General features: G+C 46.4%; 55 protein-coding genes and 3 tRNA genes (1 of these 58 running past the window's edge). 35 read left to right on the top strand and 23 right to left on the bottom strand.

Annotated features, from left to right (window positions below; translation table 11 throughout):
* The 3 genes in view from LW808_000290 to LW808_000280 are tightly spaced (at most 50 nt apart) and all read right to left on the bottom strand, a layout consistent with a single transcriptional unit that may run on beyond the window.
* Positions 1 to 1,035, bottom strand: partial view of a DNA topoisomerase 3 gene (locus LW808_000290; protein UPA28506.1) — the start only. 1,425 nt of this gene lie to the left of the window's left edge; only the first 1,035 of its 2,460 coding nucleotides appear in the window; it begins with the start codon at positions 1,033 to 1,035; its stop codon lies beyond the left edge, outside the window.
* A 41-nt stretch (positions 1,036 to 1,076) separates the two neighbouring features.
* Positions 1,077 to 2,663 (bottom strand): 2Fe-2S iron-sulfur cluster-binding protein, encoded by a 1,587-nt coding sequence (locus tag LW808_000285; GenBank protein ID UPA28505.1) that lies wholly within the window; start codon positions 2,661 to 2,663, stop codon positions 1,077 to 1,079.
* A gap of 50 nt (positions 2,664 to 2,713) precedes the next feature.
* Positions 2,714 to 3,472 carry a hypothetical protein gene (locus LW808_000280; protein UPA28504.1) on the bottom strand — a complete coding sequence of 253 codons (759 nt, stop codon included), beginning with the start codon at positions 3,470 to 3,472 and terminating at the stop codon, positions 2,714 to 2,716.
* Positions 3,473 to 3,613: 141 nt separating this feature from the next.
* On the opposite strand from LW808_000280, the gene LW808_000275 reads away from it, so the two are divergent.
* The 5 genes from LW808_000275 to truA all read left to right on the top strand — a co-directional run bounded on the left by LW808_000275 (position 3,614) and on the right by truA (position 7,460).
* Positions 3,614 to 3,695 (top strand) — tRNA-Leu (locus tag LW808_000275).
* Positions 3,696 to 3,706: 11 nt separating this feature from the next.
* A complete protein-coding gene (locus LW808_000270; protein ID UPA28503.1) occupies positions 3,707 to 4,342 on the top strand; it encodes a hypothetical protein in 636 nt (211 codons plus the stop codon).
* A gap of 3 nt (positions 4,343 to 4,345) precedes the next feature.
* Positions 4,346 to 5,434, top strand: coding sequence for an aminopeptidase P family protein (locus LW808_000265; protein ID UPA28502.1), 1,089 nt, complete (start codon positions 4,346 to 4,348; stop codon positions 5,432 to 5,434).
* Complete coding sequence (gene lepB, locus LW808_000260) at positions 5,434 to 6,693, top strand: signal peptidase I (protein UPA28501.1); 1,260 nt, start codon at positions 5,434 to 5,436, stop codon at positions 6,691 to 6,693. The genes LW808_000265 and lepB overlap by 1 nt, the downstream gene beginning before the upstream one ends.
* A gap of 5 nt (positions 6,694 to 6,698) precedes the next feature.
* Entirely contained in the window at positions 6,699 to 7,460 is a 762-nt protein-coding gene (gene truA / locus LW808_000255) for a tRNA pseudouridine(38-40) synthase TruA (protein UPA28500.1), read from the top strand.
* Here the strand turns inward: truA and LW808_000250 are convergent.
* On the bottom strand, positions 7,430 to 8,080 hold the full coding sequence (locus tag LW808_000250) for a ribonuclease HII (protein UPA28499.1): 651 nt from the start codon (positions 8,078 to 8,080) through the stop codon (positions 7,430 to 7,432). The genes truA and LW808_000250 overlap by 31 nt on opposite strands.
* A 99-nt stretch (positions 8,081 to 8,179) precedes the next feature.
* Between LW808_000250 and LW808_000245 the strand changes: the two genes are divergently transcribed.
* Positions 8,180 to 11,614, top strand: coding sequence for a hypothetical protein (locus tag LW808_000245; protein UPA28498.1), 3,435 nt, complete (start codon positions 8,180 to 8,182; stop codon positions 11,612 to 11,614).
* Positions 11,615 to 11,656: 42 nt separating this feature from the next.
* The gene (locus tag LW808_000240; GenBank protein ID UPA28497.1) at positions 11,657 to 13,027 is read left to right on the top strand and encodes a 4-alpha-glucanotransferase; all 1,371 of its coding nucleotides are present in this window, start codon (positions 11,657 to 11,659) and stop codon (positions 13,025 to 13,027) included.
* Here LW808_000240 and LW808_000235 read toward each other — a convergent pair.
* On the bottom strand, positions 13,010 to 13,975 hold the full coding sequence (locus tag LW808_000235; GenBank protein ID UPA28496.1) for a carbohydrate kinase family protein: 966 nt from the start codon (positions 13,973 to 13,975) through the stop codon (positions 13,010 to 13,012). The two genes, LW808_000240 and LW808_000235, sit on opposite strands and share 18 nt — an antisense overlap.
* Before the next feature lie 20 nt (positions 13,976 to 13,995).
* Complete coding sequence (locus LW808_000230) at positions 13,996 to 14,730, bottom strand: ComF family protein (protein UPA28495.1); 735 nt, start codon at positions 14,728 to 14,730, stop codon at positions 13,996 to 13,998.
* Positions 14,731 to 14,867: 137 nt separating this feature from the next.
* On the opposite strand from LW808_000230, the gene greA reads away from it, so the two are divergent.
* Positions 14,868 to 16,736, top strand: coding sequence for a transcription elongation factor GreA (gene greA / locus LW808_000225; protein ID UPA28494.1), 1,869 nt, complete (start codon positions 14,868 to 14,870; stop codon positions 16,734 to 16,736).
* 55 nt (positions 16,737 to 16,791) lie between these two features.
* Here greA and gatA read toward each other — a convergent pair whose 3' ends face one another.
* Together gatA and gatC are read right to left on the bottom strand one after the other, a co-directional pair.
* Entirely contained in the window at positions 16,792 to 18,252 is a 1,461-nt protein-coding gene (gene gatA / locus LW808_000220) for an Asp-tRNA(Asn)/Glu-tRNA(Gln) amidotransferase subunit GatA (GenBank protein UPA28493.1), read from the bottom strand.
* An 8-nt stretch (positions 18,253 to 18,260) separates the two neighbouring features.
* On the bottom strand, positions 18,261 to 18,548 hold the full coding sequence (gene gatC / locus LW808_000215; GenBank protein UPA28492.1) for an Asp-tRNA(Asn)/Glu-tRNA(Gln) amidotransferase subunit GatC: 288 nt from the start codon (positions 18,546 to 18,548) through the stop codon (positions 18,261 to 18,263).
* 94 nt (positions 18,549 to 18,642) lie between these two features.
* Here gatC and LW808_000210 point away from each other — a divergent pair, with 94 nt between their 5' ends.
* The 5 genes from LW808_000210 to mnmA are packed head-to-tail and all read left to right on the top strand — an operon-like array spanning position 18,643 to position 23,906.
* The gene (locus tag LW808_000210) at positions 18,643 to 19,434 is read left to right on the top strand and encodes an ATP-binding cassette domain-containing protein (GenBank protein ID UPA28491.1); all 792 of its coding nucleotides are present in this window, start codon (positions 18,643 to 18,645) and stop codon (positions 19,432 to 19,434) included.
* Between the two features lie 60 nt (positions 19,435 to 19,494).
* Positions 19,495 to 20,256 (top strand): helix-turn-helix domain-containing protein, encoded by a 762-nt coding sequence (locus LW808_000205; protein UPA28490.1) that lies wholly within the window; start codon positions 19,495 to 19,497, stop codon positions 20,254 to 20,256.
* 26 nt (positions 20,257 to 20,282) lie between these two features.
* Entirely contained in the window at positions 20,283 to 21,662 is a 1,380-nt protein-coding gene (locus tag LW808_000200) for a GldG family protein (protein UPA28489.1), read from the top strand.
* On the top strand, positions 21,659 to 22,846 hold the full coding sequence (locus tag LW808_000195; GenBank protein ID UPA28488.1) for a hypothetical protein: 1,188 nt from the start codon (positions 21,659 to 21,661) through the stop codon (positions 22,844 to 22,846). The genes LW808_000200 and LW808_000195 overlap by 4 nt, the downstream gene beginning before the upstream one ends.
* Complete coding sequence (gene mnmA, locus LW808_000190) at positions 22,839 to 23,906, top strand: tRNA 2-thiouridine(34) synthase MnmA (protein UPA28487.1); 1,068 nt, start codon at positions 22,839 to 22,841, stop codon at positions 23,904 to 23,906. The genes LW808_000195 and mnmA overlap by 8 nt, the downstream gene beginning before the upstream one ends.
* On the opposite strand, the gene LW808_000185 is transcribed toward mnmA, so the two are convergent.
* Together LW808_000185 and LW808_000180 are read right to left on the bottom strand one after the other, a co-directional pair.
* On the bottom strand, positions 23,901 to 25,298 hold the full coding sequence (locus LW808_000185) for an FAD-dependent oxidoreductase (protein UPA28486.1): 1,398 nt from the start codon (positions 25,296 to 25,298) through the stop codon (positions 23,901 to 23,903). The genes mnmA and LW808_000185 overlap by 6 nt on opposite strands.
* A 70-nt stretch (positions 25,299 to 25,368) precedes the next feature.
* Positions 25,369 to 26,127, bottom strand: a complete 759-nt coding sequence (locus LW808_000180) for a response regulator transcription factor (GenBank protein ID UPA28485.1) — start codon at positions 26,125 to 26,127, stop codon at positions 25,369 to 25,371.
* A 191-nt stretch (positions 26,128 to 26,318) separates the two neighbouring features.
* Between LW808_000180 and dxr the strand changes: the two genes are divergently transcribed.
* The 8 genes from dxr (at position 26,319) to LW808_000140 (ending at position 33,627) form a co-directional block, all read left to right on the top strand.
* Entirely contained in the window at positions 26,319 to 27,464 is a 1,146-nt protein-coding gene (dxr, locus tag LW808_000175) for a 1-deoxy-D-xylulose-5-phosphate reductoisomerase (protein ID UPA28484.1), read from the top strand.
* Between the two features lie 39 nt (positions 27,465 to 27,503).
* Complete coding sequence (gene trxB, locus LW808_000170) at positions 27,504 to 28,415, top strand: thioredoxin-disulfide reductase (protein ID UPA28483.1); 912 nt, start codon at positions 27,504 to 27,506, stop codon at positions 28,413 to 28,415.
* A 3-nt stretch (positions 28,416 to 28,418) separates the two neighbouring features.
* Positions 28,419 to 29,429, top strand: a complete 1,011-nt coding sequence (ruvB, locus tag LW808_000165) for a Holliday junction branch migration DNA helicase RuvB (GenBank protein UPA28482.1) — start codon at positions 28,419 to 28,421, stop codon at positions 29,427 to 29,429.
* A gap of 81 nt (positions 29,430 to 29,510) precedes the next feature.
* Positions 29,511 to 30,500, top strand: coding sequence for a MoxR family ATPase (locus LW808_000160; protein ID UPA28481.1), 990 nt, complete (start codon positions 29,511 to 29,513; stop codon positions 30,498 to 30,500).
* A 4-nt stretch (positions 30,501 to 30,504) separates the two neighbouring features.
* On the top strand, positions 30,505 to 31,419 hold the full coding sequence (locus LW808_000155) for a DUF58 domain-containing protein (protein UPA28480.1): 915 nt from the start codon (positions 30,505 to 30,507) through the stop codon (positions 31,417 to 31,419).
* Between the two features lie 47 nt (positions 31,420 to 31,466).
* A complete protein-coding gene (locus LW808_000150; GenBank protein ID UPA28479.1) occupies positions 31,467 to 32,306 on the top strand; it encodes a prepilin-type N-terminal cleavage/methylation domain-containing protein in 840 nt (279 codons plus the stop codon).
* Positions 32,307 to 32,332: 26 nt separating this feature from the next.
* Positions 32,333 to 32,992, top strand: a complete 660-nt coding sequence (locus LW808_000145) for a prepilin-type N-terminal cleavage/methylation domain-containing protein (protein ID UPA28478.1) — start codon at positions 32,333 to 32,335, stop codon at positions 32,990 to 32,992.
* Positions 32,989 to 33,627, top strand: a complete 639-nt coding sequence (locus tag LW808_000140; protein ID UPA28477.1) for a type II secretion system GspH family protein — start codon at positions 32,989 to 32,991, stop codon at positions 33,625 to 33,627. The genes LW808_000145 and LW808_000140 overlap by 4 nt, the downstream gene beginning before the upstream one ends.
* Here the strand turns inward: LW808_000140 and LW808_000135 are convergent.
* Entirely contained in the window at positions 33,624 to 33,854 is a 231-nt protein-coding gene (locus LW808_000135) for a ferredoxin (protein UPA28476.1), read from the bottom strand. The genes LW808_000140 and LW808_000135 overlap by 4 nt on opposite strands.
* On the opposite strand from LW808_000135, the gene LW808_000130 reads away from it, so the two are divergent.
* On the top strand, positions 33,853 to 34,812 hold the full coding sequence (locus LW808_000130; protein UPA28475.1) for a tyrosine recombinase XerC: 960 nt from the start codon (positions 33,853 to 33,855) through the stop codon (positions 34,810 to 34,812). The genes LW808_000135 and LW808_000130 overlap by 2 nt on opposite strands.
* On the opposite strand, the gene LW808_000125 is transcribed toward LW808_000130, so the two are convergent.
* The gene (locus tag LW808_000125) at positions 34,809 to 35,882 is read right to left on the bottom strand and encodes an LptF/LptG family permease (GenBank protein UPA28474.1); all 1,074 of its coding nucleotides are present in this window, start codon (positions 35,880 to 35,882) and stop codon (positions 34,809 to 34,811) included. The genes LW808_000130 and LW808_000125 overlap by 4 nt on opposite strands.
* Before the next feature lie 12 nt (positions 35,883 to 35,894).
* The gene (locus tag LW808_000120; GenBank protein ID UPA28473.1) at positions 35,895 to 36,236 is read right to left on the bottom strand and encodes a metal-sulfur cluster assembly factor; all 342 of its coding nucleotides are present in this window, start codon (positions 36,234 to 36,236) and stop codon (positions 35,895 to 35,897) included.
* A 115-nt stretch (positions 36,237 to 36,351) separates the two neighbouring features.
* Here LW808_000120 and LW808_000115 point away from each other — a divergent pair.
* The 5 genes from LW808_000115 (at position 36,352) to prfA (ending at position 40,969) form a co-directional block, all read left to right on the top strand.
* Positions 36,352 to 36,428 (top strand) — tRNA-Met (locus LW808_000115).
* A gap of 52 nt (positions 36,429 to 36,480) precedes the next feature.
* Positions 36,481 to 37,602, top strand: coding sequence for a hypothetical protein (locus LW808_000110; GenBank protein UPA28472.1), 1,122 nt, complete (start codon positions 36,481 to 36,483; stop codon positions 37,600 to 37,602).
* Positions 37,603 to 37,678: 76 nt separating this feature from the next.
* Positions 37,679 to 38,938, top strand: coding sequence for a sugar phosphate nucleotidyltransferase (locus LW808_000105; GenBank protein ID UPA28471.1), 1,260 nt, complete (start codon positions 37,679 to 37,681; stop codon positions 38,936 to 38,938).
* A gap of 45 nt (positions 38,939 to 38,983) precedes the next feature.
* Positions 38,984 to 39,883, top strand: coding sequence for a nucleoside monophosphate kinase (locus LW808_000100; protein UPA28470.1), 900 nt, complete (start codon positions 38,984 to 38,986; stop codon positions 39,881 to 39,883).
* 3 nt (positions 39,884 to 39,886) lie between these two features.
* Positions 39,887 to 40,969 (top strand): peptide chain release factor 1, encoded by a 1,083-nt coding sequence (prfA, locus tag LW808_000095; protein ID UPA28469.1) that lies wholly within the window; start codon positions 39,887 to 39,889, stop codon positions 40,967 to 40,969.
* Here the strand turns inward: prfA and LW808_000090 are convergent.
* From LW808_000090 to LW808_000080, 3 genes are all read right to left on the bottom strand, one after another.
* Positions 40,952 to 41,560, bottom strand: coding sequence for a hypothetical protein (locus LW808_000090; protein ID UPA28468.1), 609 nt, complete (start codon positions 41,558 to 41,560; stop codon positions 40,952 to 40,954). The two genes, prfA and LW808_000090, sit on opposite strands and share 18 nt — an antisense overlap.
* A 139-nt stretch (positions 41,561 to 41,699) precedes the next feature.
* Positions 41,700 to 42,884 (bottom strand): tRNA guanosine(34) transglycosylase Tgt, encoded by a 1,185-nt coding sequence (gene tgt / locus LW808_000085; GenBank protein UPA28467.1) that lies wholly within the window; start codon positions 42,882 to 42,884, stop codon positions 41,700 to 41,702.
* Between the two features lie 5 nt (positions 42,885 to 42,889).
* A complete protein-coding gene (locus LW808_000080; GenBank protein ID UPA28466.1) occupies positions 42,890 to 43,141 on the bottom strand; it encodes an acyl carrier protein in 252 nt (83 codons plus the stop codon).
* A gap of 89 nt (positions 43,142 to 43,230) precedes the next feature.
* Here LW808_000080 and LW808_000075 point away from each other — a divergent pair, with 89 nt between their 5' ends.
* The 7 genes from LW808_000075 to thrS all read left to right on the top strand — a co-directional run bounded on the left by LW808_000075 (position 43,231) and on the right by thrS (position 50,958).
* Positions 43,231 to 43,707 (top strand): HIT domain-containing protein, encoded by a 477-nt coding sequence (locus LW808_000075; protein UPA28465.1) that lies wholly within the window; start codon positions 43,231 to 43,233, stop codon positions 43,705 to 43,707.
* Positions 43,704 to 44,429, top strand: a complete 726-nt coding sequence (gene tpiA / locus LW808_000070) for a triose-phosphate isomerase (protein ID UPA28846.1) — start codon at positions 43,704 to 43,706, stop codon at positions 44,427 to 44,429. Before LW808_000075 ends, tpiA begins: the two co-directional genes overlap by 4 nt.
* A gap of 49 nt (positions 44,430 to 44,478) precedes the next feature.
* Positions 44,479 to 46,251, top strand: a complete 1,773-nt coding sequence (gene dxs / locus LW808_000065) for a 1-deoxy-D-xylulose-5-phosphate synthase (protein ID UPA28464.1) — start codon at positions 44,479 to 44,481, stop codon at positions 46,249 to 46,251.
* A 33-nt stretch (positions 46,252 to 46,284) separates the two neighbouring features.
* Positions 46,285 to 47,265 (top strand): NAD(P)H-dependent glycerol-3-phosphate dehydrogenase, encoded by a 981-nt coding sequence (locus LW808_000060; protein UPA28463.1) that lies wholly within the window; start codon positions 46,285 to 46,287, stop codon positions 47,263 to 47,265.
* A complete protein-coding gene (gene nrdR / locus LW808_000055) occupies positions 47,262 to 47,714 on the top strand; it encodes a transcriptional regulator NrdR (GenBank protein ID UPA28462.1) in 453 nt (150 codons plus the stop codon). Before LW808_000060 ends, nrdR begins: the two co-directional genes overlap by 4 nt.
* Positions 47,715 to 47,750: 36 nt before the next feature.
* Positions 47,751 to 49,070 (top strand): ribosome biogenesis GTPase Der, encoded by a 1,320-nt coding sequence (der, locus tag LW808_000050; protein ID UPA28461.1) that lies wholly within the window; start codon positions 47,751 to 47,753, stop codon positions 49,068 to 49,070.
* Between the two features lie 79 nt (positions 49,071 to 49,149).
* On the top strand, positions 49,150 to 50,958 hold the full coding sequence (thrS, locus tag LW808_000045) for a threonine--tRNA ligase (GenBank protein ID UPA28460.1): 1,809 nt from the start codon (positions 49,150 to 49,152) through the stop codon (positions 50,956 to 50,958).
* Positions 50,959 to 50,977: 19 nt separating this feature from the next.
* On the opposite strand, the gene LW808_000040 is transcribed toward thrS, so the two are convergent.
* Both LW808_000040 and LW808_000035 read right to left on the bottom strand, forming a co-directional pair.
* Entirely contained in the window at positions 50,978 to 51,406 is a 429-nt protein-coding gene (locus LW808_000040; protein ID UPA28459.1) for a beta-hydroxyacyl-ACP dehydratase, read from the bottom strand.
* The gene (locus tag LW808_000035) at positions 51,403 to 52,068 is read right to left on the bottom strand and encodes a hypothetical protein (GenBank protein ID UPA28458.1); all 666 of its coding nucleotides are present in this window, start codon (positions 52,066 to 52,068) and stop codon (positions 51,403 to 51,405) included. Before LW808_000035 ends, LW808_000040 begins: the two co-directional genes overlap by 4 nt.
* 87 nt (positions 52,069 to 52,155) lie before the next feature.
* Between LW808_000035 and hisS the strand changes: the two genes are divergently transcribed.
* Positions 52,156 to 53,448 (top strand): histidine--tRNA ligase, encoded by a 1,293-nt coding sequence (gene hisS, locus LW808_000030; protein ID UPA28457.1) that lies wholly within the window; start codon positions 52,156 to 52,158, stop codon positions 53,446 to 53,448.
* A gap of 34 nt (positions 53,449 to 53,482) precedes the next feature.
* On the opposite strand, the gene LW808_000025 is transcribed toward hisS, so the two are convergent.
* From LW808_000025 to dnaA, 5 genes are all read right to left on the bottom strand, one after another.
* A tRNA-Leu gene (locus tag LW808_000025) sits at positions 53,483 to 53,566 on the bottom strand.
* Positions 53,567 to 53,616: 50 nt separating this feature from the next.
* Positions 53,617 to 54,039: a nucleoside-diphosphate kinase gene (ndk, locus tag LW808_000020; GenBank protein UPA28456.1), complete on the bottom strand. Its 423-nt coding sequence runs from the start codon at positions 54,037 to 54,039 to the stop codon at positions 53,617 to 53,619.
* A gap of 11 nt (positions 54,040 to 54,050) precedes the next feature.
* On the bottom strand, positions 54,051 to 54,824 hold the full coding sequence (gene lpxA / locus LW808_000015; protein UPA28455.1) for an acyl-ACP--UDP-N-acetylglucosamine O-acyltransferase: 774 nt from the start codon (positions 54,822 to 54,824) through the stop codon (positions 54,051 to 54,053).
* Positions 54,821 to 56,143, bottom strand: coding sequence for a bifunctional UDP-3-O-[3-hydroxymyristoyl] N-acetylglucosamine deacetylase/3-hydroxyacyl-ACP dehydratase (locus LW808_000010; protein ID UPA28454.1), 1,323 nt, complete (start codon positions 56,141 to 56,143; stop codon positions 54,821 to 54,823). Before LW808_000010 ends, lpxA begins: the two co-directional genes overlap by 4 nt.
* A 3-nt stretch (positions 56,144 to 56,146) precedes the next feature.
* On the bottom strand, positions 56,147 to 57,571 hold the full coding sequence (dnaA, locus tag LW808_000005; protein ID UPA28453.1) for a chromosomal replication initiator protein DnaA: 1,425 nt from the start codon (positions 57,569 to 57,571) through the stop codon (positions 56,147 to 56,149).
* Between the last annotated feature and the right edge of the window lie 100 nt (positions 57,572 to 57,671).

Below are 57,671 nucleotides of genomic sequence, written 5' to 3'. Positions count from 1 at the left end.
AAGCACATGGCGACAAGTGGGCGGATAATCCTCAGGAAGGGCATTGGAATCGGTCCGTGGATAGGTAAGACATTTATGTTTTTCATACAGCGATTGGGCGAGTTTGAGCGTCATACCAGCCGGCATCCCATAGCGCGTGTGCGCTTCGCGCTGTAGTGTCGTGAGGTCGTAGAGCTTGGGCGGATTCGATTTCCGTTTGCTCTTTTTCTCTGTAATAACGGCCGTACCGCTAGCGTTGATTTTTTCAATCAAGGCATCGGCCTGTGTGAGATCGAAAAGTCGATCGATGCGTTCATCCGGGTCTTTATTGTTTTTATCAAAGTCTGGGCGCTGGTAAACGCCTTGATATTGGCCATTATGAATAGTAAAGTCAGCCACGATCCGATGGTAGGGCTTGGGTTGGAAGTGACGAATCTCATTCTCGCGCTGTAAGATCATGGAGAGTGTCGGCGTTTGTACACGTCCGATCGTTACCACACCACTGCCACGAGCAGTACGAGCCGTAATCGCACGTGTCCCATTAATCCCGATGAGCCAGTCAGCTTCGGAACGGCAACGGGCAGCGGCTTGAAGATTTTGCATTTCAGAACTGGGACGTAGGTGCAAAAATCCTTCGCGAATCGCTTCTTGTGTCATCGAGGAAAGCCAGAGGCGTTCAACGGTTTTTTGACAGCCCGCAAGTTCATAAATATACGTAAAAATGAGTTCCCCTTCGCGACCGGCATCGCAGGCATTGATGACCGTTCCGACGTCGCGTCGGTGCATGAGTTTTTTGAGTTCGTTGAATTTGGTCTTATTTTTCGCAATGGGTTTTGTTTTAAATTCTTGAGGAATGATGGGGAGAATGTCGAGTGACCAGCGTTTCCAATCGGGATTAAAATCTTCCGGCATGTAGAGTTCGACAATGTGGCCGACCGCAGAGCTAATAATAAAATCGTCATTTTCAAAAACACCGTCTTTTTTCTGGAAATCCCCTAAAACATCTGCGATATCCTGAGCGACACTCGGCTTTTCCGCGATCACCAACTTCTTCATCACCTGCGCAGCTAACCCAGGAACGCCTATTTGGCAATCTCTTATTCTCGGTCGCAAAAGGGGAAGTTGGTAAAACGTTGGCCGTCGATCGTTATGCCCTCATCCGGTATTTTAGCAAAATCAATGGTGAGGAACTCTGGTATGGATTTTGAGAGTACATTCCAAACGGCTTCGATCGATTGGAATTCTCGTTGAGTTCCCGTGTTGCCTAAATAGCTATTTTTAGCCATCGCGAGCCATTGCCACAGGGGTTGTGCTTCCGTTGGGCGTGTGAGTGCACGGTGATAGCGCTGTAATAAAAAATTTTGGTTGATGAGATGGCCATCTTCCTCGACGACGGTGGTAAGTGGAAAAATAAGGTGTCCATGGGGTGTCGTAACGTTTTTATGGCTCGCAAAGATAACGCTTTCCACTTTTTCAAACGCTTCTTTGGTAAATCCTTCAGCGAGAAGATCGGTCTCTAAAACAATGAGTGTCTGGATTTGACGGTTGTCGATCAGTGTTTCGATTTCTTGGAAATCTTCGATCTGTTCTTTTTTAATGGCACGTGTAAGGAGAGCTCCGCGGACGTTGGTATCGGTGTCTTTTGAAATCAGCCAGCCGTCGCCTGGTTGGGGATGTTTTTTAAAGAAAACGGGTGCTCCTAAAATATCTGCGAGTTGACGGATGAGGAAGAGACTCTCTAACGAAAGGCTAGCCTGGGCGACCATCGCACAACGGTGTCCAAAGCCAACCATTTTGAGAAACTTCGTGAGCGCTTCACGTAAATTGATGGGCTGTCCGTGGAATAATACTTTATCGATGCGGTTTTTGTCGTTATCGCGATAGAGGTTGCGAATGCTATCGGGAATGTAGCGGTTAACTTGGGGATTGAAACGTGGTTGGACGTAGGCAATTTCCCCATCATGCGCACAGAGATAAATATTGTTGCCAGCACTACTTTCGGTAGAAATTCCGGGAACGGTGTGTAGCTTCCAGGAGGGCAGGGCGCTGAGGGCCTGTTGGTCAAAAAGCGCATGGCACGGGCAGACTTCGATGGCATTGAGAAGATAGCCGTTCTCCGTGTTCGTATGAGGATAGCGTTCGAGGCGAAGATGATCGTTCTTTTCCCGAATAAAGTGAACAAAATCTTCACCAAGTTCTTCGCGGAAGAAAGAGACACAGAGACCACAGGATGTGCACTTTTCACGGTCCAGGAGGAGTCGATCGGAGAGTGGAGAAAGATAAGGCTTTTGCTTCTTTCCGTCTTCAATAGCGCGTGTAAATCCGAAACCGGTTTTGTTGTAGATCCGACGGAGTTCGCAATCCCCAAAGTGTTCACAGTAGTCACAGTCACAGGGATGAGAACGTAAGAGGAGTTGGGCTGCGAGTGTACGGATCATGGTAATGCGTTCGGATTGTGTCCGGACTACCATGCCTTCTTGGGGACGAATTGCACAGGCGAGAATCGGTACCCAGTCTTGAGCACTTTGGAGTTCGACCGTACAGAGACCGCAACGACCATTGGGTGTTAATCCGGCGAGGAAGCACATTTGTGGGATTTTGAATTCCGTTTTATTGAAAACTTCGAGCAGTGTTTCTTCTTCGTTAAAGGTCACTTCCCGTCCATCCGCTATGAGCGTTCCCATTGCACCTAAAGCTATCAAGAAGCGATGCGGCGTCAAGTACGGTACACGTTTTAGTTTCCGGCGAATTTACCGCGAACGATCTTGCCGTAATGTTCTATTAACTGTTCGATCATGCGGGGAACGGTAATTTTTTGGAAACATTCGCGATAGAGATGAGCGGAACCATAGATGCCCATAATACCGAGTCCGCCAAGTGTATCAAATTCGCGTATGAAATTTTGGACCATCATGAATTCGCGTGTATCCCAGTCGAATCCGTTGTCTCGGTAAATGTATTTTCCTTGTTGGATATTGTCTTGAGTGCGCTGATAGGCTTCGGAATCTTTTTGTCCCTGTGCCTCTAAATATTCAAGATATCGCTGGTCCGTCGATTTAAAGAGATGCGCGACGTCTGTGCCATGGAAGATCGTTAAGGGACAGGAATCTTTGATGGCTTTGAAAAATTTTATCACGTTAGGTCCGAAACTATCAAGGTGAGCGCGTTCCCAATCTTGTTCTAACTGATCCAAAATCTCATCGTTGTCGGATTGCATCCAGAGATTTAAAAATTGTGCGGTTGCGTAAGATTCTTCAACGAATAGATGTCGGAAGCCATAGGTATCATAGCAGTGCTTCCAGTATTCGATTTCCTTTTTGAGACAGCATTCATCGTTGTGGCCTTCGCCTAATAAAAATATTTTTCCTGATACGCTGTCTTTAGGAAAAAACTCGGCCATAGTAGAGGCATCGGATACCTTACGATATCCATAGTAGCCCGCGAAAATCACGCCGGAAAAAATTCCCAATCCCAGCAAAACTTTGATCCGCATAGCGTACGACAGTCTAAATTCGGTATCGGCTTTATCAAGTTCAATCCAGATTATGATTCCCAACAAGCGCTTAGAAAATCGTCGGACGCATAACGCACTAGCTTGACAAAAATCCCAGAATAACGATCTTCCAACGAAAGCGTTTAGGTGGTGGAATTGGTAGACACGCTGTCTTCAGGCGGCAGTGCCGAGAGGCATAGGGGTTCGAGTCCCCTCCTAAACACCCGCAGTTGTATGAGTGAGGAGCCGTTAGGGGAAGCGCCGGAGGGCGAGATTCAGGCGTCCGTATCGTTTGGCGATCGGGCGTGGGTATTTTTTGCGCAGCATTTGTCGGCGTTGAAACAGATGGGTATCGTGTTCGCGATTATTGTGCTTTTGGCAATCATTGTTACGGTTGGAAAAACAGTTGTAACACACGTCCGCGAGCGGGATTACAATAGTGCGGTTCTTAGCGGTGATATTGAGCCGTTTGCGAAAAAGTATGCCAGTACTAAGCTCGCAGGAACGTTTTTTGAAACCCTAGGGGCGCGCGCTTATGCTCAGGCGGACTTTAAAACAGCGGCGGATTACTACCGTCGTGCGGTCGCAGCCTTTGGCTATAGTCCATTCGGCGGAAAGGCGGAGATTGAAGAAGCCGTTTCACTGATACGTTCTGGTGCTCTCGAAGAGGGTGAAAAACTTCTCAACAATATTGCGGGAAGCACAAAGTATCCAGGATCAATCCAGGGGAAGGCGATGTGGCTATTGGGAATGAGCCTGTGGGGACGACAGGAAGTTGCGCGTGCAAAGGATGTTTTTAATAAGCTTACACACCGCGATCATTCGTCTTATTGGCAAGAGCAAGCGACTGCCGTTCTCAAGCAGCTGTAAGCTATGGCTATTCGATTGATTTATGCGACGCCTGCGACCAATGCAAATTTGCTCTACTGGGGGCATTTTTTTACGACCGATGCGTTTCTGGCGTTTGAGGTTGAGGGTCAACGTTATGCTGTAGCAAATGAACTCGAGTTTGCCGCGATGCGTGAGCAATCGGCATTTGATGGGGTTTTATTACCCAAAGATTTGGTCCCAGAAGGAGAGCCAAAACTCATTAATTTAATTGCAGCCATTAGCGAGCGTTATCCCGATGAGACGCTTTTATTGCCAAAAAATTTCCCAGCGGCACTATTACTGAAAATTCAAAAAGAAGAACTGCCGTACGCGATTGCTGAAGATGAGTTTCTGCCAGAGCGCACTACTAAAACCGCTGAAGAATGTGATCAAATCCGCGAAGCTTGTCGCGTAACCGCATTGGCGTTTGAGAGGGCGAAAATGATGCTTTCCCTAGCCGAAGTGACAAACGACGATCTATGGCTCGACGGGGAATACCTCACATCGGAGCGTGTACGTCACGAAATTGAAAATGTTTGTTTCCAAAACGGAGCTCTGGCGCAAGAAACGATTGTTGCCTGCGGACGTTCTGCAGCATGTCCTCACTTCCGTGGTTCTGGGCGGATTCGGGCGAATGAATTTGTCGTAATCGACATTTTTCCGCGCCTTCGAGAGTCTGGTTATTACGGCGATATGACGCGAACATTTTTAAAAGGACAGCCCACGGAAACTCAGAAAGCGGTCTATGACGCGGTCCAGATGGTACATGATCGTACGATTGAGGCCCTTAAGGTTGGCGTTAAGGCGGCCTCGATTCATGAAAAAAATATCGCATTGTTTGAAAACCTCGGTTACGAGACGACTGATAATATGGGATTTTTTCACGCGACCGGACATGGGGTTGGTCTCGAACTTCATGAAGCACCAGGTATTGGTAAGCAAAATGTCGAGCTCAAAGAAGGAATGGTTGTGACTGTTGAGCCAGGGCTTTATTACCCGGATATTGGCGGTGTACGCATCGAGGATGTTGTCGTAATTCGCGAGTCTTCGGCAGAACTTTTGTCGAATTTTCCTTACGATTGGATTTTGTAATGTTTTTCTTCAAAAAGAAATACCCGGCGAAGCGCCTTGCAAAGGACTTTTTGCTGCTCGCCAAAAAGATAGAAGATTATCGCGGCGATGTTTTAACCGCAGACCAATGGAGTGCGCTGCTGCGTGCCAAAAGGCTAATTGGAGAGGCCGCCGATTTACCTATGCCTTCAGCGACAGAGAAGTTTACGGAGGTCGAAAAGATTTTTGCCGATATCGGTGGCGATATCTATCCTATGACCGGCCTTGTAGAGAATGTAGAGGTCTTTTTGTTTGCGGCAATCCTAGCGCTGGCAATCCGTACGTTTTTCTTTCAACCTTTTGAGATCCCGACGAATTCGATGTACCCGACCTACGCTGGTATGCAGTACGAATTCACCAAAAGTACTCAAAATTGGGGCGAGCGTCTGAAGCGTTGGGCACTTTATGGTGCATCGCATTACCAGGTAAATGCGCCGGCAGCGGGGGATATTTTTGTACCAGTCGCCCTGCATAGGGACCAAATGGGGCCTTATGGCGGCAATCTTTGTTATCGGGTAGTAGATGCGCCAATTTTAGGCATCGTTCCTTCGAAAAAGCGTGAGTACACGTTTCGTGTGGGTGATCAGCCAGTGACGTTTCAAGTACCGTTGGAATTTAACATCGACGATGTCGTCCTGGAGGCATTCTTTCCTGGAAAACACTCTTGGATAGAGGTTTTAGAACAGCGGTCTCATCATCGGCTACACCGTTATAACGAACACGGTAAGCGCGTATTTTATCTCAATACGGGCATCGAAAAGAAGGAGGGTGAGCCGGTCTTGAACTTCGATATTTTATCGGGAGATATGCTATTCGTAAACAAATTTTGCTATCACTTTACGCGACCGAAAGTGGGCGATCCATTTGTTTTCCGGACTCGTAATATCGAGGGGTTGCATGGCGAGGATAAGTATTTCATTAAGCGTCTGGCCGGAATCCCCAGTGATCAGCTCGAAGTGAGGCCGCCGGAGTTATGGCGCAATGGGAAGCCGATTGAGGGCGCGGAGGCATTCGCTTTCGACAACCAACAACGCAATGGTTATCCGGGCTATACGAATGTCGGGCTCCTGAGTGAGGATCAGAGCGTATACGTCGACAATCACTGTTTTTTCGCGATGGGTGACAATTCGCCCGAGAGTTCCGATAGCCGCTATTGGGGCTTTGTTCCAGAGAAAGAGGTTGTCGGGAAGGCGGTCTTTATTCTCTATCCATTCACGAAGCGCTGGGGGATTTCCCATTAAAATTCATGCGTTGGCGCTGTACTTGTGCGTATGATGGAACCGATTTTGAAGGTTGGCAGAGTCAGGTCGGTGGTAATACCGTTCAGGATACAATTGAAGCACGATTAAGCGCGATTTTCAAAAGGTTGATTCGGGTTCATGGTGCCGGGCGGACCGATGCCGGTGTCCATGCACGCGGCCAAGTTTTTCATTTCGATGCGGAGTGGAAACATGGGCCTGAGAAACTATTAAGAGCACTTTCTTCAGGTCTTCGAAAGGATATTCAAATTACCTCTATCACAGAGGCCGATGCGTCCTTTCATGCTCGATTTTCGGCGATTCGAAAGCGTTATATTTACCGATTTTACCTTGGTCAAGCGTTGCCCTTTGAGACGCGTTACTATTGGTCTGTCGGCGATCGTCCAGTGGACCTGGTGGCCATCGAGCAATTAGCGCAACAATTTTTAGGAACACACGATTTTACAGCTCTGGCCGCTATCCATCGCGATGGAAAAGCTGTAAATCCTGAAAAAACGCTTTATCGCCTTGAATTTCAGCAAGAAGGCAAAAAGTTACAGCTCATAGTCGAAGGAAGCGGTTTTTTGTATAAAATGGTTCGGACGATTGCAGGAACCTTACTTCAAGTGGGGCGTGGCGCATTGACGGCCGATTATGTATGGGATTGCCTAGAGAAAAAAGAACGACGCGAGAAAATTGTTACTGCGCCCGCGCATGGGTTGTGCCTTGATCGTGTATTTTATGCTAAAAATTTTCTGCAAAACGTTTGACGATGGATTGGTGACAGGCCGTATGTTCGAATAGCCTGTATGTGGGCCGCCGTTCCATAACCTTTGTGTTGGGCAAAATTGTATACGGAATATTTCCGATCAAAAGCGGTCATAATATGATCTCGTGTGACCTTAGCGATGATGGAAGCTATAGCGATACAGGCGCTCTTTCCGTCACCGCCAACAATACCTCGATGAGGAAAGGGAAAGTTTTTAATGGGATTGCCATCAATAAGGATTTCTTCGGCTTTGTTCTTTGTAAATAAACGCTCGACGACGCGAATCATCCCTTGAGTGGTTGCCGCTAAAATATTGATGCGATCGATGGTTGCAGCATCGATTCCACAGGTAATAAAGTCTAAAATATGTTGGTTTCGCAGTTCTAGGAGTTTCTCAAACAGCCCTTCGCGTTTCCGAGGTGATAGCTTTTTGGAGTCATCGATATCTTCGATCCAGTCCAAACGCGCAATATTATTAAAATGGTCTTTGTGAATAGAGACGCCGCATACAACAACGGGTCCTGCTAAAGGACCACGCCCCGCTTCGTCAATACCGATGAGTACGGGAAATTGATTGAAAAATTGGCGATCGAATTCAATGCGCTCATTCACACAACCCATCTTTTTTAAAAAGAAAACTTTTGACGAATTTATTTTTCAATCCGTGGCGTATAGGTGCAAAAGAATTGATTTTAATGTAAAATTTTTACAATATTTCGTATGATTACGGACATCGAGCGTGCGTTGGGCTATGGGGCATCGCGAAAAACACCAATCCTGAATGATCCGACGCTCCATGAGTATGTGAACTTAGGTTTGATGGCATTAGGCTGGAAAGGTAGCCATCGTCAAGACCTTCAAATTGCGCGAATTGCAGAGCCGCTACTGGCCTCGACGAATAATTTTCGACGCCTATTGGCAGATTATAACTGTCCCTCCGACCAACGGATTATCGATTTTTGCGAACGCTATTTTGCCGAAATTCCAGACAAAGAAAAGCACGACTGGATCCCACGCCATACTTTTGTGACCGACCGTCATGGTGTCGCACGCGTGCTTTCATTACCGCCCGATGCGGATGAATTTCATTCCGAGCACATCGATAGTTATCGTGTCTACCAGGGCATTTTGCATAATCCCAAAATCGATAAACGCACGACAAAAGGCGTATTTCATATTGTTGAAGGGGGGGATTTTTCAGTCCCCGACGATAAAATTGAAGTCCCGAAATTGACCTTTGTGCGACTTTTAGCGTATGCCTGTCATCCTCCGAAGAATCTGTTGGAGCTTCCGTTTACCGCAACCCAGCGGCAGAAGGCCTACACCTTTGTTTCTGGATATTTAAAGCCCATAGTTTGTCCTGCGGTACCGAACTATTGTTGCGAAAAGCGCATGGAAATAAGGTTTTTTGTACCCGGTTCGCTCGTCAATTTTTTAGATATGGCGGAAAGTATTTTTGGCAATGCGGGTTCACCGATGTCGCCTGAAAATGATCCCGCGCTCGATCCCGAACGTTGGACGGGGCATACAGGTTGTATTATTGTTGCGCCACACCTAACTAAGTTGACGAAAAAGGAACTGGGATTACCGCATATTTCCGAGGCGACGGAACGCCAACGCCGCGACGGTATGTGCTGGGAACACGAAGATGAAATTTATCACAATGGGAAGCCCTTTAAAGTCATGGCGCGTGATAAGAGCGGTGTGATTTTTTCCATCATTGCGGACAGCTACAACGGTTACGGCAAAAAGGAAATTAAGACGCAGATGAGTTATTCGGCGAACCTTTATGGACTTTGTGAAGAGGAACACTCCGGGGGAACTTTAGCCAATCCACGTTATAACCTCGGCGATGATTTCCAGATGGATTACATTGCGCCATCGAACCAGTCCTTTTCGGCCCTATGTTCTCAGTATGCGGATAAAATTGATTTTAAAAAGGAAGGCTATGGGGTAGATCGCCAATATTCCGACATTCTTTATGTCCCCGAAGACGCTCATTTTTCCGCCAAAGAACAGCAAATCACGTGGAAAAACATGATGTTACGGATTGTTCCGAATTGGACTTATGTGTTGCCCAATGGCTATCAGGTGGAGCTCCAAAAGAATCCCCATTCAGGACAATGGCAACTCATTGGAACCGTAGGTGAGGGTATTTTTTGTCACAAACCATCAACAGTTTCAGGAGGAGGAAAATCAGAAATCTCGAAGTCTATTGACGATAACATTTCCGTTGGGAGCGCGGTGATTGTTGATTTTGAAAAAGACTGCGACGAGGTTGATAAAATCCTCAACATGGACTTTTCAAACCGCTATAAAGATCGTTCGAAAAAGACGTTGAAAATTCTCGATCGCCGACGTTCTTTGGGATCGATTATTAAGATGTTCCAGCAGAGCGATGAGCAAACGGACGAATATAATCGCTGGCTGACAACGGTTTCGCCCAATATCCGTGAACTTATTTATTTAATAAAACTCCATTATCGCGAGAGCTGGGGGAGTGATTGGAAATCGCATTTTTCTGTTGACCTCGTCAATGGAATGGCCGGCCATGAGCTCAAATATCTCAACCAAAAAGTGGTTGCGCATTATTTGCGGATAGGCGTCCGTTCCGATCATTCTTGGAATCTATTCTCCTTGCGCGAAGATTTCCGTTCGGCGCGAAAAATTTCGATGGAAGACGATATTACGGCAAGCGTTACCGTACCGGTGCGTCAGTTACCAGGACTTGAAAAGCCGTATGATTCCGTGAAATTTGTCGAAAATTGCGAATATCGCCTCTATCAGCGCCCCGATGATGCCATTGATCCCGGATACGATCATGAGGCCGAGCGCGAAATGACCTGGGATGATACCTTTATCTGCAATTATAAGCCGTTAACCAAAGATGATGTCCAAAAGATTGTCGATAATAGCATCCAATTTTCCCGGTATACGCCGCCGATGCAGACATTTTTAAAACAATTTTTGGAAGACCCTCACGCGCCGAAATATGTTGTTTGTCCCTCGCAGCAACGCGTTATGCCTGATGGCTCATTGAGTAGTAACATGCGTTATTTACAGGATCGCAAAGATATTACCGAAGCGCGGACGATGTATCTTACCGAGATGGGCATGCGGCTCGCACGAGGTCTTCGTGCTGAAATGCCGGTATATTTTGCCGCGGATGCGGTGATCGCAGGACGACGGAATAATCCGCCAGAACCGGGAATTCGGCCACTGTCTGTCCACAATCCACTTCATTATCTCGAATTGCCCGAATTGTTTATGGAATTTGCTTCCAATATGACCGGGAAATCACCCTCAACGACCGGTGCCGGTTTAGAAGGTGTGATGACAAAAGGTCCGTTCAATGCGATTAGCCAAATTGTCGATCTCAATAACGCGTTTTTAAGTTTTGTCGTCAGCGGTTACGAGGGATTTATTTCGTCGGCTGGTATGATCGGACCTAAAATCAAGGTTGGACATGATATTTCTTACCTAATTCCGGAAATCTTTAGCCGTATGCGTCCGGAAGAACGCGATCCACGTTGTCTTATTGAAGGTGGCTATTTAGAGCGCTGTAAGGATTTCGACTACCAAGGGAAACACGTCGAGGCTGGACGCTTAGGATACCGTATTAATCGGAAGTTTGTAACGACCTTTCTCGGAAGAATTTTAACCTCACCGGAAACCGTTTTCCCAGAAGCTATGCTCCAACCGGAACAACAAGATATGGCAGTCTTTGTCGATAGTATCGAAAATATCGTGGATGCGCATCGACGCGCGGCACTACGTTTTTTTGATGATCATACGATTCGGTATGCCTGTCCGCCGGTGCTCGCACTGCTCCACGTGATGGCTTATGGTGAATATCAAGGAATGAAACTGCACGATCCAGCTTTCCGGGCATTGTTTGATCGGAAAACAATTTTAGCAAGTGATTGGTATCACGAACGTTTACTAGCGTGTCAAAAAATTCGGGTCCTCCATCTACATCGCTGTATTCGTCGGATGCGGGCATTTATCGCTCAAAAGGCCAATGCCAGTTACACGCGTTCTATGCGGATCCGTAAACGTGTCCATGACTGCTACGAACAACTCAAATACCTCACGTCTGACCAGTACCTGCATGACATCGAGGGAACAATTGGTGCCGATCCGATGGTTCTGTGATTTTCGATTGCCGTGGGCTCTAAAAAAAATTGACTAGAGTCCATGGATTGGGGAGGAGGCCGCTGTGTTGAGGATCGTTGTAAACTTTTTCACGGAGAGACGGGTATACTCCTCGATATTCCCTCGTTACCGGGATCATATGGAATTGGTGAACTTGGTCCTCATGCACTTAAATGGATACGGTTTCTCAATGAAACGGGCCAACGCTTATGGCATCTTTTATCCCTTCGCGAAACTGTAGATTTTGAACGCTTTTTTGCCAATACCTCCTATGGTTGGAATACGGATTTAATTTCTTTTGCCTGGTTACGTGATGAAGGACTAGTAGCACCCGAACGGTTAGAGGATTTTAAACAACAAATCGAAAAAAAGTCGCGAACGGAAATCCTACAGTGCCGACGTGTATTATTATCAGAAGTAGCCAACGTTTTTAACGAAAAGGCGTCTGCTGAGTTGTTAGCGGCTTTTATGCGTTTTAAAAAATTTAATCAGCGCTGGCTTGGGCGATTTGCGCTCTTTCGGACGTTGCAGGATGAACTACAAACACCATGGTATGCTTGGCCGGAGGCGTTACGGCAAGGGGATCCTGTATCATTGGAAAAGACACAAAAGCAGCTTCGTGAGCCCGTCTTGCACCATGAAATTTTACAGTTCCTCCTGGCACGTCACTGGGAACGTGTCCGCAGTGCAGCCAACTACGCAGGCATTCGAATGATTCTTTCGGTACCGGTATCGGTTGCGCACGATAGTTATGAAGTTTGGAGTAATCCGGATTTATTTTTCGTTGATCATGAAGGAGTGATCCAGGCGGCGCCCGGACTACTATTATCGAAGTTACTCCCAGAGGGAAAAATTTTTCAGGCACCGCAGTACCGGTGGTCGCGGATTAAGGCGGATCGCTACCGCTTTTGGATCAATCGTTTCCGTCGGGAGTTGCAAAACGTCGACCTTGTAAATTTAGAACACTTTCACATGTTCTTTGAGTGCGATGAATTCGGAGTAAATGATTCGGGACATCGACGAGTCCCAACCGGTGATCAAGAGCTTTTCTTGAGTGTTCGCGAAGCCCTGCAGACGAATAATTTCATCGCGAGTGATTTTTTCGAACAAAAACTTATTGAAGATCGTGCGATTCGACAACTGGAGCTTGGTAGTGCGGTTTTATCCTTAAATGATCAAAAATCACATTACAGTCCGCGCAACATTGTCTATACGAGTCATTATGTGACACCGAGTGGCACAGTTCCTAAATCCCTTGAGGAGTTTTTACGAAAAACGCATGCGGGAGCGTTAATGACGACGCTACCGGATCTTTTAGGTCTGAAGCTTTCGCCTGGAGAATTATTTTCATGGCGCTTCGAATGGTCACAAATTTCCGATGAAGTTTGCAAACGCTTACTCGCTAGGAGATAGACATTCGCCTGTGCGGACAAAGTGGCTGGAGATTTGAAAGCCACGATGGAGGGCTTTGATGAGTGATTGTTCTTGGAGACGCGCGGTGAGATAACCCGCATTGAAGTGGTCGCCGGCACCGGTTGTTGTTTTGGGGGATTCGACGTAAAAGTTTTCGGTAATTCCGTCGATAAAGGCGTCCATCTCGCCATTACTCGCCGCGCAAGAACGTGTGTCATGGATAAAAACTTCTTGGAAGGGAAGGTGTTTTTGAATTGTGCTAGCCATAACTGTAAGCTCCGCGTCGGTATTTTTATGGAGAATCGATAAAATATGTTCCGCTTCCTTGCGGTTGAGGCCCAGTATCATGTGAGGATGGGGGGCAATTTCAAAGAGCTGTAAGAGATCCTTGGGAAAGCGTTTTTCTGGGTCGGCAAGGTCAAAGAAACAAAGTGCGTTTTGTGGCAGTTGTGGTAAGAGTTTTTGGATAATATCATTCATCTGGACAATCATCGTCCAGTTCGTGAAGCAGAAGAGATCATGCGTTAAAGGCGGTAGAATCTCAAATACACAGGACCGCGTAACCGCGTCCATGGGTTGCGTAACGCCTAAAAGCAGTTTGCCGTCGTCGAATTCAAGCGCATTCGTGATCCCAGGAACACCTAGCGAATATTGCTGGATTTTGGAGGATAGCGTTTGGAAAATCGGGTGATCGAGCGTTCCGATAAGATCAACGTGAAGACCATAGGTCGCAAGTGCATTGGCGAGAATTGGCCCATTGCCACCTATTCTTGTCTCGATGGGGTAGAGTTCAATGTTGGTACTTTTCCCGGCAGCACGGGTAATGCGCTGGGCAAAAGCAGAAATTGAACGGACTTTTTGAAAATCCTGACCCGTACCATGGCGCTGATCGACAACTTGGAAAATATGATCCACAAAACCATCAAAACCAACGAGGGCAGATGCCATAGAATTGATAATGTAAAAATTTAATAAAGAGACGAGTTTTTAAAACGGACGGTTTGCGCAAAAGTCGCCGCGTAAACGTGTTGAAAGCCGTTTTGTTTGAGTGTTTGACAGCACTCATTGATCGTTGCTCCCGTTGTTAGGACGTCATCGAGTACAATCACTTTAACCTGTCGATCGACGTGGATCTTCGTATTCAGCCGAAAAGATCCTTTAACGTTTTGTTGGCGCGCTTGGGAATGAAGCCCTACCTGCGGATGGGTGTGGCGAGTTTTTTTCAATAAAAGTTTTATGGAAATTGAAGATTCTATGGCCGCCAGTGCACGTGCCAGGAGCTCGCTTTGGTTGTATTCTCTCCAAAAATGGCGTCGCCAATGGAGTGGGACGGGGACTAAAATACTGCCTTGCAGAAAATCTTTCATGAGGGGATTGCAAAGCATGAGCCGTGCCAAATCGGAAGCGAGATGAGTTTGGTTTTTGTACTTCAGGTTGTGAATGAGTTGCCGGCTATAGCGAGTGATAGGGAATGCTGAGCGCAGTTGTTCAAAATCAAAAGTATAACGTGCACAGCGAGGGCAGGAAGCATCGAAAGTTAATGGATGCCCACAGCGCTTACAGATAGGTTCACGAATAGGAATAAGTCGCGCAGCACAGGCATCGCAAAGATATCGAAAATTTGATTGTCGGAGATGTTCGCCGCAAAAGCAACAATAACGCGGGAATATATAGTCTAAAAAACGCTGTAGCGTCATTCCCATCGTTTTTAAGCATAAAAAAATTCGTTAATTTGAAAAGTAGCGACCGAATGATAAGGCTTGAGAATTGCATGAAAATTAGAAAATAATTGACAGCGGTGCCTACGAGATAAGAAACTAGGCGCGGAGAAATAGACGAGATGGATAAGACGATAACCGAGCAAATCGCTCGTAAACAACCGCTCCTCGATCGAGAACTAGAAAAATTAGAGCGAATCGACGAAGGGGTTTATTGTGTACACCATAGTTGGGGACTAGGAAAGATTCATTCCTATGATGCCTCAACGAACAAGTTAAAAATCGTTTTTGAGGATGAAACAGAGCGCGCGATGGACCCGGTTTTTTGCGCACGAAAGCTCGAGATTTTGCCGCAAGATCATATACTCGTCCAGTTTCACGATCGCCCACAAGAGATCGTGGAGCATGTCAAAAAAGAGCCATTAGAAGTGCTGCGTGCCCTTATTGAGGAAAATCCACGTAAGGAGCTTGCGCTCAGTGAAATCGAGTTTGTCTTTAAGCGTATTATTGGCGAGAGCGGTTTTCGGCGCTGGTGGACAAATACTAAGAAATTACTGACGAAGGATCCGTTGATTATCGCATCATCGAAGCGTTCCAATACCTATACCTTACGTGAACAGCCCGTGAGCGTAGAGGATGATATTCTCGAGCAACTTCAAATTTACAAAGACCCCACTAAAAAAATTGAGATTGCGGCTAAAATTCTCACTTTATCGCCCGAACATCAAGAAGCAATTGCCGACGAGATTAAACGCATCGTCGAAGATCTTAGTGCGATTTTGACGTCAAACGATAAGCGGCTTTCGACAGCACAGCAGCTTGTTTGTTGCTGGGTGCGTAATGATTTAGCGGAGATCACAGGTGATGATACAGAGTATTTTGAGCCGACGCCCGAATCGATTATTCGCGATTGCAATAATTTAGGTAAGTTGGTTGAAGAGCTTCTGCCTTCCTATTACGATCGATTTTTGTTGTTAGTGACTTATGCGTTTCCTGATGAGTGGGAAAGCCGCTGTGCGAACTTGTTGCGCAATAGTCGGGGAAAATTTACCAATGAGTGTGTCCTATTTCTCTGTGAGCGTGGCTGTCATGAGTTTTTGCGTGACTGTTTTGTCCGTTGGCTCAACGAACGTTCACTGAAGTCGCCCATTCTTCACTGGATTATCAAGAACCGTCACGTACGGAAATTTGCGGAGGTCATCTCCGAAAAACTCATTGGGTATCAACTTCTGAAGGCTATTTTTCTTGCAATCGATGCGGATGCCCTTGCCAATACTTCTTCAAAACGTATCCCGTTGGCGGAACTTGTCAGCGAGGATCGGAATCTGATTCGCGATCTTTTGTCGGATGCGAGTGAAGAAAATGCGCGTGATTTGTGTCAAATGCTCATGCAAAATCAGTGGTTTGATGCATTAACGAAAAAACTCCTCTTTGCGCGTTTTATTAAGGAATTCCCCTCGCTCCAGTCCCTGATTTCGGAAAAAATTGTCGAACATCCTGGTGCCGATTTGTCGCTCATTGTTTCACAGGAGAGTTTCGATGCGAAGAAAAAAGAGTACGAATCGCTCATCAATGAAAAGATTCCAGCTAATAAGAAAGCGATCGAGATTGCGCGTGAGCACGGTGATTTGAGCGAAAACTCCGAGTACAAGATGGCACGCCAAGACCAGGAAATTCTATTTTCGCGCCGTGACCAATTGGAGACCGATCTCAAACGGGCACAAGTCTTTGATTTTGCGGAGGCAAGCAATGATGCGGTCGGTATCGGTACGGTCGTTCGTCTACGTTCTGTGGCTTCTAATGAGCAGGCAGAGTACGCGATTCTCGGAGCTTGGGATAGCGACCCGGACAGCAATATTCTTTCCTACAAAACACCACTGGCACACGCATTGCTTTCGCGAACACTTGGTGATGAAGTCGAGGTTAAGATCGGCGACAAAACCTCAGCATGGAAAATCGAATCTATTGCACGTTACGTGGACTGTATGTAGTCTACACAAAAAACGCCCGCACCTGCGGGCGTTTTTTATTCTCGGTAAAAGCCTTTTATAATTCGGGGTGGTTTCGAACATAGGCATGTTCGCGCTCAAAAATGTGGGCCGTCGCAAGTAGGGCGGACTCTTGGAAAAAGTTACCAATAAGTTGAAACCCAATTGGGAGGTTATTTTCTCCAAAACCGCATGGAACCGCTAATGCCGGGAACCCCGCAAGACTTGCCGAAACCGTACAAATATCCTCCAAATACATTTGCAGCGGATCGCTTGATTTGGCACCGAATTTAAAAGCTGTTGATGGGGCTGTTGGCGTTAAGATCACATCGACATCTTGAAAGGCCTGTAGAAAATCCCTCTGGATCAGCGTACGAACTCTTTGAGCGCGCATGTAGTAGGCGTCACGATGATCACTACTCAGTGCGAAGGTTCCCAACAAAATTCGACGTTTAACCTCGGGGCCGAAGCCTTCTTCCCGGGATTTTAAATAGATATCGATCGCATTTGTCGCTTCGGCACTGCGGTGCGAATAGCGGATGCCGTCAAAGCGTGCAAGATTCGAAGAAGCCTCTGCCGTCATAACGACATAGTATACGGGAATTGCATAACGCGTATGCGGTAAAGTGATGTCGACAATCGTGTAGCCCTTTTGCCGGTAAAATGCGATGGCGGCTTCAATAGATTCTCGAATCTCGGCAGAAAGACCTTCGCCAAAATACTCTTTAGGAATCCCGATAAGACAAGGCTGGGTATTTTCGAGGCTTTGAAGATAATTTGGAATATCGGCAGGATAACTTGTCGAATCGCGATCATCATGACCCGCAAGTACCTGTAATAACAAGCAAAGATCACGGATTTCACGCGCATTGGGGCCAATCTGATCCGTGGAACTTGTCAGCGCCGAGAGACCATAGCGGCTAATTAAGCCATATGTAGGCTTTAACCCGTAAATACCACAATAAGCGGCCGGCTGCCGAACAGAGCCTCCGGTATCAGAGCCGAGCGCTAAGGGTAATTCACCTGCAGCTACAGCGGCCGCACTACCACCGCCACTACCGCCTGGAACATGCGCTAAGTTCCAAGGGTTATAGGTTTTATGATATGCCGAGCTTTCCGTAGAAGAACCCATCGCAAACTCATCCATATTCAGTCGACCTAATAAAACCGCGCCCGCGGCATGGAGCTTTTCGACAGCTGTCGCATCATACGGACTGATGTAATGCTCCAAAATTTTACTGGCACACGTCAGGGGCTGTCCTTTTTCGGCAATCAGATCTTTGATTCCAACGGGGATACCATCTAAAGGACCTAGGGTTGCCTTTTGTGCGCGGCGCTGGTCCGAGGCCTTTGCCTCCGCGAGTGATTTTTCGCGATCAATGCTAAGAAACGCCTGTACCTTGGGCTCGACCGCATCAATGCGACGCAGAAATTCTTGAGTCAGTTCAACGGAAGAGATTTTTCCGAGCGCGAGCTGCTCCGATAACGCGTTGGCAGACTGATAAAAAAGTGAATCCATAAAATTGGCTAATCAACAATACGGGGAACGGTAATTTGATGCTCTCGTGTATCCGGAGCGTTTTGTAAGGCCTCATCAACTGAAAAATTCTCTCCAGGGACATCCTCGCGTAAAACATCACAGGCTTCTACTGAGTGATACAAGGGTTCGACACCTTCGATATCGACCTCTTGGATTTGGTCCAAGTAGTGTAGCATGGTGTCGAGTTGCTGCGTTAGGGTCCTTTTTTCGTCGTCGGTAAGCTCAATGCGGCAGAGTTGCATGATGCGATCAAGATCGACGTGTTGATTTGTCATAGCGATGTTAATAAATGCGAACCCGTGCTTAAAGGTCAAGTTCGCGTTACCTTGGATTGAAAAATATGGGCTTCTTGTTTGATTGAACTCGAAGGTGAAAAGCGCAGTCATTTTAGAAGTTCAAAAGCTAGTCGTCGATTATCGTCAGCGTGTTGGATGGAGGTTTTGGAAAACGAGGTCAATCCGTGCTGTCAATGATGTTTCGTTAACGCTTAAGCGTGGCGAAGTTTTGGGAGTTGTTGGGGAAAGCGGCAGCGGGAAATCGACCCTCATCAAAGCAATTGGACACTTTGTTCCAGCTACTTCAGGAAAAATTATTTTGAACGGGAAGGAAGTGCAAGCGCTCAACAACCGACAGTTTTTCCCTTATCGTCGCCGCCTTCAGATCATTCCCCAAAATTTCTCCGATGCCCTGAATCCGACGATGAGCGTGGAGGCCATTCTTAGAGAACCCCTAAAAATCCATTTTCGCCTAACTGCCAAAGAAACGGCATCGCGTATCGGAACGCTATTAGAGTCTGTTGAGCTCAATTCTTCTTTGCTCTATCGATATCCTGCACAACTAAGTGGTGGACAACGTCAGCGCATTTCGATTGCTCGTGGGCTTGCAGTATCCCCCGAGGTCTTGATTTGCGATGAAATGACTAGCGCCTGCGATGTATTGGTGCAAAAACGGATTTTATCGCTTTTGGATAATCTAAGACATAAACACAATATGGCGATCTTGTGGATTGCGCACAATATTGCGGTTGTGGCCCGTTTTTGTGACACGATGATCGTCATGCGCCATGGTCGCTTTTTAGAACTTGGTGAACCGCAAGCGATTTGCCAAAATCCCGTCCATCCGTACACGCGGTTGCTGGTTGATGCCGTTCCTCACATTTAGGGCTTGTCGGATCGTAAAAATGCGTTGTAAGTGTCGGTCAAATTTTTCAAGATGAGCACGATGAGCGAGGGGTTCGGAAGTCGATTAAAGGAAGCGCGCGAGCGAAAAGGGTTAAGCCTAGACGACGTGGCAGAAGCGATTCGCGTTAAGATCGATTATTTAGAGTCGATTGAAAATGGGTCATTCGATTTCGACCTGCCAGATATCTACAAGCGCGGATTTTATAAATCCTATGTCGATTTTCTGGGGCTTGATGTTCCCGAGATGATGGCGATGTGTCCTGTACCCGCTTTTGAAACCATAGAGGCACAACGACATCATACGACAATTGAAGCGACGAAGCGCGATCAGCAAGCAGCACTCGAACGTAACCTTGAAAACATTAAAACATCTTTCACTGACGACGTTTTGGAAGATCCCCATGCTAAAAAAACGACTTCGAAAATCATCATTGATCGCCAAAAGATCTTGAAAATTGCAGGTATTGTCGGTGGCATTATCTTGTTGCTCGGAATCTTGGGGCTGTTCTTTAATAAAATTTCCTCTCATTCTGAAAATAGGGCTTCGGAAAGCGCCGTCACTAATGTGGAGCCCAAGCAGTTGCGGTTACATGCCAAAGATACCGTGCGTGTGATGGTCCGCGAAGAGGAGAGCCGAGAGAATGTATTCACAGGGACACTGGCGCCCGGCGAGCAGAAAAATATCACCTATCAAAAGCCCATCGCGGTTTATTACGATCGCGGTGAAGTACTAGAGATCGAGCTTATGAATGGCGAAATATTGCATCTCCAGGCTGGTCGTGGCGGGTTTCGTCCAGAATAAAATTCCATTTAAAAGACGCGATCGATATGGCGAAGGGAGCGATAAAGCATTGGGGGATTTTTTTAAAAAAACTATTTTTTGCGATCCTGGCGATTTCCTGTGGGCTCTGTTTTTATCAGCTTGGGCAGCAATATGGGGGCTCCTTTAATCTTCAAAGGTCTCACAAGACAGCGACAGAAGAATTCACGCTACAAACGGTTTTAGAGTCGCTTGAAGAACCATTGGAAGTATATGTTTCTTACGAAGACGTTTCACCCTTTGTAGAAAACCTGCGATACTTGTGGAAAACGTACCAATGTACCGCTCCAGAAAAAATCCAATTCACATTTATCGATATTATTAAACAGCCGCGTATATTACAGGACCTGACCTCCCGTTTCGGATCGATTACCCGCAACCAGGTTTTATTGGCCTACAAAGGTGACAGATGCGTGTTGCCGTCGGAAACTTTTTTTGATACCCATGGGCGATTTTGCGGCGAATCTGTTCTATTAGGTTTTATGATGAGTTGGGCCCACTATGGATCTAAAAAAATCCTTTTCACCTCAGGACATGGCGAAATAGATCCTGAGAGCGTACATCCGTATTTCGGCGGTTCTGAATGGAAGATTAGCCTTCAACAAAGAGGCTATCAGCTTAAAAAAACGGAACTTTTGGATGCACTCTCTGTTGACGATACACTATTGATTATTGCCGGCCCTAAGGTAAATTTCTCGAAATCGGGATTAATAATTTTACAAAAATTTCTTCATGATGGTGGTCGCGTTTTGTTATTATTATCGCCACCGTGTATGTGCGGCTTTGGAGAGCTTCTCGAGGAACATGATGTTCGAGGAGAAGGAATCATTGATAAACCACAAATGTCTGACAATTTTTTTAACCTCAATGGGGAGTTTTTAGTAAAAAACTTTGGAGACTACCCGAAATTGCAGCAACTCCAAGGATTGTCAGTTCTATTGCCCCAGAGCTACTGGTTCCGCACAGATCATAGTCCTGAAAAATCCATCGTCCATCAATTAATGCCACTTTTATTATTGAGTGAAGAAAGAAGGGAATGCGAAAGCCAAGATTTTAACTCCAAAAATGAAGACTCCAAGGCACTTGCCGTACTTTCTGCCCCCGTGGGAACACGTGGTAGTGGAGGAAAATTGCTCGTTATAGGAAGTTCTAACTTAGTCGAAAATCGCTACTTTAATGATTTGGGGAATCGAGCATTTATGAATGCACTTGTCGATATCATGTTGGAAAAAGATGGTGAACTAAGCCTCGAGTTTGCTCCAAAAAACTACAAGTTCTCGCTCCAAGATTCCGATTGGAAACGCATTATTATTGGGTTGTTATCACTAGTACTGTGCCTGTTGGTTAGATTTTTTGTAGCGAAAAATTCTCAGCAGAAACGGAAATGAGAATTATCAAAATAGGCCTTTTTTTAGGACTTTTGATCCTTAGTTTGGCGGCTAATTGGTTTTTATTTCGCGGTTTCTCTAAGCACACAATAGAAAATTTTTCGTCCAATTTATACGTTGAAGCGGGCATCGACCGTATCGTCCTCGAAAGGGAAAACTCGAAAATTGATTTAGAAAAGCAGGAAAATTCCTGGAATTTGATTGAGCCCTTTCTCTGGCCAGCAAACATTTTTGCCGTTCGCGAGTTTTTGAGTACATTGAAAAACAGTTACAGCACCTTTCCCCAGAATGTACGGATACAATTGTTTCACCAAGGGAAAATTATTGAGGAAATTCAAGGAGGCAGACCTAATGTCAATCTGTCACAAGAAGAAATATGGAATCACTATTGGAACCCCTATTTTTGGCTCAAAGGAGCTCGCTGTCCCCTAGAAAAAGACGGCATTCAAAAGATTATTTTTAAGGATTTTTTGGGAAAAAAGCGCTACGCTTTAACTAAACGAGATCGGGAAAATTGGTATTTTGTAAGGCCTTACGAAATTCCAGCCGATGGGGACCAAATTGAAGTTTTCTTGAAACAGTGGACTACTTTAGAGTGGTTACCGAATCTTTCAGCGATTAACTCTGAAATGAGAGAGGTTGCATTAACGGTGACTTTAAAAGATCGAGAGCGACGCGCTTTTACAACCTACTTCGGCTCCTCAGATGTCGGCCAGCGCAAAGCGTGGCTCGAAACTTCTGCCATTACCGTTGATTTCCCAGATAAAGATAATCTTTTAGGCAATCTGCAAGTTGCACTCATTGACTGGGGAAAACTATTACCTACACCGCAATCGCTGCAATTTCTTCTCTCTAAAAAGAACCTGATATTTGTCCAAGATGAAGAAGGGCATTGGTGTGCATTTCAATCAGATACGCAGGGGGCAACAAAAATTATTTCTTCCGAACATACGCAAGAAATTCTGGACAATTTTCGATTACTTCGTCCGATAGGGATTGCACCAGAAACACCGATCGATGCGAATAGTAGCGAAAAATTTGAGGTCCTAATCAACGAAAAGTACTCATGGACTTTTTTTATCGTTGGGCACAAAGCTTACGGGAAACTTCGTGGCACACCTTACCAAGTTGAGTTCCTAGTCGCCGCTGTACAAAAGATTTTGTCGGATTTGCATCATGAGTAGCGTGACTGTGGCGATGTCGGGAGGGGTGGACAGCTCGGTCGCGGCCTGGCTGGTTCAGCAGCAATATGCCGATATTTCGGGGGTCTACATGCGAACGTGGCACAATGACGAGGCAGTTTATCCTATCGGTGCATGCCCCTGGCGGCAAGATGCAGAAGATGCCCAAAAAGTCGCAACTCAGTTGGGAATTCCCTTTAAAATCGTCAATATGATCAATCGCTACAAAGAATTCGTTGTCGATCCTTTATTGGCGGGATATCAGAACGGACGAACTCCGAATCCCGATATTCTGTGTAACCAATTTATCAAATTCGGTGCGCTCCAAAGCGTACTTGGCATCGATACAATGATTGCGACGGGACATTACGCGCAAAAACGTGCAAATAGTGATGGAACAGTCGATATCGTCGTCCCTGCAGACCACGAAAAAGACCAGACCTACTTTTTGGCTTATCTTCAACAAAAACAGATTCAAAACGCGATTTTTCCCTTAGGCGATTTCATTAAAAAGACGGAAGTGCGACGTTATGCACGCGAGTTGGGGTTGTGCACTGCCGCAAAAAAGGACAGTCAAGGGATTTGTTTTTTAGGAAAAGTTAAAATTCAACATTTTTTATCACATTTTATCCCTAATAAACCTGGTTCCATTATCGATAACCATGGCAAAGTTGTGGGGCGGCATCAGGGTCTTCATCAATTCACGATTGGGCAACGGCATGGGCTTGGGGTTCCCTCTAATTCCGACGGTAACTTCTATGTCGTTACGGGAAAGGATTTGAAACATAATGTCTTGTACGTCGCCTTTGAGTCGGAGCGTAAGCTGTACGGGAAAACGTACCGTGTGCATCGTCTAAGTTGCACCAATCGGCCACTGCCAGAGCGCGCTACTATTGTTTGTCGTCCGCGCTACCGCGATCCGGATCAAGAAATTTTGTTTGAACGCATTGGCGACGATGAGGCTATTATTACTTTCAAATCAGAGCAACGAGCCTTAGCTCCAGGTCAGGTCGCGGCGTTTTATGAGAGTGGGGTACTTCTCGGCGCAGGAACATATTTATAGGGAGTTCGCAAGTTTATGTGCAGCGATGACGCCGTAATTCATCGCACCAAGCCAGCCGGACATGATAATGCCGACCGATCCCGCATGATAGAGACCTTGAACTTCGTTCGGCAGTTTCATCGAGAGCTCGAGCCCCTCAAATTTTGTTCCAAAGGAGGTCCCGCAAGGGTGACCGGTGTAGCGATAAAAAGTCTTGGGTGTCGCGGCCTCGGTAAAATCAATCTTTTGTCGGATATCAGGAAAAAATGACTCCAGATGTGTGATACATTCTTCCGTAATGCGCTTTTTTTCTTGCTGGTAGCGTTCCTCCGAGAGCGACGCCCAGTCATCCCAGTTGGCGTTCATTGAAGCGACGATCGAGTGCATCGGTTTCTCCTGTGGCCGCGTTTTGGGGTAATAGAGCGAAAACGTCCGGCTTGTCGTGTGGAAATCGCGCAACTCAGTGCTGCTAAAATGGGGGTTGTGCGAGGTGAAAATGAGGTCACCGATATCGTCAATCGACGCATTTTCTCGAATACCGATATAAACCTGACAAGAGCTGTTGTTGATTCGCGTCTTATGGATTTTTTGAATAAATGAAGCGGGAAAATGGTTTTCTCCGACGAGATCGCGTACCGTATTGAGAATGTGTGAATTGGATAAAATCGCTCGACACTGAATTTGCTTCCCTTGGACAACAAGACCTTGAACTTTTTGATCTTTGATCAAAATTTTGTCAACTTTATGGCGTTTAAAAATGGCAACACCATTGTCGCTTAGCGTTTTCTCTATCTTTTTTAACAGCGCGTCGGTCCCACCCTCAAAAGTATAGACGCCCTTGCTCATGAAGTTGGAAAAAACAATACCATATGTGATGGCCTCATCGTCGAGCGTCGATCCGTTGGCGTAGGCAATAGGTTCCATCAACAGGCGATGGACGTCGTCGCGTCCGGGGAAAAATTGTTTAAATAAATTTTTCGTTTTCTGCAAGTTGTGGTCGTAGAAATTCATTTGCCGAAGCGTCGTGAAGAAGTTCTCAACAACGTCGCGCGCAACATGGAACTGCTCAATGAGAATTCGGGTGAAATCTTCCTTCGTGAACGTAGTCTCAAGGTCAAATTGCGGATTTGAGAATCGGATGCGCTTGAGTTGAACAATGCTCTCGGCAATTTCCGGAGACCAATACTTGCGACACGATTTAACCATACCAACAGGAAATCCATGCAGCGAAATATCAAAAATATGTCCCTTTCGAGAAAAATAGGCCGCGAGCCCCCCGAGAACATAGTGCTGCTCAAAAATTGCGACTTTCAAACCAAGTTTCGCTAGGTAGTTAGCAGCCGTTAAGCCTGCTAAACCGCTGCCGATAACCGCGACGTCGAAAAATGCTCCCTCTTCGAGAACCTGTCCCATGCACCGAACCAAAGACTTACCAACGTACCTTCAAGCTAATAGCGAAGGTAAAAACTAGTTAATTTGCGATTTAGCGTGTTACAGGCAGGGCAGATGTCGCCTTTGGAGCGTAGGTGTAACCAATACCGTGTGAAGTACGAATCGTATCTTCTGTATTGATCCCGTGTACTAGGAACAGCTTGCGTAATTTAACGACATACTGGTCCAGAGAACGACTCTTCACATTCGCGTGTTCGCCCCAGATATTGTGGATAATGCTTTTGCGGCTCAAAATAAGATGAGGGTTTTGGGCAAAGTAAGAAATAATTCCGAACTCCTTGCGACCGATTTTCTCCGTTGAACCATCAGGAAAGCGAATTTCAAGGCGACTAGGGTCAACCTGTGTCCCTAAAAATTCAAAAACGCCATCAGTCAGTGAGGCATTGGCGGTCAACTGGGTGTCACCAGAGCGCTCTGAGCGACGGAGTACGGCGGCAATCCGTGATAGCAATTCATTCAGACCGAAAGGCTTCGTCATATAATCGTCCCCTCCAGCTTCTAAACTCGCAACTTTGATCTCTTCTCGATTTTCACCCGAAATAAAGATCGTCGGAATCGAAATACTCTTTTTCTTCAGGTCTTCGAGGAGGTCGAGCCCATTTTTATCGGGTAGGTTTAGGTCTAGCAGCATTAAATTCGAAAAGGAGCGCTGCAAGAACTTCAAGGCATCATCGGCATTATAAAACTTTTGAGCATCCATGCCCGAAACCCGTAGCTGTTTCTCAATAAGGTCTGAAAGCTCGCTATCATCCTCAACTACCAAAATCAAAGGCTTTACTTTAGCCGCCATAGTGGAACAAATCCATTGTGTTTCTGTTTTAATGTCAAGAAAATTTACTCATTTTTGTTAAAAAATTCCGAGAAATACCGATAAATTCAAAGAATATCACCTAAAACGGCATTTTCTGGAAGTGAAAAAGGCTAAAAAAAGAATTGAATTGTTGGGCCTCTATGCTAGAAACCGCGCGCAAAAAGAACGCCATGAAAAAAAAACGAATCGTTATTTTAGGTGCCACGGGGTCAGTGGGGCAAACGGTTTTACGTGAGATTGCTGCCCATCGAGAATTTTTTGAAGTCGTTGGAATTGCATGCCAACGTAACGTTATCCGCGCACAAGAATTGTTGCTGGAGCTCAATATTTCGGCGCTCGCGATCACCGATGAAACGATTCATATTACCTCCAATCGCAAAATTTATCGAGGATCGATGGGTCTGACGGCGATGGTTACGGAGCTTGATTTTGATGTGCTCGTTGTCGCCATTTCAGGAATTGATGGCCTTAAACCAACGCTTCGGGCGATCGATCGCGGCAAAGATATTATTCTTGCAAGTAAGGAGATTCTGGTCGAGGCAGGAGATCTTGTGATGCAGCGTGCACGGGAGCGGGGGGTACAAATTTTACCTCTTGATAGCGAACATAACGCGATTTTTCAGTGTACGCGCGGCGAAACAGGAGAAATTCAAAAATTGCAGCTAACGGCTTCTGGAGGAAGGTTTTGGAATTTACCGGTTTCAGAAATGGAGGCGGCGACGCCAGAAATTGTTTTGAATCATCCCAAATGGTCTATGGGCGCCAAGATTACGGTCGATTCTTCGACGATGGCCAATAAGGGTCTTGAGATCATTGAGGCGATGCACCTTTTTCAAGTCCGAGCAGAACAAATTGAAGTTTTAGTTCACCCGGAGTGTGTTGTCCATTCGTTGGTTGAGTTTGTTGATGGAAATACGCTAGCGCAATTATCACCGACCTCGATAGCCTACGCCGCACGTGCCTGCTTATTTTTCCCGGAACGCGGTATAGCTCCCCAATCCGAGAAGCTTGATCTTGCGCTTCTAGGGTCGTTACACTTCTATGCGCCGGATCTAAAAAAATTCCCCTGTTTGCGACTCGCGTATGAGGTAGCTCGGCGAAAGCAAAGTCTTCACATCGCGTACAATGCGGCCAACGAGGTTGCCGTCGAACTCTTTTTAGCCCATAAAATTCCATTTTTGAGCATCCCTCAAATATTGGAAGCGGTACTCGAAAAAATCGATGATCGCACTTATACGACTCTTGAGGAAATTTTAGCGGTCGATCAGATGGTTCGCTCTCAAGCCTGCCAAGTCGCGCGACGTTTTGCGTTTTAACTCTACTCGAAAAAACTTGTCGACATTGAAGGTTCATATATGGATAGAGTTATGCTGGAGCAGCTGGTCATTATCGGTAGCGGATGTGCCGGGTTAACGGCGGCGATCTATGCGGCACGTGCCAACTTGGCACCGCTGGTCATCGAGGGGAACCAACCGCTAGGCCAGCTCTCCATGACCTCAGAAATTGAAAATTTCCCAGGGTTTCCCGAAGGTATCAATGGTTACGAGCTGATGGAACGCCTACGTCAACAGGCGGAGCGTTTTGGTGCTCATTTTTTATCGGCCCATGTAGATCATGCCGAGCTTCGCGAGAAATGCCTTTATTGTGGCGATCAAAAAAAACAATCCCGAGCGATCATCATTGCTACGGGTGCAGCACCACGAATGTTGAATATTCCTGGAGAACGTGAATTTTTCGGAGGAAAGGGTGTAAGCGTTTGCGCGACCTGTGACGGTGCCTTTTTTAAAAATCGCGAAGTTGTGGTAATCGGCGGTGGCGACTCAGCCTGCGAAGAAGCGAATTTTTTAACCCATTTCTGCTCAAAGGTGACCATAGTTCATCGGCGCGATCAATTTCGTGCCTCAAAAATCATGGCGGAACGCGTTTTAAATAATCCCAAAATTGAAGTTTTATGGAACACAGTCCCGCTGAAAATTTGCGGCGATCAAAAGGTAACGCACGTGCGCGTCCGTTCAGGCGATCGAGAGCAGGATCTTCAGTGTAGTGGTGTATTTTTAGCCATTGGACATATCCCTAATACGACGGTTTTTAAAGATCAACTGTCGTTAGATGCGAACGGCTACTTTACGTCGATCGGGACAACCGAAATTCCGGGGATATTTACAGCAGGAGATTGTTGCGATGTTCATTATCGACAGGCGATTACGGCAGCGGGCATGGGAGCCGCGGCAGCGATTTTAGCGGAGCGTTTTCTGTTATCCTCATAGAGTATGGGCAATTCGTTGGCAGTATATTCGGAAAGCGAGGTAAACGATACCGGTTTGCGCCCCAAGCAATTGAGCGATTTTACGGGGCAAGCCCGGACTGTCAAAAAATTACGCATTATGACTGGTGCCGCGCGCCACCGCCACGAACCGCTAAGCCATATTTTATTGAGCGGTCCACCGGGGCTTGGAAAGACGACATTGGCGATGATTTTAGCCGAAGAGATGCACTCGAATGTCCACGTTACCTCAGGTCCGGTCATTGAAAAAGCGGGAGATTTGGCGGGATTGTTGACGAGCCTGGAGTACGGCGATATCTTGTTTATCGATGAAATCCACCGTCTGGCAAAAACGGTAGAGGAGTACCTTTACTCGGCGATGGAAGACTTTCGCATTGACGTCATGATTGATCAGGGCCCCAACGCGCGCAGTATCCGACTCGATGTTGCGAAATTTACGCTCATCGGAGCGACGACGCGAACGGGACTATTGAGTGCACCACTACGAAGCCGATTCACGCTACAATCACGTTTGGATTATTACGACGTCAATGAACTTTCTAAGATCATTCGGCGTTCTGCCAAATTGCTGGGAATTGCGATTGAAGCGGAGGCAACGGAAGAGATCGCTCGACGTTCCCGAGGAACGCCGCGTATCGCGAATAATTTACTCCGATTTGTCCGTGATTTTGCACATCAATCGAAAAAAGAAACCATAACCCTCCAGGAAGCATGTGCGGCACTAGAGCTTCTTGATATCGACCCCCATGGTCTCGACGAACTCGATAAACGAATTCTTAATATCATGGGACATCACTATGCGGGGGGGCCGGTAGGTGTTCACACGCTGGCAGTTGCCGTGTGTGAAGAACCACAAACACTTGAAGAAGTTCATGAGCCGTTCCTGATCCAAGAAGGTTATTTGCAGCGTACACTCCGAGGACGTATATTGACTGCAAAAGGTTGGTCTTTTTTGGGCCTTCCCCACGAGGTTGATCTTTTTACTGCAGAAAGATAACATTTTCTCAAAAACACACCCCTATAGAGCGGATTTAACTTTACGCTGCGCAGAGGGTCTGCATCATATGGCAACAGAATCATGGCGGATAATTTATCGGAACTCAACAATCGGATTCGTGAAGCTTCAAGCTGGGTGTCCCTTTTACGCGACGAGATGGGACGTGTGATCGTCGGACAGCGCTATATTATTGATCGCATGATCGTCGGACTTCTGGTGAATGGCCACATTTTACTGGAGGGTGTTCCAGGTCTAGCAAAAACCCTAACCGTTCGGACGATGGCGTCGGCGCTTCAGGCAAGTTTTCAAAGAATTCAATTTACGCCGGATCTTCTCCCTGCCGATATCATCGGAACGCTCATTTATGACCAGCGCGCCGGAACATTTGAGGTTAAAAAGGGGCCCATTTTCGCTAATATTGTCCTAGCGGATGAAATCAACCGTTCACCGGCGAAAGTTCAGAGCGCACTTCTAGAAGCGATGCAGGAACGGCAGGTAACAATTGCCGATACGACGTATCCACTACCAGAACCCTTTATTGTCTTTGCGACCGAAAACCCAATTGACCAAGAGGGGACGTATCCGCTTCCCGAGGCCCAGGTCGATCGTTTCCTGATGAAGCTCAATGTGGAGTATCCCGATATGACACAAGAAAAGCAGATCTTAGGTGCCATGGGTAAAAATCAGCCGAATATCGCGGTCCATCCCATTGTAGATCCGGCGACGATTATGCAGTCGCGTGTATTACTTGATCAACTCTACATGGACGAGAAAATCGGTGAGTACATCGTTAAAATTGTCTTTGCGACACGTAAGCCGAGTGATTTTGGTCTACCAATTGATCGCTTTATCGAATTTGGTGCCTCGCCTCGCGCGACGATTGCGTTAGCACTGGCGTCACGGGCCTGGGCATTCCTTCAGGGGCGCGGTTATGTGACGCCACAAGATGTAAAATCGATCGCTATGGATGTTCTTCGACATCGTATTATTGTGACTTACGAGGCGGAGGCGGAAAATGTGAAATCCGAAAGTATCGTAACGAAAATTCTCAATACCGTTCCGGTGCCATGATCACATGCAGGACGAATTCCAGTCACAGGTAACGCGCGAAGTTCTAAAGCGTGTGCGGCAGCTCGAGATTCGGACAAATCGCCTGATTGATGAGCGACTCATGGGCTCGTACCGGAGCATCTTTAAGGGGCAGGGGATTGAGTTCGAAGAGCTGCGGGAGTATGCAATCGGCGATGATATCCGGTCCATCAATTGGAATATCACTGCTAAAACTGGACGCCCATTCGTCAAAAAATTTCGCGAGGATCGTGAACTGAAAATGATGCTCGTTGTTGACGTCAGCGGTTCTTTGGATTTTGGCAGCGCCCACTATAGCAAGCGCGAAGTGATTACGGAACTTGCGAGCCTGTTGGCGTTTTCCGCCATCCGAAATAATGACAAAGTTGGACTATTGCTCTTTTCAGACCACATTGAGAAGTTTATCCCCCCGATGAAGGGGCATAAACATGTCCTGCGGTTGATTCGCGAGCTACTTTTTTTCGAACCTCAAGGCAAAAGGACGCAAATCGGGGATGCAATGCATTACCTGAACAACATCTTACGTGGGCATGCGATTGTTTTTCTGCTTAGTGATTTTATTCAGGCGAAAATCAATGACGTTCGGGACTTGACCCAAGCATTGGAAATCACGAATCGTCGACACGATCTCGTTTGCTTACGGGTACAAGATGTCCGCGAGCAACAGTTGCCTGATGTTGGACTCGTTTCTCTTGAAGACCAAGAAACAGGCGAAGTTTTTACATTCAATACGCACGCTGCACCGATTCGAAACACATATCCCCAGCACCAAATCCGAGAGCAGCAAGCAATTGATACGCACTTACGTCGCGCGGGAATTGATGTTCTAACGATTCGTACGGATGAAGATTATTTGGGCTCTGTCGACCGATTTTTGCGTCAACGTTCCCGGATGCATTAAAAATATTTTGACTTTTTTATCAAGAAACTCATAATGCGCGCCGAGCTATGAGAAGGCGGGGGAAGAAGGATGGGTTTTCAGTGCTGGAGCTGCTCGCGATGGTCGCGATTGTTGGAGTTTTAGTATGGCTACTAGTACCGTATGTTCGGCGTGTGATGGAAAATGCGCATCAGCAAAAGGGGCATAAATGTCTCCAAGGGATTGCGCAAGCGTACAACAAGTACATCAACGATGATCTCGATGGACGGCGAACAATTCATCCAGGCGATATTACGCAAAGCAATGGTGAGGCCGATTACGCACAAGATGGTGTCCAGTGGGCCGTCGTCTTGGCGCGTCGCGGTTACTTGAATGATCCCAATAAGTACTGCTTCTCTGGAGATAATCAAACTTCTGTCGTTGAGCAAAATACGATCGTTAAAGAGGGAGAGCCTTCGGCGACTTCAACAGATGCCTGGACGCGGATCGACGGACAAGAGCTTGAATTCAGTGTTTACCTCGTTGCCGGAGTTCCCGCCAATGCGCCTTTCTCCACAACACCGATTGCATTTAGCCGTGGTATGCCCGTCGACGGTAAATGGCCCGAAAAAGAAGGCGTTTACGGAGCCAAAGGTGGCTGGATTGCATTTTTAGACGGGCACGTCGATTGGTTTGATAACCTCGGTACCGAAGAGGAGGGGTTGCTGGTAAAGTGGAACGGAGGGAAAACTAATGACATTCGCGAAACACTTCCGAGTACTTGTGTTATCTTGTCAGCTTCCGGTATTGTTGCACAAGGAACCGGTGATCGTACTAAAGAAGCTACCGATGTCGATGAATCCGAAGGGGACCATGAGGCAAAGCCTGACTTTGAGGATCACGGAGAGGACGCGCTCGAAGCCGCATAATCAATTGAAAATATTTTTAGAAAAAGATGGACCGTCGCCGTCTAAAGGCATTCACGCTCGTTGAGCTTGTCGTCGTTATTTCAATCATTGGCGTCCTCATGACCTTTGTACTGCCTTCTGTGAGCGATGTTATGGGACGTTCGCGCCGAGCTAATGCACAAAATTGCTTACAAAAAATCGCCCATGCTTACCTCATGTACCGCAATGAGCACGGAGATTTTATCGTTAATGATGTTGAGGAGTTCGCATTATTGATGGCTCGTGCCGGGCTTTTAAACGACCCCAACGCCTATGTTTTTGACGTTTTAGCGCAATCGGTAAATCGTACAAAAAAAGATACGATCGTCACAGGAAACGGCAAAACGGAGAGTCAGTGTTGGGAAGATGCGCATCAGCCTCAGAGTTTTAGTGTAAATCTCGTTGTGGGCCTCGATGAATCCTGTCTGGAAACGACGCCGATCGCTTACACCCGCGGGCTCGACAGTAACGGTCTATGGGATAAAGAAACCGATGTGTTTGCAGGAAAAGGCGGATTTGTTGCCTTTCTCGATGGCCATGTTAAGTGGTATCCTGACCTACAAAATCGGCTATTGAAAAATAACCGTAGCGGAACAACAGGTAATCTCTATGAGGCAATTCCCGTAGGTGCTAAAATTATCGGTGGACAGGGTGTCATTGCGCTATGATGCGGTATTTGAAACGAGGATTTACGCTGATCGAGCTGATCGTCGTCATCAGTGTGATTGCGATTCTGATGAGCTTTGTGTTACCGGCGTCACAACGTGCACTTCTAAGCGCTCGCAAACAACAAGCGCGGGCCCATATGCAGCAAATCGCGCGCGCTTACAGCACATATTATAACGAGGTGGGATCGATTCCGGATGCAACTTCAAGCGTGGAGCTTGCGGAAAAATTTGCGGCAGAAGGATTTTTAAACAACGCCAACCTCTTCATTTATCCGGGTGATGCACGGGCCCCTAAGGTATTACGCGAAACGATTTTCCCCGTTCGTAACGGTCATGCCTGGGAAAGTAACAAGGAGCTCAGCATCGTATTGGTTGGCAATATCGTCAAAAACGTCAATCCGGCTACGACACCCATCGCTTACACTCGCGGAATTGAAGGAAGTCGATGGGGAGAAAACGCACCCTACGGTTCGCGAGGCGGGTTTATTGCCTTTCTCGACGGTAATGTTCGCTGGTATACAGATCTCGCAGAAGACGGAGGACAGCTCATTACTGAGAAATCATGCAGCGCCGACCTAAAGCATGTTATCGAGCTTTCGGGAGGCAGAGCGCTATCACCGAAAACGCCGCATTAATCGCCGTCGTTGCCAATAGCCTGGACGGGACAGCTCTCTAACGCTTCTTCGCAGAGATCAATTTCAGAAGGGGACCGAGGTTGCTGCTTAATGTAGGAGTTGCCACGGTCGGTCATTTCAAAAAAATCGGGCGCGAGCGTACGGCACATATCACAGCCGATACACTGATCGTCGACATAATAGCGACCCGGTACATTTTCAGCGACTCGATTTTCCTTACTTGCCATGTTTTTGGAAAATCCCAAAAGTCATCACTCCGTCAAGTGTGAAATCACGATGCAACCGCTCCACTTTCCCTATGCCGATTTTATTAAAGTGCTTGAGGTAGAGCGCCAATTATCCCGACACACACTTGAAAATTATATTATTTCTATCGAACAATTTATTGACTATCTAAAGCGTTACACGGACAAAAAATTCTGGAGTGAGATCGATGAATCGACAATTCGGCAATATCTAATCGAACTTCTGCGTGATCATAAACACGCAACGGTTAATAATCGACTTTCGGGCCTTAAAACCTTTTTTAAGTTTCTTAAAAACACGCATCAAATCGAGCAAAATCCCTTTGGAGTAATCAGAGGGCCGCGTAATGAAAAAATGCTGCCGAAGGTGTTGACGCCGCAAAATGTCGTACAACTTCTCGAAGCACCCAAGCAGATGTTTCTTAACGGCGAGATTGGTCCGTTTTTGTACCTACGTGATACACTTATTCTCGAATTACTGTACAATAGCGGCATGCGCTTGAGTGAGTTACTAGGTCTAAGTTACCGAGATATCGATGACACCAGAAAAACAGCGCGCGTTATGGGGAAGGGGAATAAGGAGCGCATTTGTCCGATTGGCGGCTATTCCATTGAGGCAATTCGAAATTTCAAAAAAAACCTCAAAAAATCGGTCCAAAATGACGATATCATTATCTGTAACGAACAAGGACATCCACTAACACCACGACAAGTCCAGTATCGCCTCAAAGTTTATCTTCTAAAGGCCGGGCTTCCCATGGACATTACGCCCCACAAACTACGTCACACTTATGCCACACATCTTCTCAATAACGGTGCAAATCTGCGCTTAATTCAAGAACTTTTGGGACATACACACCTCTCGACGACCCAGATTTATACCCACGTCAACTCGGCATTCATGAAACAGGTCTACGACCAATCACATCCCCATGCCTAGCGGTTGTGCAGTAAAGGAAAGAGGAAAAGCGGTACCAAAAGTGTCAAACCGCAGGGTAGAAAAAGTCCAATAGTCCACGGATATGCTTGATGAAGCGCAATGAGTGTGCACAAATGAGATCCTCCCGCGAGAATTATTAGGTAAAGTAAAAACTGGAGGACTCGGATTCTAAAATTGCGCCGTTGAATTAAACGCAAAAACGGCAACCCCGACCATAAGAGAATCAATGGGAGTAGTGCATTCCATGCCAAATCACAGCAACGCATCTGATAAATGGCCTTGTTAGTAATATGAAGATCGTCTATTAATTGCTTGAGTTGAAATAGAGTCAGGTTTTGCGGCGCCTCATTATGCGCAAGAATGATTGCAGGAGGCACGGAACAATCGGAACCACCGTACTCTTCGAAAACTTGAACTTTGGATGCTAATTGATGTTCGTCAAAGTGGGTAATCTTCCCGCGATAAAAATGCCAGCATTGAGATTCTGCATCGAAAATCGCAAAATCTGCCTGAATGCGCCACTGCGTATTGCCACAAACATCGTAACAATTCAGGACGATATTTTCCGCCCGTTGGTTTACAGGATCGTAGGATTGCAAATAAACAAGCTGCTCGTTATTTTGAAAAAAAAGGTGCTGTAACCGTGCTGATGGACCGTGATGGATATGAGCGATGTACGCCTGTGTGTCCGATTGTGCCTGGGGAATAAGCCATAAATTACTAGCAAGGAGAGATAGGGATAAAAACAACGCAAGATTCCCCATTGGGCGAAAAATACGATGCCACGAAATCCCCGAAGCATAGCACACAATGAGCTCCTGACGCCGTAACATTCCTCCGTAAAAAAATAAAAATGCGAGCAAGAATGCAACAGGGACGGTTAGTGGCAAAAGTACGACGCTGTGTGCCAAATAATAACGACAGACAGAGATGAGCGTTACATGTGCTGCAAGAAATTGCTCAAGGTGCTTGTAGAGGTCTTCTAAAAACAATAGCACTGTCAGCAGTAATAAAAATCCACAAAAGCGCTTTGCGACACCACAAAAACAATACTGGTCAAGCAGCTTCACGGATAATTCACATTAGACAAAAATGCCAAGTTCCAGTTTCCCAATTTCTGAGATCATATCCATATTCCAAGGGGGATCCCAAACTAACTGTACCTGCGCCTCGTACTCAGGATATAAAGTTAAAACGAGATCCTCGACGGAACGCAGCAAGAAATCGCCCATTGGACACGAGGGCGATGTTAATGTCATCACAACTGTAATTGTTTTGTTTTCAATGTCGCCATCGACCTGGTAAATAAGTCCTAAATCGACGATATTGACGTGTACATCAGGATCTTCGATCGTCTTGAGTTGTTCCCATAACATCTCGCGATCAAAAGTTGTACCTATTGATGATTGGGGAACACTGCTCATTATTCTATGCAAAATAGACCTCCCTTGCTGGGAATCAAGTTTTTCATTGGAATAAAGTTTTTGGTAGAATATGCTTGACTTTATGTTTATGGCCCCGACAGTGAGGGACGTTTGTTGCAGGGTGGAGCAGTCTGGTAGCTCGTCAGGCTCATAACCTGAAGGTCCTTGGTTCAAATCCAAGCCCTGCACCCATTTTGGCTATCGGGAGTTGGGGCATTTGGATCGGGCTTGGTTTGGATTCTGTATGAAAAGGGTACTTTGTGTCGCGGCGCTCGTCTGTCGTATGGCTTTATCGTTGATCGCGAGTTTGCCGGTGGTATTGGGTTTCTATGGAGATCAACTCCCTCAGGCTTTTGCGCAATTGGTCGAGGAATATCCCATTCAAGGAGTTATTTTGTTTGATCGCAATATCGCACGTGATGAAGGAGGAGAGCAGGACCTCGCAAAATTGGCAGCACTTGTCCAAGAGATTCGTTCCATCATTCCTAATGCTTACGTGCTTGTTGACCAAGAAGGCGGACGTGTACAACGGTTGAAAGGAAAGAAGTTTTTTGATGCGCTTTCGCCCATAAGTTATGTCCAAAAAATTGAAGCGTCGCCAGAGTCGCGTCCGAAGATCATGAAGTTGTTGCGCGATAATACTCATCGCATTGATCAAGATTTGTCACGTGTTGGTATCAACGTCAACTGCGCGCCGTGCTGCGACCTATTGCACCCCTATACACATAATTTCCTAAAGGATAGAACATTTGGAGGTGACAAGAATACGGTAGTTGAGTGCTGTTTAAATGTCATTCGTACGATGCACCGCGATGGGATTATCCCGATATGTAAGCATTGTCCAGGGCATGGATGTGCAACTTCAGATAGTCATACATCTTTGCCACAAGCCAAAGATTCGTTCAATGAGCTCAACCAACAGGATTTCGACGTCTTTCGTAAAGTTGCGACTGCCGTAAAGCAGGAAAAGCTTTTCCCTTGTTGGTGCATGGTTTCGCATGTGCTCTATCCCTGTATCGATCTCGAAAATCCCGCAACCTTTTCCCAAAAGATTATCGATTTTATCCGTTCTGGTATCGGTTTTGGCGAAATGCCAATTATCAGCGACTGCATCGCCATGAATGCGCTTACGGGACCCCTTTGGGAACGAGCCGTGCGTGTCTTACGGGCGGGGTGCAACATTGTGTTATGTTCTCATCTCCTCGGCGAGGAAGGAGAGTTGGTAACTTACGAAGAGTATCGGCAATTATTGGTGGCCGTCCAACAGTTTTTGGAGCTTCGCAAGGAGTGCGATGGTGAAATTTCTCCTGAGCGTTTCGAGCAATTTCTCACGGAAACAGCTTTAAGCTTTGGGAATTCTCTTTAACTTTTTTAGAGGGAAGAAACAAAATCGCGTTTCTATTTTGACAACTATGTAAAAATTTTTATAAAATATCCTCGCGATGGGGAATGTGGCATGTGTGATCATGGGTGGCGGCCGGGGAACACGTTTGTTCCCGTTGACGAAAGATCGCTGTAAACCGGCTGTCCCTTTGGCGGGGAAGTATCGCCTCGTCGACATACCAATCAGCAATTGCATCAACTCCGGATTTAAAGATATTTATATTTTGACGCAGTTCAATACGCGCTCACTGCATACTCACATTAACAGTACCTACAAGTTTGACCCGTTTACCAAGGGGAAAATCGAAATTTTTTCAGCGGAGCAAACAGCCGATGGTATCGGCAATTGGTATGAGGGAACTGCTGATGCTGTTCGTAAAAACTTGCGCTACCTCAATGATCCCGCCAATGATCTCGTTGTAATTTTATCGGGCGACCAACTTTATCGTATGGATATTGGCGCTTTGGTACGCCATCACCTCCAGACTTCTGCTGATGTTACGATCTCTGCAAAGCCTATTCCTGGCAATAGGGTTTCCGCTTTCGGCATCATGCGCGTTAAGAATGATTTCTCTATTGCCGAATTCGTCGAAAAACCGACCGATTCCGAGCTCATCCGTAGCTTCACACTCTCAGGCCCATTGCGCCAAAACTTAAAGGACCAAAGCCATACTGCCTATGCACTCGCATCGATGGGTATTTATGTCTTTAAACGTTCGGTGTTGGATGAAGCCTTGAGCACTGGTGGTAGCGATTTTGGTAAGGAAATTATTCCAGGACTTTTGGGGAAAGTTGCCATTAAAGCCTTTATTTTCGAAGATTATTGGGAAGATATTGGAACGGTCCGTTCGTTTTTTGAAACCAATCTCATGCTCACCGATCTTGTCCCGGAATTTAACTTTTTTGATGTTTCAAAACCGATCTACACGCAGCCCAAAACCCTACCGGCGGCAAAAGTTAATAGCTGTACCATGCAAAATGTGCTCGTTGGCGATGGATGTATTATTTCGGATGCCCACTTGAAGCGTTGCGTGATTGGCGAACGTTCCTTGATTCGCTCGGGGACGGAAATGGAAAACGTATACATGATCGGCGCAGATCATTTCGAGAATGAATCCAATCCGGTTCCTTTGGGTATTGGCGAACATTGTCACATCAAAAACTGTATTATTGACCGTAATGCGCGGATTGGAGCAGGAGCCAATCTATCTCCAGAAGGTAAGCCCGCAAATTACGATCATTCAGAAGATATTTATATCAGGGATCATGTTTTATGCATTGGGAAACACGCAGTCATTCCGTCCGGATTTTCATTTTAATTGACAAGAAACGGCGCGCATATAGAACCGACGCGTCTCCTGTTAATGAAGCATTTTATCCCAGTTGTTGCGCTTGTTTCGACGATGTCCTGTCCCTCGGTAGTACATGCCGAGAACGAGGGGGCTCATTTGTTGGGCAAGGCGTTAGGGTATTTCAGGAGGAGTATTAAGATGGCGAAAGATGCGGTCGATTTTGTACACAATCAGGAATTTGAACCCTTTATTGAGCAGGGGAAATTGATAGCTTCAGGGCCTGCAGTATTTTTGTTTTGTCGCGTCTGGAAGCGTCTAATGTCGGAGTTCCCAGAGATTAAGGTACCACGCACAATTATTTGGGTTAATGGGGCTCCTGGTGCCGGAAAAGGGACGAATACGCGTAACGTCATGCGTGTAATGGGTATCTCGACACATCCGATTATTGTCAGCGATCTCTTACATACTCCAGAATATCAACAGAAAATCGATCAGGGACTACTCATTGATGATGAAGAGGTAACCTACTTAGTCTTTAAAAAGATCATTGAAGAAAGTCACAATGAGGTGGGAATCATTATTGATGGCTACCCAAGGACATTGATACAAGCAGAGTGTGCCGCGTTGTTAAAAAAAAGAATTGGCGCCGACCGGCTTCGTGAAATAACGGTTATGTTATTAGTAGATGAACGGACGAGTATTTTACGTCAAAAAACGCGGGGACAAGAGGCGATTGAGCACAACAACCAAGTTCAAGCTTCCGGTCATGGTGAACTTCAAACTGTACGAGCGACCGACATGGACGACAACGTTGCGCGGACACGTTATGCAATGTTTCGTGATCAAACTTTAAATGCGCTCAAATACATGAAAAAGTGTTCGAACTATTATAGCATTGACGCGAAGGGGTCCTTTGATGAGGTCCGGAATCGCATTTATGAAGCACTGAAAAAGGAAAATGCGAAGCTATAGTATATGGCTCGCCTCCCGGAGATTACCTCGTTTCGACAACGTTACGAAGTCCTTGATGCGCAAGTCCTATCGCCGGACTTTTTTAACGATCAGCGCCAGGCTGCGAAGATTGCTCGTGAACATCAAAAACTCGGAGCTTTGCTGGAGAAGTACGAGCACTATCTTATGCTTCAGAAAAATTTAGCGGAGAACGAGGCACTTTTGCAGGGTGAAGATATGGAGTTAAAAGCGCTCGCTGAAGAGGATAACCAACAAATTTCGTCAGAATTACAGCAACTCGAACACGAGATTCTCCTCGAAATGCTCCCACGCGACGAAAATGATTCGCGCAACACGATTATTGAAATTCGCGCCGGGACGGGTGGCGATGAAGCGAGTTTGTTTGCTGCGGATTTATTCCGCATGTACACCATGTATGCTGAGCGCATTGGATGGAAGACGGAAATTTTAGGTTCTAGTCCCTCCGAGTGCGGTGGCTTTAAAGAGGTATCGCTGCTTATCAGTGGTGATGAGGTTTTTAAACGCCTCAAGTTTGAGAGTGGTGTTCATCGCGTTCAACGAATTCCTACAACGGAAGCCAATGGGCGAATTCACACCTCGGCTGCGACCGTCGCAGTCTTGCCGGAAGCGGAGGAAGTCGACATCCAAATCGCTCCAGAAGATTTAGAAATTTCGGTCTGTCGTGCAAGTGGTCCTGGAGGACAGGGGGTCAATACAACGGATTCAGCAGTTCAGGTTCTCCATAAACCAACGGGAATGATGGTTACTTGTGCCGACGAACGTTCTCAAATCAAAAACAAAGCCAAGGCCCTCAAGGTTCTTCGTTCGCGTCTTTTGCAACAGAAGGAAGAAAGTGAGCGCAAAAAGTACGCCGAGAATCGAAAGAGCCAAGTCGGCTCCGGGGACCGCTCGGAACGTATTCGGACTTACAACTTCCCTCAGAATCGACTCACCGACCACCGCATTGGGCTCACACTATATAGTCTGCCGCAGATTATGGATGGCGATCTCGATGATCTCTTGAATGCATTAGTCGAGGCGAGTGATCAAAAACAAATCGAGCAATTGTTAGCTCCGGCTTCTTAGTTTTTGAATAAAAACTTGCGCTTTCCCCCAGAAAAATTCCGCTTCAAACGTGTCGATGATTTCGAAGGACATGGCTTGAATCCGTAGGTCTGAACTAATCGCGACGATTTCCTCAAGGGCGTAGCTCACGGTCACAATACGCGTTCCCAAACTTGTATTCTGAAGGTTTAAAATAAATGCTTCAATTTCCGTATCACTCATCTTGGTGCCATAGAGGTAAATGACAGTCGCTTGGGAGAGATTTTTTTCGAGAAAATCCCCGTGAATGAATTGAACTTGATCCTGAAGACCATAGTTTCGAACAACAGAGTTGGCAAAATCAGCAAAAAGCGCAATGCGTTCAATCCCCGTTACACGGCAATGATGTAAGCAGGCGAGCCAAAAGGCACATCGCCCCGTACCGGCACCGAGTTCAAACACGTGATCATCGGATGAAAGCTTTAAACGTTGCGCTATGCGTTCTAGAGTACGCATTGGCGTCTCGCCGTATTGGTAAATGTCAGAATCTAGGCGTAGCTGTAAGTAGCGTTTACTAATCGCAAAGGGGGATTCTAAAAAATATTCGAGTCTCAGTGTTTTGTCGAGTGTCATGAACAGCCAGCTGCGTGGGTAGCCGCGAAACAAAACATACAAAAAATCTAAACAATGTACCCAGCGTGCGCGTAACGCTAAGTAACAAAAATGAAAGGGTTCGCAAAGAATCGCAAACACGGAATATCTATAATCGTGTTTACAACATGCCCCGGAGGCGTCCCTTTTCCCGAAAATTCCCATCCCGAATCGCATCACGTATTTCCCGTACTAAACGCATCATAAACGCGACATTATGGATCGCTAACAACTGCCCACCCAACAACTCTCGCGCCTTGAAGAGATAGTGGATATAAGCACGTGTGAAATTTTTGCAACAATAACAAGAACAGGTTGGATCAACTGGCTCTGTATCCTCGGCAAAACGAGCGTTTTTGAGGCTGATAAATTCCTTGCCTTCTGCCATCTCGGGGTAGAGAAGTGCTCCTCCGTGGCGCGCGAGCCGTGTTGGATGTACGCAATCAAAGGTATCGATGCCCTGAGCAACACCATGCCAAAGATCGCGGATACCCCCAATGCCGAGCAGGTGCGTTGGACGATGAGGATGCATCATCGAACAGGTCTTATCGACGACGTCGTACATTTGTTGCCGATCGCCTCCGAGACTGCCGCCAATCGCTTGCCCAAAGAAATCTTGTTCTGCGATAAACTGTGTGCTGCGCTTTCGGAGATCCTCGTAAATTCCACCTTGAATGATCCCGTAAAGTCCCTGAGGGGTTGGGGATTTTTGAAATTGTTCCCGGCTACGGATCGCCCAACGATGGCTTCGTTCCATGGACTGTTCCGTATAGCGGCGTTCTACATGAAAAGGCGTACACTCATCGAGTACGAGAATGAGATCCGCACCAAGTTTTTGTTGGATTTCGATTGAAAGCTCTGGCGTCAGAATTTTCTTCTGACCATCGATATAAGAGCGAAATCCCGCCCCATGTTCGTCGATTTTTAAAAGAGTTTTGGGGATAGAACAATGACGGTGGCCCTTAATCTCATTCGCAACACCACCATGACCGAGACTAAAGATCTGAAAACCACCTGAATCCGTCAGCATCGGCCCATCCCAGCCCATCATTTTATGGAGTCCACCGCGTTTTTGAACAAAATCGGGCCCTGGTTGGAGATAGAGATGATAGGTGTTGGATAAAATAATCTCTGCACCAGATTCCCGCATCTGTTGCATCGTGAGCGACTTCATCGCCCCCTTCGTGGCGCAAAAAATAAAGGCGGGTGTCTTTAAAACACCATGTGGTGTTGTTAACCGACCACAGCGTGCATGCGTATGGGAGTCCCGATGGGTAACCTCAAACTGAAAGCCAGGGTAGGGCACGCTCCCTAATGAAATTTCTCGACGAGGTAGTTGGCACAGCTATCGAGGGACTCCAGTTGAGGATAGTCCGCCTCCGGAACCTCAATCGAATACTGTTTACGCAATTCCATAACGATATCCAAAAAGTCCATGGAATCGAGATCGAGCTGTTCGCGCAACGGAACATCGGGTTTTAGGCCACTCACATCCTCATCGGGTGCGATTTCCCCGATAATTTTCCGTACCAACTCCCGCACTTCCTCCTTGGATTTCGCCATAGTTAAATTCTGCGGCGATTTCTCCAAAAACTTCGGAGGGTGTCAAGATATATGTTGGCATTTTTCGCACGTTCATTACCATCACTTGGGTGAATTATCTACACGCGTACTGGCGCGTTCTGTATATTGATACTCCGCAAAAATCGAAGGGTAATCCCTTTTTAGAAATTCTAAACAATCCGGATGAACGCACATCCCTATTACTTTTTCGGACATCCTTAAGTTTTGTAGTCCTCAACCGTTATCCGTATAATGCGGGACATCTATTAGTTTTACCGCAGCGCGAGATTGGGGAACTGAGTGCATTATCTCCTGAAGAACAAACAGATTTTTTTCAAACCATTATCCGTTCGGAACAGATGCTCCAAAAAGCCCTAACGCCCGACGGTATTAATATCGGGATGAATTTAGGCCATGCTGCCGGAGCGGGTATTCCGCAACATCTTCACTGTCATCTCGTACCTCGTTGGGATGGGGATACGAATTTTATGCCGGTGATTGCGGATACCAAAGTACTCCCAATCGCATTAGAACACATGTGGGAAAAATTACGGACTTTTTTATGACCAAGTTAATTGTAGGGAATTGGAAGATGAATAAGACGTCGACGGAAGCGGCGCAACTCGTTCAGGAATTGTTAAAAATACCATCGGGTGTTTCGGTTGCGATTTGCCCTCCGTTTACGGCACTCGATCGCTGTGCTCAGCTACTAAAGGGAACACCGATCGCCTTAGGTGCACAGAATGTCTATTGCCAGGAAAAGGGTGCATTTACCGGAGAAATTGCGCCAAATATGCTAACGGATCTAGGCGTTCAGTATGTGATTATCGGTCACAGTGAACGTCGGTCCTTGTTTTTTGAGACAGATGAGTTAGTAAACCAGAAGGTAAAATTAGCACAACAACATCAACTCATTCCAATTATCTGTGTTGGAGAATCTCTTGAAGAACGGGAACAGAATCAAACGCTCGTGGTCATCGAACGCCAAGTAACCGCGGCATTAAAGGATGTCACTAACTCCAATCTTGTAATTGCGTATGAACCGATTTGGGCGATCGGTACAGGCAAAACCGCTACACCGGAAATTGCCCAAGAAGTACACCACGTGATTCGGCAACTACTTTCAAAGCATTTTAACGATAACACCATTCATATCCTTTACGGAGGCTCGATGAAGCCCAATAATGCCGCTACACTGCTGGCACAACCCGATATCACGGGAGGATTGATTGGAGGCGCTTCACTCGTTGCAGACGATTTTCTCGAAATTATTCGTCAAGCGGCGTAATTTTTGAGCTTTCGATTTATTAATAAAAAAACACACGGTCGTATGCGTTATGACGCTATCGACCTCTTTTTCGTACCTTCGCGCCCAAGCACGTCAGATTCGTCAACAGATTGAGACGGTAACGCGTCGCAATGGGGGACATCTCGCTTCGAACCTCGGTATTGTCGAACTAACCCTAGCGCTCCATAAAGTCTTTCAATCTCCCCGAGACCAAATTATTTTTGATGTCTCCCACCAATGTTACGCTCATAAACTCCTCACCGGCCGGGAAGCGTTATTCCCAACGTTGCGTCAGACCGGAGGCCTTTCAGGCTTTACGTCTCCTTCAGAAAGCATCCATGATCATTTTTTCTGTGGCCACGCCGGTACGGCGCTCTCGTTAGCACTGGGTCTCGCGAAAGCCCGCGATCTTCACAAAGATGATGACCATGTAATTGCCGTTTTGGGCGATGCCTCTTTAACAAATGGGTTAACACTCGAGGCACTCAATAATGTCGGATCTACAAAGCTCATTATTGTGATCAACGATAACGGTTATGCCATTGCGCCCAATGTCGGCTTTATCGCACGTTATCTCAAGGGCCTGATACTCAGTACGCCCTATAACCGTACCAAAACATGGCTTAAAAATGCCCTCCGTAAGATTTGGGTCGGGAAGCAAATTATTCACGGGCTATCCGCTCTTAAACGTGCCATCAAAGCACTTGTTTTACCATCCTCTTTCTTTGAATACTACGGTTTGCGCTACATTGGTCCCATCGATGGCCATAACCTTGAAGAACTCGTCGATGTGCTGGAATTTTGCAAACAAGAAACCAAACCGGTCCTCCTTCACGTTAAAACACAAAAGGGATACGGTGGACAACAAACCGTTACGCCAGAAGAACACAGTATTTCTCCAATACCGACACAGGGATACTCACAGACTTTGGGCCATACGCTCTGTCAATTGACCAAAAAAAACAAAAAAATTGTCGCCATTACCGCGGCAATGTCCACCGGAACTGGGCTACAAGAATTTCAGCAAAAATTCCCACAAAACTTTTTTGATGTTGGGATTGCCGAGGGACATGCGGTTACCTTTACTGCCGGATTGGCTAAAATGGGCCTCATTCCCGTTTGCGCGATTTATTCTACCTTTTTGCAACGCGCATTCGACAATATCTTTCATGATGTAGCGCTCCAAAATCTTCCGGTTATTTTTGCGATCGATCGCGCTGGTCTTTGTCCCCAAGAGGGCCCCACACACCATGGACTTTTCGATCTCGCTTGGCTTAGTGCCGTTCCTAATCTCATCATTATGCAGCCCAGCGACACAGAGGAGCTGGCGATGATGTTAACCGCGGCCATTACCTGGAGTCGTCCCTGTGCCATCCGCTATCCACGAACAACGGTCACAAAACCCAAACAACATATGCCCATTCAAATCGGCCGGAGTGAAATCCTTCAGGAAGGTCAGCGCATTGCGCTCATCGCTCTCGGCGAAAAAGTGGGCATGGCTCAAGAAGTCGCGCAAAAACTGTTCTGCGATTGTACGATTATCAATGCGCGTTTCGTTAAACCACTTGATGAGGCTCTTCTACGCCATTGTGCCGAAAAACATGACTATCTTTATACGCTTGAAGACCACGTTGTGACAAGCGGCTTCGGCAGCGCGGTTGCGAGCTTTTTTCAACAAAACCAAATCCCCGTACGCCTCCATTGTTTCGCCTGGCCCGATCAGTTTCTGCCACATGCAACTAATGATGCGGATCTTTTAACAAAATACCACCTGACGACAGACGATATCGTAGAGAAAATCCACCAAGACCTACGGAGTTGACTTCAGCATGGATATACATTTAAGCTTTTTGTGATGAACATTGCCATTTTGGGGGCTGGCGCATGGGGGACCGCGGTCGCGTTGAGTAGCTGGCGCGCGCACCATACCGTGACGCTCATTACGAAAAATGCCCAGGATGCTGCGGAAATTAATACGCACCACGAAAATATTACGTTCTTTCCCGGTATCGAAATTCCCGAAGCGATTACCGTTACGCACCGTTACAATGAGTTAAAAGCCTGTGATGTTTTATTTTTAGTTTGTCCTTCGGCAGCGATTGATGATGTCGGCAAACATATTCAAGAAGCGGGATTACCGGCATCGGTCCCGATTATTTCGTTTTGTAAGGGGCTACCGGGAGAGACCTGGGAATTACCCAGTATGTACATTGCGCGTCGATTCCCCAATAATCCTTTTGGTGTTCTATCGGGCCCTTCTTATGCGCGTGAAGTTGCCTTAGGTCTACCAACAACTGTGGTATTAGCATCGAAAAATCCGGATTGCCAAAATTTAGCGTTTCACTTTCCCAATATGACGATCCTCCCGTCAGCAGATGTTATTGGCGTTGAGCTCGGGGGATGTTTGAAAAATATTTACGCGATCGGGGCAGGGATTTTCGATGGTCTTCAACTCGGCATGAATGCAAAATGTTCCTATATGATGACCTGTCTGCAGGAAATGATTATGATCGGACAAAAGCTCGGCGCACAAACGGAAACATTTTACGGTCCGAGTGGCATTGGGGACTTTTTAGCAACTTGCTCGGGATCGTGGAGCCGCAACCGTACCTTTGGGGAATCGCTGATACAAGATTATGATCCACATAAGTTATTTACGCAGTCGGTTGCTGCGATCGAAGGTTACCGTTCTGTTAAAACCTTCCATCATATCTTTGAGGAAAAATCGATATCGGCACCGGTCGTTAACGCCCTCTATCAGATCTTATATGGGGGTACTATTCAAGATGTTGCCGATATCAAAAGGACCATACTCGCAGCGGTGTTTCCGTCATGAAGTGTCCTCATTGCCAATATAGCGACACCAAGGTAACCGATACACGTGTTGCACCGGATCAGAGCAGTATCCGTCGTCGTCGGAAGTGTCCGGAATGTGGCTATAAATTTTCGACCCTAGAGACGCTCTGTCCACCAGAACTTGTCGTCGCTAAGCGAAACTTGCAGGAGGAAGAATTTGATAGCGAGAAAATCGCCAGTGGTCTACGAAAAGCCATTAAAGCTGATGCGTTGAGTGAAAAGAAGATTGAACACGCCATGCAGCAGATTTTGAACCAGATCCAAGGAAACCATACAACAAAAATTACTTCTGAGGAAATTGGACAAATCGTTATGCAAGTGCTGAAGGAAACGGATCCGATCGCGTACCTGAGGTTTGCGAGTATCTACAAAAATTTTCACGAAACGCATGAATTCGAACAGGAAGTCAAAAATCTCCATCCGGATTAAGCTTGCGAAAGCGGTAAAATCCGCGGAATGTGTGCCGTGAGAATTGCGATTGTAGGGCGTCCTAATGTTGGCAAAAGCCGGCTATTTAATCGGCTGGTTCAGAAACGTGTGGCGATTGTTCATGATCAAGCTGGTGTGACGCGTGATATTATTGAAGCGCCGTTAGGCGAGGGGATTTTTTTGATGGATACGGGCGGCGTTGGTGTTATTTGCGACAATTTATCAAGCTCTGTCGAACATCAAGTCGATCTTGCGATTCAGCAATCCGACGTCATTTTTTTTGTCGTCGATGGACGCGCAGGCGTAACGGCTCTCGATCAGGAAATTGCTCAGCGATTACGTACCTCTGGACGAAAAGTTTTTCTGGTCGTGAATAAAATCGATAGCGAAAAGCAGCGTTTCTTTTACGACGAATTTTTCCAACTCGGACTCGGAGAACCTATCGCGGTTTCAGCCGAACATGGCTATGGAGAAGAAGCTTTGAGAAAGATTATCCGAGAAAACAACGAGCACCCTTCGGATTTAGAAGCAGCCGATATCAAGTTCTGCCTCGTTGGACGGCCCAATGTCGGAAAGTCTTCGATTGCCAATGCACTCTTAAACGAACCGCGACTCATTGAAAGTCCGATTGCAGGAACTACACGCGATGCCGTTCGGTGTCGGTTTCAGCATCAAAATTATACGTTGGAACTCATCGATACAGCGGGACTTCGTACGAAGAAGAAAATTGATAGCTCGGTCGAATTTTTCTCAACCTTACGCTCACGTGATGCCATTTTAGAGGCCGATGTCGTCGTTTATATCATTGATGCCTTGACAGGGATTACGCGGCAGGATCAACAGCGCATTCGTCAGATCATGAACGAGCACAAATGCCTGTTACTAGTCGTCAATAAATGGGATTTAGCACGAGAAGATCTTTTAGGGTGTACACGGACGGAATTCCAAAAACGCTTTTTAGAGGCCATTCAAGCAGAATTACCGGGACAAAAATCGGTCATTTTTACATCTGCAAAGAACGGTAATCCAAATGATTTACTAAAAGCCATTATTGAGCTTTATAAACGTGCGCAACAGACAATTTCAACGGGAAAACTCAATCGAATTGTTCAAAATCTACTGGAACGCCAACCACCGGCATCCGTCGGTAAGAAACGCTTTAAAGTCTATTATCTGGTATGTTGCCAAAACTTTCCGTTTAAGTTCAAGTTATTTTGTAATAAAGCAGAACTCCTTAACGAGCCGTATAAGCGCTACCTCGAAAATGGCATCCGTAATGCCTTTGACCTCGAAGGATGTCCAATCGTCTTTGAATTCTTGAGTAAAGAGCCACGTTACTGCTTACAAGAAACCTAAATAAGACATAATATATATTATGCGAAATGAGTAAACCGCATTGACGCTGCGTCGGACTTTAGCATAGTCCGCGTCGTCTATGTTAGAAAACGCAGATAAAGTTCGGCATTCCGCAGCCCATGTACTCGCTGCCGCCGTCGCACATCTATTCCCAAACGTAAAGTTCGATATCGGACCGAAAACGGAGGAGGGTTTTTATTACGATTTTTCCCTCGATCACACGTTTACGGCGGAGGATTTGACGCGACTCGAAGCCGAAATGCAGCGTATTATCGATCAACATCAGGACTTTATCCGTACCGAAATGAGTCGGCACGAGGCCGAAGATTTTTTATCGAAAAATCATCAAACGTTTAAGCTCGAACGCCTAGCCGATATCCCAGAGAGTGAGGTCATTTCCTTTTATCAAAACGGTGACTTTATCGATCTCTGTCGTGGACCTCATGTCGATAATACCGCTGAAATTAAGGCGTTTAAACTCTTATCCATTGCGGGTGTATACTACCGTGGCGACGAGCACAATCCCCAGCTACAACGCATCTACGGGGTGGCATTTTCATCAAAAAAAGAGCTTGAGAACTATCTTCACCAGCGGGAGGAGGCACAAAAGCGCGATCACCGCAAATTAGGGAAAGAGCTAGAATTATTTCTCATTGATGAAGCTGTTGGGCAGGGACTTATCTTATGGCTTCCGAAGGGAACGATTGTTAAGAATGCTCTTCAGTCCTTTATTTCCGAGGAACTAGAAAAGCGAAATTACCAACTCGTTTCGACACCACATATTGCCAAATTGGGACTCTTTCGGACATCTGGACACTTCCCTTACTATAAGGACTCCCAATATCCACCGATTGCTGAACGCGCGACCCTCGAAAAAAACGCGCATATATCCTGTCGCGAACTGATGACCGGTCTTGAATCTGGAGACTTCGATGGATTTCTGTTAAAGCCGATGAATTGTCCTGGGCATATTCGGATCTATGCCTCTAAGGGGCGTTCCTACCGTGATCTTCCGATGAAAATCGCCGAGTTTGGGACCGTTTATCGCTGGGAACAATCCGGGGAACTCAATGGGATGACGCGTGTTCGTGGATTTACGCAAGATGATGCACATATCTTCTGTACAGAAGAACAACTGCCCCAAGAAATCGCCGAATGTCTCGATTTGGTTAAAATCATCTTTGCAACACTCGGTATGGCGGAATTCAAAGTCCGTGTGAGCCTTCGCGATCCTGCCTCCGATAAATATATCGGAAGCGACGCTGCTTGGGAGAAATCCGAGAGTTCACTCAAAGAAGCCGTACAGGGCTTAGGGGTACCCTACTCGCTTGAACCCGGTGAAGCGGCATTTTATGGCCCCAAGATCGATTTCGTCGTCAAAGATGTCATCGGACGCGAATGGCAATTAGGTACCATTCAAGTTGATTACAACCTTCCTGAACGGTTTGATTTGACCTATATCGGTCCAGACAACCAGCCGCATCGTCCAGTTATGATCCATCGTGCACCTTTTGGCTCTATGGAGCGCTTCTGTGGACTTCTGATCGAACACTTTGCCGGTGATTTTCCGACGTGGTTAGCCCCTGAGCAGGTACGCATTTTGACGCTTGGTGATGCACAAATTGAATATGGTCAGCAAATTCTAGCGCAAGTTAAAGAAGCCAAACTACGCGCCAGTCTGGATGCCAGTCCCGAAAAATTGGGGGCAAAAATTCGCAAAGCGGAACTCGAAAAAGTGCCCTACATGTTCATCGTTGGCCCTCAAGAACAATCGCAACATCAAGTTACAATTCGTTCTCGCCATCACAAAGAAAAAGACGGAGCGTCCTCGATCGATCATGCCATTCAACTCATTGTCGAAGAAGCACAGTCAAGGAAACTGAATTAATAAAGGGAGCTCAGCTCCCCTACTCCCGTTCGGTAAGCGCGAGTGAAAATTGGATTTTTAAAGCCAACTTACGATCAGATTCTTTGAGGATTTCCCCGCTCATTAGAAAAAATTTCCCACAGCGCTCATTGAGTTGTGCCTTAATGTGGAGTTTTTCCTCAGGTCGAACAATCGCTTTAAACCGAGCATCTCCAATACGGGCTAAGACTGGCATCATGCCTGGCTCCAAAGGAACTTTTTTGAGCACTAAGATTGCTGCCGTTTGAAAAACCGTTTCACATAAAAGAACGCCCGGTGTAATGGGATTTCCGGGATAGTGTCCCCGGTAAAAATCATCTGTAGCATGAAAGGTTTTTTCGGCAAAAATCGATGTTTCTTCCAACGATAAAACCGAATCAACGAACAAAAAAGGATCGCGGTGCGGGATGAGCGCTTGAATATCGATCATGGCTCTAAAACTTCCAGCTTCTGTAATTCTTCATTCCAGGCCCCGTCTTCGTCGTTAAACTCTTCCTTATCATCGAGGTAATCATCCTCAAATTCCTCTTCTTCGTCGCCCGTATATTCCCCTTTGTCGCCTAAATCATAACCTTCCGGCGTGTACTCTAAAATATCGACGATCTCATCAAAGACGTGAACATTGCTGCCTTCGACGTACTTCTCCTGATACTTTTCCTTAATTGCCTCCTCGATTTCTTCGCTGTCTAACGGTACCTTGAAATCAATAAGATCATTGAGCAACTTGACACGTAAACGAATGAGATGATCAATTAACTCCATGTATGGTCCCTCATTATCTGCGGCACCATTCGGAAATAAAAAGAGCGGCTCTTCGGCATCGAATACCTTGATGTTCGTAAATTCAAGTTTAATTTGGTTATTACTGAGGGCTGCCACGATTCGAAACTTTAAAAACGCATTCTCAACGAGATCATTGCGGAGACCGTAGCTTTGGAGTGGCGCGGTGAGCTCGATGAGGTGCTCAAATTGTCGCGGATCGATAATTCCGGCGTAGTCACCGTCGATGTGCGCATCGTTACTGAGTTTCTCGACCCACCACTTATAATCGTTTTTCAGACACGCGATACACCACTCAATCTTTTCAGACATGCCGTCTGCGGATAACAAAATCCTACAAAAGGTAAAGCTGAAAATGGCTTATTGATTCTTGACGAAAATTCGTTAGCCGTGGGGCACATGATCGAAGTTCTCCCCGGGTTTCGCGAATTTTATCCCGAAGCCTGTTCCCGTCGCAACTATCTTTTCCAGACCGTACGTCAGGTCTGTCAAAATTTTTGCTTCCAAGAATATGATGCTCCGATTCTCGAACCACTTGAGCTCTATACCGAAAAATCCGGGCCAGAAATTGCAACACAGCTCTTTAATTTCATCGATCGCGGTGGTCGTGCTGTTGCGATGCGCCCCGAGATGACACCCGCAGTTGCACGGATGATCGGCTCGAAAATTAATAGCCTTAAGCGCCCGTTGAAATGGTTTTCTATCGGGGAAAATTTCCGTTATGAACGCCCGCAAAAGGGACGACTTCGCTCGTTTTATCAATTTAATATCGATATTTTCGATGAACCCAGTGTCAGTGCTGAAGCAGAAGTGCTCAGTGTTGCGATTAGTATTTTAAGGACCCTGGGCCTCACCGAACGTGACTTTCACATCCGTCTTAGTGATCGTATTTTGTGGAGAATTTTCCTCGAAGGCCTTGGTGTTGCTCCAAAATCAATTCCGCAGGTTTTATCAATTGTCGACCACGCCGGCAAAGAAAGTGAGGAAGTCCTTCGGGAACAACTTTTACCGTTTGCTCCTGCGTCGATCAATCTCTGGGACCAACTTCAATCATTTCAAAATATTCACAATCTTGGGGTGCTTAAAACATTTTTGAGCTCTAGCCTTCGGGAAACTTCCGTAATTCAAGAACGTTTAGCAGTACTCGAAAATTTGCTACAACGCCTCGAGTACATGGGTTTACGCGATTTCATCACACTCGATTTTGGGATCGTCCGGGGGCTGGCCTACTACACAGGTTTTGTGTTTGAAATCTTCGAGCGTTCTGGAAAATCTCGCGCGATTGCTGGTGGCGGACGCTATGATCAACTCATCGAAAAATTTGGTTATCCTTCGACGCCCGCAGTCGGACTTGCCTTTGGAGACGTTACACTGCAAAATATTTTATCGGAACATAACCTGTTACCCTCTTCAGAGTCGAATTGCGACATTTTTGTAGTTTTTGACGCAGCTTCAGAAGCTAATGCGATGCGCGATATCATTACTTTACGTCAGCACGGACAACGTGTTGATTACGCGCTCAAAACAATTTCGCCAGAAAAGCAATTTAAGCAGGCCGCCAAGGCCCATTGGGTCGCGCGTTATGAAAGTGGCAGTGAAACAATCTTTCTACGCGATGTGTTTCATAAAAGCAAACAAATTCTCAGCCGAGACATATTCCTAAAGCAATTTTGTTCTCATCAATCAGCTTAGAATAACTTTGGATGCGTGCGTGAAAGGTATCGGGTGCCCGGAGAGGGGGTCGAACCCTCACTCCCGTGAAGGAATCGGATTTTGAGTCCGACGCGTCTGCCAATTCCGCCATCCGGGCGCCTTGAGGGACGATTGAAAAACCCGTTCCCCTGTCAAGTGCCAAGTCCGTTAGATAAACAGCTCTTCGGGCTTAAAGAACCGACGTAGTTCTTGTTGTGCACTGTCGGCGCTGTCGGACGCATGCGCGATATTACGCATTTTGTCTGTTCCAAAATCCCTGCGAATCGTCCCCTTGGGCGCCGCCGTAGAATCGGTAGGTCCTAGGAGGTCACGGACAGTCTCAATCGCATTTTCTCCGCGGATTGCTAAGAAGACCACCGGTCGCGAACGCATAAACTCGACGATTTCCGGGAAAAACGGTTTGTCGACAAGATGGGCGTAATGTTCTCTCAAAATATCTTCTGAAAGTCGTTCCATCTTACACGCGACGATATCGAATTGCCGCTCATTAAGCCGGCGAATCACCTCTCCCTGAAGCCGTTTTTCCATACAGTCAGGCTTCAAAATAACGAATGTTGTTTCGATCTTCATGAAAAATTTTTCTAACAAAACCCACGCTGTGCTCGCTGAATCCCTCCAAGTACAAGTTGATAAAGCTCCGGATCTTGGGTCTCCTGCCGACGTAGGGTCTCAAACGCCATCGCACGATTGCCACGGGAGTGAAAAATGACACGAAAAATATCTTTCACTGTATCAATGCGTTCTGGAGAAAATCCATTGCGCTCGAGAGCGATCTTGTTGAAAGCACGCGTACGTGCGGGCAACCCCTCTGCGATCATAAACGGAAGAATATCCATAACCGCCTTTGAGGATCCCGCAAGCATGGCGTAATCACCGATGTGGCAAAACTGATGCACGCCGGCATTCCAAGCAATGTTGACATAATTTCCCAATACCACATGCCCCGCGAGGGCTGATAAACTACTAATCACCACGTGATTACCAATAACGCAGTCATGCGCGACATGCGCGTAGGCTAAAATCGCATTATCATTGCCAACTCGAGTACAGTTCCCCTCCTCCGTTGCTGTGTGGATCGTGACATATTCGCGAAAAATATTACGGTCACCAATATAAAGTCCAGGACTCCCACCCTTATATTTGAGATCTTGCGTCTGACCACCAATCATCGCATAAGGAAAAATCGTATTTTTCTCCCCGACTGAAGTATTCCCGTCAACAGAAGCGTGATGATGGACTATTGTTCCTGAACCAATCGTAACTTCCGGGCCAATGTAAGCAAAAGCGCCAATTGCGACATCATCTGTGAGTTCTGCACCGGAGGAAATGACTGCTGTGGGATGAATCTGTGTCATGCTTTAACAATCGAAAACATCAACTCGGCGGAAGAAACTACTTCACCGGCAACCCGGCACTCCGCCGCCGCAACACCGATCTTATCCCCACGGTAACGTATAATCTTAACCGTGATTTCTAACTGATCCCCTGGAACCACTGGCTTACGAAATTTAACCTTATCGCAACTCATGAAGTATGCTAGACGCGACTCGTATTGGTACCGCTTGAGCATCAAAATTCCCGCTGCCTGTGACATCGCCTCGATTTGTAAGACTCCCGGCATGACCGGGTGTCCTGGGTAGTGTCCTGCAAAATACGGCTCATTGATCGTTACATTCTTGAGCGCGACTAACGAATCGTCACCAATAAACTTAACGACGCGATCAATTAACAGAAAGGGATACCGATGCGGTAATGTATTTAAGACTTTGATGGTATCAAAAGAGGGATCTTCAGCGATAATGGCTCTCGGCGAGGACTTTTTTTTTTGCGCCGTCTGCTGATAACTCTCCTTATATTGTTCGAAAATCTGCTTTGTAAGCTTTGCGTTGAACGCATGCCCAGGGCGAATCGCAATCAGATGACAACGAAGATCCATCCCTAAAAGCGCTAAATCTCCAATAAGGTCGAGAATTTTATGCCGAACAAACTCATCCGGGAATCGCAATGGCTCTTTCGATAAAATCTGGTCACCTTTGATAACAACTGCGCAGTCGAGGCTCCCACCTTGGATTTTCCCACATGCGAGGAGCGGTTCGATATCCTCGTACATCGCAAACGTTCGCGCAGGTGCAATCTCACTGGCATAACACTCTGGTGTAATATCAAGTGATAGGTGTTGTGTATGGATACCTCGATCATCAGCCGAGGTACACGTGATCTTGAAACCATCATACGGAAGTGCGATTAATGAACGATTTCCTTCCGTAACCGAAATCGGTTCCTGTAGAGAAAACACCTTACGTTCCACCTCCAGCTCTACGGGCTCTGCCTCGTACAGGAGATTCGTGAAGTATTTCGCGGAGCCATCTAATATGGGCGGCTCTTCGGCATCGAGCTCCATGATGATGTTATCGATTTTTAGCCCCGCAAGCGCACTCATTACGTGTTCGATTGTTCCAACGTGGACCGAACCCAGCTGTACCGAAGTGCACCGGACGAGATCATCGACTTTTTGAATTGTCGGACAAATCTCTGGTTTGCCAAAAAGATCAACGCGACGGAAAAGAATTCCTGTATCCGCGGGCGCTGGCAAAAAAGTCAACTTAACAGTCTTTCCCGTATGAAGGCCAACCCCCTGCACGGAAACTTCCCTCGAAATAGTCCGTTGCTTCATATGCTATTGTCGTTTTAGGATCTTTTTCAAATGTTCAACATTTCTTTTAATGACCTCGTCTTGATCCATCATATTTTCTATGGACTTACACGCATGAATCACCGTTCCGTGATCCCGGCCACCAAAAGCTAGACCGATTTCGACAAGCGATTGCGGCGTCAGCGCGCGGCTCAAATACATCGCCACTTGACGTGGCATAGCAATATTCGCAGGGCGTCGTTTTCCCAATAAATCCGCCGTTTTTAGATTATAAAACTCAGCAACCTTTTGTTGAATCACGTCGATCGTTACCGTATTCGCGACCTCTTCCTGAAAAATATCCTTCATGAGAAGTCGGAGAACATTGATGTCGACCTTGCTATGCGAGAACTGCATGTAGCTAACAACACGCGTCAGGGCACCTTCCAGGCGGCGAACGTTTGTCGACACATGCTCGGCCATGTAGCTCAGTACATCATAATCTAATGAAATTTTAAGCGCTTCGACCTTTTTGGAAAGAATCGCAATACGGGTCTCAAGGTCCGGTGGCTGGATATCGGTTACCAAACCCCATTGGAAGCGTGATACCAGACGGCTCTCCAGTTTAGCAATTTCCGAAGCCGGGCGATCACTACATAAAAAAATCTGTTTTTGGGATTCAAAAAGCTCATTAAAGGTATGGAAAAATTCCTCTTGGATTCGCTCCTTCCCTGATAAAAAGTGAACATCATCTAATAAAAAAACATCGATACTACGGTATTTTTTGCGAAATTTTGTCATTGCATTGGTTTGGATCGCCTGGATGAACTCATTCGTAAATTTTTCCGTCGAGGTGTAAGCGATTTTTGCCTTTTTGTTATTCGCCAAAACTTGGTGCGCAACGGCATGCATCAGGTGAGTCTTCCCCAATCCCGTACAGCCGTATAAAAACAGCGGATTATAAGCCTTTCCTGGGGCATTCGCGATCGCGATCGACGCGGCATGTGCCATTTGATTGCCAGGTCCAACGACAAAATTCTCAAATGTATTTTTAGGATTTAAGATGTACCCTTCCTCAATCTCCCCCTCTTTGCTCGTTGCCGTTTTAGGCTTTTTGCGCGATGGTGCTGGTTCGGAAGTTTGCGTACTACTACGGACGGACACCTCAATCGATCGGCCAAGAACAAGTTGTAATTTTTGTGCAATCACGTCACGATAGTTGTCGTTAACCCAAATCGCTGCAAAATCACTGGGCACTCCGAGTACAATTTGGTCCTCGTGTTCCTCCAGGAGAGATAACGATTCAAACCACGTCTGATACACGTCGTCTTGGAATGTTTTCCGCAACTCAGATTTCACGAGACACAGCGCATCCCCGATCTCACTTATTGGCTCTTCAGACATGTTATTCACAATTCCCACATAGATAAAGCGTCCCCACAACCACCGACAAAGATCAATCAACTCCAAGCGATACGCAATGCCAAAATCGATATTTTTTTAGCAACGTCCTGCAAACGGCTTCAATACTCGCTTACAGGGAGCTCATTTTACGATAGTTTATAGAAGA

This window comes from Verrucomicrobiota bacterium, assembly GCA_021294815.2.
Lineage (GTDB): Bacteria > Verrucomicrobiota > Verrucomicrobiia > Opitutales > LL51 > LL51.
The sequence above is the reverse complement of the archived record's forward strand: the minus strand, read 5'-3'. Positions and strand labels throughout refer to the sequence as shown.

What these genes read in the sequence shown, in the direction of transcription:
- mnmA (UPA28487.1), top strand. Translation starts at nt 22,839, where the DNA reads ATGAGTAGCGTGACTGTGGCGATGTCGGGAGGGGTGGACAGCTCGGTC.
- LW808_000010 (UPA28454.1), bottom strand. Translation starts at nt 56,143, where the DNA reads ATGAAGCAACGGACTATTTCGAGGGAAGTTTCCGTGCAGGGGGTTGGC.
- LW808_000150 (UPA28479.1), top strand. Translation starts at nt 31,467, where the DNA reads ATGAGAAGGCGGGGGAAGAAGGATGGGTTTTCAGTGCTGGAGCTGCTC.
- lepB (UPA28501.1), top strand. Translation starts at nt 5,434, where the DNA reads ATGTTTTTCTTCAAAAAGAAATACCCGGCGAAGCGCCTTGCAAAGGAC.
- LW808_000140 (UPA28477.1), top strand. Translation starts at nt 32,989, where the DNA reads ATGATGCGGTATTTGAAACGAGGATTTACGCTGATCGAGCTGATCGTC.
- LW808_000230 (UPA28495.1), bottom strand. Translation starts at nt 14,730, where the DNA reads ATGGGAATGACGCTACAGCGTTTTTTAGACTATATATTCCCGCGTTAT.
- thrS (UPA28460.1), top strand. Translation starts at nt 49,150, where the DNA reads ATGTTAGAAAACGCAGATAAAGTTCGGCATTCCGCAGCCCATGTACTC.
- gatA (UPA28493.1), bottom strand. Translation starts at nt 18,252, where the DNA reads ATGGATTCACTTTTTTATCAGTCTGCCAACGCGTTATCGGAGCAGCTC.
- LW808_000180 (UPA28485.1), bottom strand. Translation starts at nt 26,127, where the DNA reads ATGGCGGCTAAAGTAAAGCCTTTGATTTTGGTAGTTGAGGATGATAGC.
- tpiA (UPA28846.1), top strand. Translation starts at nt 43,704, where the DNA reads ATGACCAAGTTAATTGTAGGGAATTGGAAGATGAATAAGACGTCGACG.
- LW808_000195 (UPA28488.1), top strand. Translation starts at nt 21,659, where the DNA reads ATGAGAATTATCAAAATAGGCCTTTTTTTAGGACTTTTGATCCTTAGT.
- LW808_000135 (UPA28476.1), bottom strand. Translation starts at nt 33,854, where the DNA reads ATGGCAAGTAAGGAAAATCGAGTCGCTGAAAATGTACCGGGTCGCTAT.
- LW808_000200 (UPA28489.1), top strand. Translation starts at nt 20,283, where the DNA reads ATGGCGAAGGGAGCGATAAAGCATTGGGGGATTTTTTTAAAAAAACTA.
- LW808_000270 (UPA28503.1), top strand. Translation starts at nt 3,707, where the DNA reads ATGAGTGAGGAGCCGTTAGGGGAAGCGCCGGAGGGCGAGATTCAGGCG.
- prfA (UPA28469.1), top strand. Translation starts at nt 39,887, where the DNA reads ATGGCTCGCCTCCCGGAGATTACCTCGTTTCGACAACGTTACGAAGTC.
- nrdR (UPA28462.1), top strand. Translation starts at nt 47,262, where the DNA reads ATGAAGTGTCCTCATTGCCAATATAGCGACACCAAGGTAACCGATACA.
- LW808_000265 (UPA28502.1), top strand. Translation starts at nt 4,346, where the DNA reads ATGGCTATTCGATTGATTTATGCGACGCCTGCGACCAATGCAAATTTG.
- LW808_000090 (UPA28468.1), bottom strand. Translation starts at nt 41,560, where the DNA reads ATGACACTCGACAAAACACTGAGACTCGAATATTTTTTAGAATCCCCC.
- truA (UPA28500.1), top strand. Translation starts at nt 6,699, where the DNA reads ATGCGTTGGCGCTGTACTTGTGCGTATGATGGAACCGATTTTGAAGGT.
- LW808_000285 (UPA28505.1), bottom strand. Translation starts at nt 2,663, where the DNA reads ATGGGAACGCTCATAGCGGATGGACGGGAAGTGACCTTTAACGAAGAA.
- greA (UPA28494.1), top strand. Translation starts at nt 14,868, where the DNA reads ATGGATAAGACGATAACCGAGCAAATCGCTCGTAAACAACCGCTCCTC.
- LW808_000060 (UPA28463.1), top strand. Translation starts at nt 46,285, where the DNA reads ATGAACATTGCCATTTTGGGGGCTGGCGCATGGGGGACCGCGGTCGCG.
- hisS (UPA28457.1), top strand. Translation starts at nt 52,156, where the DNA reads ATGATCGAAGTTCTCCCCGGGTTTCGCGAATTTTATCCCGAAGCCTGT.
- LW808_000035 (UPA28458.1), bottom strand. Translation starts at nt 52,068, where the DNA reads ATGTCTGAAAAGATTGAGTGGTGTATCGCGTGTCTGAAAAACGATTAT.
- LW808_000130 (UPA28475.1), top strand. Translation starts at nt 33,853, where the DNA reads ATGTTTTTGGAAAATCCCAAAAGTCATCACTCCGTCAAGTGTGAAATC.
- LW808_000145 (UPA28478.1), top strand. Translation starts at nt 32,333, where the DNA reads ATGGACCGTCGCCGTCTAAAGGCATTCACGCTCGTTGAGCTTGTCGTC.
- LW808_000105 (UPA28471.1), top strand. Translation starts at nt 37,679, where the DNA reads ATGGGGAATGTGGCATGTGTGATCATGGGTGGCGGCCGGGGAACACGT.
- LW808_000160 (UPA28481.1), top strand. Translation starts at nt 29,511, where the DNA reads ATGGCGGATAATTTATCGGAACTCAACAATCGGATTCGTGAAGCTTCA.
- LW808_000240 (UPA28497.1), top strand. Translation starts at nt 11,657, where the DNA reads ATGGATTGGGGAGGAGGCCGCTGTGTTGAGGATCGTTGTAAACTTTTT.
- dxs (UPA28464.1), top strand. Translation starts at nt 44,479, where the DNA reads ATGACGCTATCGACCTCTTTTTCGTACCTTCGCGCCCAAGCACGTCAG.
- LW808_000235 (UPA28496.1), bottom strand. Translation starts at nt 13,975, where the DNA reads ATGGCATCTGCCCTCGTTGGTTTTGATGGTTTTGTGGATCATATTTTC.
- LW808_000110 (UPA28472.1), top strand. Translation starts at nt 36,481, where the DNA reads ATGAAAAGGGTACTTTGTGTCGCGGCGCTCGTCTGTCGTATGGCTTTA.
- dxr (UPA28484.1), top strand. Translation starts at nt 26,319, where the DNA reads ATGAAAAAAAAACGAATCGTTATTTTAGGTGCCACGGGGTCAGTGGGG.
- trxB (UPA28483.1), top strand. Translation starts at nt 27,504, where the DNA reads ATGGATAGAGTTATGCTGGAGCAGCTGGTCATTATCGGTAGCGGATGT.
- LW808_000185 (UPA28486.1), bottom strand. Translation starts at nt 25,298, where the DNA reads ATGGGACAGGTTCTCGAAGAGGGAGCATTTTTCGACGTCGCGGTTATC.
- LW808_000250 (UPA28499.1), bottom strand. Translation starts at nt 8,080, where the DNA reads ATGGGTTGTGTGAATGAGCGCATTGAATTCGATCGCCAATTTTTCAAT.
- lpxA (UPA28455.1), bottom strand. Translation starts at nt 54,824, where the DNA reads ATGACACAGATTCATCCCACAGCAGTCATTTCCTCCGGTGCAGAACTC.
- ndk (UPA28456.1), bottom strand. Translation starts at nt 54,039, where the DNA reads ATGAAGATCGAAACAACATTCGTTATTTTGAAGCCTGACTGTATGGAA.
- LW808_000120 (UPA28473.1), bottom strand. Translation starts at nt 36,236, where the DNA reads ATGAGCAGTGTTCCCCAATCATCAATAGGTACAACTTTTGATCGCGAG.
- LW808_000155 (UPA28480.1), top strand. Translation starts at nt 30,505, where the DNA reads ATGCAGGACGAATTCCAGTCACAGGTAACGCGCGAAGTTCTAAAGCGT.
- LW808_000040 (UPA28459.1), bottom strand. Translation starts at nt 51,406, where the DNA reads ATGATCGATATTCAAGCGCTCATCCCGCACCGCGATCCTTTTTTGTTC.
- LW808_000280 (UPA28504.1), bottom strand. Translation starts at nt 3,472, where the DNA reads ATGCGGATCAAAGTTTTGCTGGGATTGGGAATTTTTTCCGGCGTGATT.
- gatC (UPA28492.1), bottom strand. Translation starts at nt 18,548, where the DNA reads ATGACAAATCAACACGTCGATCTTGATCGCATCATGCAACTCTGCCGC.
- ruvB (UPA28482.1), top strand. Translation starts at nt 28,419, where the DNA reads ATGGGCAATTCGTTGGCAGTATATTCGGAAAGCGAGGTAAACGATACC.
- LW808_000100 (UPA28470.1), top strand. Translation starts at nt 38,984, where the DNA reads ATGAAGCATTTTATCCCAGTTGTTGCGCTTGTTTCGACGATGTCCTGT.
- LW808_000205 (UPA28490.1), top strand. Translation starts at nt 19,495, where the DNA reads ATGAGCGAGGGGTTCGGAAGTCGATTAAAGGAAGCGCGCGAGCGAAAA.
- LW808_000245 (UPA28498.1), top strand. Translation starts at nt 8,180, where the DNA reads ATGATTACGGACATCGAGCGTGCGTTGGGCTATGGGGCATCGCGAAAA.
- LW808_000080 (UPA28466.1), bottom strand. Translation starts at nt 43,141, where the DNA reads ATGGCGAAATCCAAGGAGGAAGTGCGGGAGTTGGTACGGAAAATTATC.